Annotated in this window: 58 protein-coding genes (2 of these 58 only partly in view); 14 read left to right on the top strand and 44 right to left on the bottom strand. The window is 40.6% G+C overall.

Going from position 1 to position 57,671, the window contains the following annotated elements:
- From deoB to PH210_RS10535, 7 genes are all read right to left on the bottom strand, one after another.
- On the bottom strand, positions 1-1,085 hold the 5' portion of the coding sequence (deoB, locus tag PH210_RS10565) for a phosphopentomutase (RefSeq protein WP_289985201.1). 100 nt of this gene lie to the left of the window's left edge; 1,085 of the gene's 1,185 nt are visible here — the first part of the coding sequence; the start codon lies at positions 1,083-1,085; its stop codon lies beyond the left edge, outside the window.
- 225 nt (positions 1,086-1,310) lie between these two features.
- Positions 1,311-2,204: a site-specific tyrosine recombinase XerD gene (gene xerD, locus PH210_RS10560; protein WP_289985200.1), complete on the bottom strand. Its 894-nt coding sequence runs from the start codon at positions 2,202-2,204 to the stop codon at positions 1,311-1,313.
- A 5-nt stretch (positions 2,205-2,209) separates the two neighbouring features.
- Positions 2,210-2,437 (bottom strand): YqzK family protein, encoded by a 228-nt coding sequence (locus PH210_RS10555; protein WP_223591557.1) that lies wholly within the window; start codon positions 2,435-2,437, stop codon positions 2,210-2,212.
- Between the two features lie 130 nt (positions 2,438-2,567).
- Positions 2,568-3,026, bottom strand: coding sequence for a ferric iron uptake transcriptional regulator (fur, locus tag PH210_RS10550; RefSeq protein WP_223591555.1), 459 nt, complete (start codon positions 3,024-3,026; stop codon positions 2,568-2,570).
- A gap of 111 nt (positions 3,027-3,137) precedes the next feature.
- Positions 3,138-3,782, bottom strand: a complete 645-nt coding sequence (gene spoIIM / locus PH210_RS10545) for a stage II sporulation protein M (RefSeq protein WP_289985198.1) — start codon at positions 3,780-3,782, stop codon at positions 3,138-3,140.
- A gap of 118 nt (positions 3,783-3,900) precedes the next feature.
- Positions 3,901-5,064 (bottom strand): endonuclease Q family protein, encoded by a 1,164-nt coding sequence (locus tag PH210_RS10540; protein WP_289985196.1) that lies wholly within the window; start codon positions 5,062-5,064, stop codon positions 3,901-3,903.
- Entirely contained in the window at positions 5,061-5,615 is a 555-nt protein-coding gene (locus PH210_RS10535) for an NUDIX hydrolase (RefSeq protein WP_289985195.1), read from the bottom strand. Before PH210_RS10535 ends, PH210_RS10540 begins: the two co-directional genes overlap by 4 nt.
- 70 nt (positions 5,616-5,685) lie before the next feature.
- On the opposite strand from PH210_RS10535, the gene mciZ reads away from it, so the two are divergent.
- Positions 5,686-5,817 carry a Z-ring formation inhibitor MciZ gene (mciZ, locus tag PH210_RS10530; protein WP_289985193.1) on the top strand — a complete coding sequence of 44 codons (132 nt, stop codon included), beginning with the start codon at positions 5,686-5,688 and terminating at the stop codon, positions 5,815-5,817.
- Between the two features lie 67 nt (positions 5,818-5,884).
- Positions 5,885-6,796, top strand: coding sequence for an aldo/keto reductase (locus tag PH210_RS10525; protein ID WP_289985191.1), 912 nt, complete (start codon positions 5,885-5,887; stop codon positions 6,794-6,796).
- Between the two features lie 46 nt (positions 6,797-6,842).
- On the opposite strand, the gene PH210_RS10520 is transcribed toward PH210_RS10525, so the two are convergent.
- The 4 genes from PH210_RS10520 to PH210_RS10505 form a co-directional block, all read right to left on the bottom strand.
- Positions 6,843-7,097 (bottom strand): YqkE family protein, encoded by a 255-nt coding sequence (locus PH210_RS10520; RefSeq protein WP_289985190.1) that lies wholly within the window; start codon positions 7,095-7,097, stop codon positions 6,843-6,845.
- 87 nt (positions 7,098-7,184) lie between these two features.
- Positions 7,185-7,853: a 3-oxoacid CoA-transferase subunit B gene (locus PH210_RS10515; RefSeq protein WP_289985189.1), complete on the bottom strand. Its 669-nt coding sequence runs from the start codon at positions 7,851-7,853 to the stop codon at positions 7,185-7,187.
- Positions 7,854-7,877: 24 nt separating this feature from the next.
- A complete protein-coding gene (locus PH210_RS10510) occupies positions 7,878-8,567 on the bottom strand; it encodes a CoA transferase subunit A (RefSeq protein ID WP_289985187.1) in 690 nt (229 codons plus the stop codon).
- A gap of 29 nt (positions 8,568-8,596) precedes the next feature.
- The gene (locus PH210_RS10505) at positions 8,597-9,784 is read right to left on the bottom strand and encodes an acetyl-CoA C-acetyltransferase (protein WP_289985185.1); all 1,188 of its coding nucleotides are present in this window, start codon (positions 9,782-9,784) and stop codon (positions 8,597-8,599) included.
- Positions 9,785-9,930: 146 nt separating this feature from the next.
- Here PH210_RS10505 and PH210_RS10500 point away from each other — a divergent pair, with 146 nt between their 5' ends.
- From PH210_RS10500 to PH210_RS10490, 3 genes are all read left to right on the top strand, one after another.
- Positions 9,931-10,836: a hydroxymethylglutaryl-CoA lyase gene (locus tag PH210_RS10500; RefSeq protein WP_289985183.1), complete on the top strand. Its 906-nt coding sequence runs from the start codon at positions 9,931-9,933 to the stop codon at positions 10,834-10,836.
- A 70-nt stretch (positions 10,837-10,906) separates the two neighbouring features.
- Positions 10,907-11,047 (top strand): hypothetical protein, encoded by a 141-nt coding sequence (locus PH210_RS10495; protein WP_289985180.1) that lies wholly within the window; start codon positions 10,907-10,909, stop codon positions 11,045-11,047.
- Positions 11,048-11,570: 523 nt separating this feature from the next.
- A complete protein-coding gene (locus PH210_RS10490) occupies positions 11,571-12,491 on the top strand; it encodes an alpha/beta hydrolase (protein WP_289985177.1) in 921 nt (306 codons plus the stop codon).
- A gap of 18 nt (positions 12,492-12,509) precedes the next feature.
- Here the strand turns inward: PH210_RS10490 and PH210_RS10485 are convergent, their stop codons facing one another.
- Positions 12,510-12,842: an iron-sulfur cluster biosynthesis family protein gene (locus PH210_RS10485; protein ID WP_289985174.1), complete on the bottom strand. Its 333-nt coding sequence runs from the start codon at positions 12,840-12,842 to the stop codon at positions 12,510-12,512.
- A 65-nt stretch (positions 12,843-12,907) separates the two neighbouring features.
- Here PH210_RS10485 and PH210_RS10480 point away from each other — a divergent pair, with 65 nt between their 5' ends.
- Entirely contained in the window at positions 12,908-13,114 is a 207-nt protein-coding gene (locus PH210_RS10480; protein ID WP_289985171.1) for a CDGSH iron-sulfur domain-containing protein, read from the top strand.
- Positions 13,115-13,151: 37 nt separating this feature from the next.
- Here PH210_RS10480 and PH210_RS10475 read toward each other — a convergent pair whose 3' ends face one another.
- Together PH210_RS10475 and PH210_RS10470 are read right to left on the bottom strand one after the other, a co-directional pair.
- Entirely contained in the window at positions 13,152-13,490 is a 339-nt protein-coding gene (locus tag PH210_RS10475) for a YolD-like family protein (protein ID WP_289985170.1), read from the bottom strand.
- Positions 13,491-13,512: 22 nt separating this feature from the next.
- Positions 13,513-14,772: a Y-family DNA polymerase gene (locus PH210_RS10470; RefSeq protein WP_289985168.1), complete on the bottom strand. Its 1,260-nt coding sequence runs from the start codon at positions 14,770-14,772 to the stop codon at positions 13,513-13,515.
- 162 nt (positions 14,773-14,934) lie between these two features.
- Here PH210_RS10470 and PH210_RS10465 point away from each other — a divergent pair, with 162 nt between their 5' ends.
- On the top strand, positions 14,935-15,126 hold the full coding sequence (locus tag PH210_RS10465) for a YqzH family protein (RefSeq protein WP_289985167.1): 192 nt from the start codon (positions 14,935-14,937) through the stop codon (positions 15,124-15,126).
- A gap of 265 nt (positions 15,127-15,391) precedes the next feature.
- On the opposite strand, the gene PH210_RS10460 is transcribed toward PH210_RS10465, so the two are convergent.
- From PH210_RS10460 to PH210_RS10450, 3 genes are all read right to left on the bottom strand, one after another.
- Entirely contained in the window at positions 15,392-18,559 is a 3,168-nt protein-coding gene (locus PH210_RS10460; RefSeq protein ID WP_289985166.1) for a DEAD/DEAH box helicase, read from the bottom strand.
- Positions 18,560-18,657: 98 nt separating this feature from the next.
- On the bottom strand, positions 18,658-19,455 hold the full coding sequence (locus PH210_RS10455; protein WP_289985164.1) for an SDR family NAD(P)-dependent oxidoreductase: 798 nt from the start codon (positions 19,453-19,455) through the stop codon (positions 18,658-18,660).
- 18 nt (positions 19,456-19,473) lie between these two features.
- The gene (locus PH210_RS10450) at positions 19,474-20,442 is read right to left on the bottom strand and encodes an MBL fold metallo-hydrolase (protein ID WP_289985162.1); all 969 of its coding nucleotides are present in this window, start codon (positions 20,440-20,442) and stop codon (positions 19,474-19,476) included.
- Between the two features lie 439 nt (positions 20,443-20,881).
- Between PH210_RS10450 and proC the strand changes: the two genes are divergently transcribed.
- The 3 genes from proC (at position 20,882) to namA (ending at position 24,038) form a co-directional block, all read left to right on the top strand.
- A complete protein-coding gene (proC, locus tag PH210_RS10445) occupies positions 20,882-21,724 on the top strand; it encodes a pyrroline-5-carboxylate reductase (protein WP_289985160.1) in 843 nt (280 codons plus the stop codon).
- A 68-nt stretch (positions 21,725-21,792) separates the two neighbouring features.
- Positions 21,793-22,941, top strand: coding sequence for a glycosyltransferase family 2 protein (locus PH210_RS10440; protein WP_289985159.1), 1,149 nt, complete (start codon positions 21,793-21,795; stop codon positions 22,939-22,941).
- A gap of 77 nt (positions 22,942-23,018) precedes the next feature.
- The gene (gene namA / locus PH210_RS10435; protein WP_289985157.1) at positions 23,019-24,038 is read left to right on the top strand and encodes an NADPH dehydrogenase NamA; all 1,020 of its coding nucleotides are present in this window, start codon (positions 23,019-23,021) and stop codon (positions 24,036-24,038) included.
- A 45-nt stretch (positions 24,039-24,083) separates the two neighbouring features.
- Here the strand turns inward: namA and rnz are convergent, their stop codons facing one another.
- Positions 24,084-25,007 carry a ribonuclease Z gene (gene rnz, locus PH210_RS10430; protein WP_289985156.1) on the bottom strand — a complete coding sequence of 308 codons (924 nt, stop codon included), beginning with the start codon at positions 25,005-25,007 and terminating at the stop codon, positions 24,084-24,086.
- 229 nt (positions 25,008-25,236) lie between these two features.
- Here rnz and zwf point away from each other — a divergent pair, with 229 nt between their 5' ends.
- The gene (gene zwf / locus PH210_RS10425; protein ID WP_289985498.1) at positions 25,237-26,703 is read left to right on the top strand and encodes a glucose-6-phosphate dehydrogenase; all 1,467 of its coding nucleotides are present in this window, start codon (positions 25,237-25,239) and stop codon (positions 26,701-26,703) included.
- 43 nt (positions 26,704-26,746) lie between these two features.
- Here the strand turns inward: zwf and PH210_RS10420 are convergent, their stop codons facing one another.
- The 4 genes from PH210_RS10420 to mce form a co-directional block, all read right to left on the bottom strand.
- Positions 26,747-28,024, bottom strand: coding sequence for a DNA polymerase IV (locus PH210_RS10420; protein ID WP_289985155.1), 1,278 nt, complete (start codon positions 28,022-28,024; stop codon positions 26,747-26,749).
- A gap of 72 nt (positions 28,025-28,096) precedes the next feature.
- Entirely contained in the window at positions 28,097-29,218 is a 1,122-nt protein-coding gene (locus PH210_RS10415; RefSeq protein WP_289985154.1) for a M20/M25/M40 family metallo-hydrolase, read from the bottom strand.
- A 250-nt stretch (positions 29,219-29,468) separates the two neighbouring features.
- Positions 29,469-31,019, bottom strand: coding sequence for an acyl-CoA carboxylase subunit beta (locus PH210_RS10410; RefSeq protein ID WP_289985153.1), 1,551 nt, complete (start codon positions 31,017-31,019; stop codon positions 29,469-29,471).
- Position 31,020: 1 nt separating this feature from the next.
- Positions 31,021-31,434, bottom strand: coding sequence for a methylmalonyl-CoA epimerase (gene mce / locus PH210_RS10405; protein ID WP_223591516.1), 414 nt, complete (start codon positions 31,432-31,434; stop codon positions 31,021-31,023).
- Between the two features lie 158 nt (positions 31,435-31,592).
- Here mce and prli42 point away from each other — a divergent pair, with 158 nt between their 5' ends.
- On the top strand, positions 31,593-31,691 hold the full coding sequence (gene prli42 / locus PH210_RS10400; protein WP_223591515.1) for a stressosome-associated protein Prli42: 99 nt from the start codon (positions 31,593-31,595) through the stop codon (positions 31,689-31,691).
- A gap of 40 nt (positions 31,692-31,731) precedes the next feature.
- Here the strand turns inward: prli42 and PH210_RS10395 are convergent, their stop codons facing one another.
- The 18 genes from PH210_RS10395 to PH210_RS10310 form a co-directional block, all read right to left on the bottom strand.
- Entirely contained in the window at positions 31,732-32,250 is a 519-nt protein-coding gene (locus PH210_RS10395) for a L,D-transpeptidase (RefSeq protein WP_223591514.1), read from the bottom strand.
- A 17-nt stretch (positions 32,251-32,267) separates the two neighbouring features.
- Entirely contained in the window at positions 32,268-33,257 is a 990-nt protein-coding gene (locus tag PH210_RS10390; RefSeq protein ID WP_289985149.1) for an aromatic acid exporter family protein, read from the bottom strand.
- A 67-nt stretch (positions 33,258-33,324) separates the two neighbouring features.
- A complete protein-coding gene (locus tag PH210_RS10385; RefSeq protein WP_289985148.1) occupies positions 33,325-34,047 on the bottom strand; it encodes an amino acid ABC transporter ATP-binding protein in 723 nt (240 codons plus the stop codon).
- Positions 34,040-34,699 carry an amino acid ABC transporter permease gene (locus tag PH210_RS10380; protein ID WP_289985146.1) on the bottom strand — a complete coding sequence of 220 codons (660 nt, stop codon included), beginning with the start codon at positions 34,697-34,699 and terminating at the stop codon, positions 34,040-34,042. Before PH210_RS10380 ends, PH210_RS10385 begins: the two co-directional genes overlap by 8 nt.
- A 27-nt stretch (positions 34,700-34,726) precedes the next feature.
- On the bottom strand, positions 34,727-35,503 hold the full coding sequence (locus tag PH210_RS10375) for a transporter substrate-binding domain-containing protein (protein ID WP_289985145.1): 777 nt from the start codon (positions 35,501-35,503) through the stop codon (positions 34,727-34,729).
- Between the two features lie 237 nt (positions 35,504-35,740).
- Entirely contained in the window at positions 35,741-36,913 is a 1,173-nt protein-coding gene (locus tag PH210_RS10370) for a M20 family metallopeptidase (RefSeq protein WP_289985144.1), read from the bottom strand.
- 123 nt (positions 36,914-37,036) lie between these two features.
- Positions 37,037-37,474: a BrxA/BrxB family bacilliredoxin gene (locus PH210_RS10365; protein WP_289985143.1), complete on the bottom strand. Its 438-nt coding sequence runs from the start codon at positions 37,472-37,474 to the stop codon at positions 37,037-37,039.
- A 78-nt stretch (positions 37,475-37,552) separates the two neighbouring features.
- Positions 37,553-38,677, bottom strand: a complete 1,125-nt coding sequence (gene meaB / locus PH210_RS10360; RefSeq protein WP_289985142.1) for a methylmalonyl Co-A mutase-associated GTPase MeaB — start codon at positions 38,675-38,677, stop codon at positions 37,553-37,555.
- The gene (gene scpA / locus PH210_RS10355; protein ID WP_289985141.1) at positions 38,678-40,876 is read right to left on the bottom strand and encodes a methylmalonyl-CoA mutase; all 2,199 of its coding nucleotides are present in this window, start codon (positions 40,874-40,876) and stop codon (positions 38,678-38,680) included.
- Positions 40,857-42,725 carry a methylmalonyl-CoA mutase subunit beta gene (locus tag PH210_RS10350; RefSeq protein ID WP_289985139.1) on the bottom strand — a complete coding sequence of 623 codons (1,869 nt, stop codon included), beginning with the start codon at positions 42,723-42,725 and terminating at the stop codon, positions 40,857-40,859. The genes scpA and PH210_RS10350 overlap by 20 nt, the downstream gene beginning before the upstream one ends.
- A gap of 277 nt (positions 42,726-43,002) precedes the next feature.
- Positions 43,003-44,301 (bottom strand): dihydrolipoamide acetyltransferase family protein, encoded by a 1,299-nt coding sequence (locus PH210_RS10345; protein ID WP_289985138.1) that lies wholly within the window; start codon positions 44,299-44,301, stop codon positions 43,003-43,005.
- Between the two features lie 39 nt (positions 44,302-44,340).
- Complete coding sequence (locus PH210_RS10340; RefSeq protein WP_223591496.1) at positions 44,341-45,324, bottom strand: alpha-ketoacid dehydrogenase subunit beta; 984 nt, start codon at positions 45,322-45,324, stop codon at positions 44,341-44,343.
- A 2-nt stretch (positions 45,325-45,326) separates the two neighbouring features.
- Positions 45,327-46,325 (bottom strand): thiamine pyrophosphate-dependent dehydrogenase E1 component subunit alpha, encoded by a 999-nt coding sequence (locus PH210_RS10335; RefSeq protein ID WP_289985136.1) that lies wholly within the window; start codon positions 46,323-46,325, stop codon positions 45,327-45,329.
- A gap of 40 nt (positions 46,326-46,365) precedes the next feature.
- Entirely contained in the window at positions 46,366-47,787 is a 1,422-nt protein-coding gene (gene lpdA / locus PH210_RS10330) for a dihydrolipoyl dehydrogenase (RefSeq protein ID WP_289985134.1), read from the bottom strand.
- Between the two features lie 22 nt (positions 47,788-47,809).
- On the bottom strand, positions 47,810-48,913 hold the full coding sequence (buk, locus tag PH210_RS10325) for a butyrate kinase (protein ID WP_289985132.1): 1,104 nt from the start codon (positions 48,911-48,913) through the stop codon (positions 47,810-47,812).
- A gap of 87 nt (positions 48,914-49,000) precedes the next feature.
- Positions 49,001-50,104 carry a branched-chain amino acid dehydrogenase gene (gene bcd / locus PH210_RS10320; protein ID WP_289985130.1) on the bottom strand — a complete coding sequence of 368 codons (1,104 nt, stop codon included), beginning with the start codon at positions 50,102-50,104 and terminating at the stop codon, positions 49,001-49,003.
- Between the two features lie 29 nt (positions 50,105-50,133).
- Positions 50,134-51,039 carry a phosphate butyryltransferase gene (yqiS, locus tag PH210_RS10315; RefSeq protein WP_289985129.1) on the bottom strand — a complete coding sequence of 302 codons (906 nt, stop codon included), beginning with the start codon at positions 51,037-51,039 and terminating at the stop codon, positions 50,134-50,136.
- A gap of 132 nt (positions 51,040-51,171) precedes the next feature.
- Positions 51,172-53,247 (bottom strand): sigma-54 interaction domain-containing protein, encoded by a 2,076-nt coding sequence (locus PH210_RS10310; protein ID WP_289985127.1) that lies wholly within the window; start codon positions 53,245-53,247, stop codon positions 51,172-51,174.
- Positions 53,248-53,429: 182 nt separating this feature from the next.
- On the opposite strand from PH210_RS10310, the gene PH210_RS10305 reads away from it, so the two are divergent.
- Positions 53,430-53,663: a DUF2627 domain-containing protein gene (locus PH210_RS10305; RefSeq protein ID WP_223591486.1), complete on the top strand. Its 234-nt coding sequence runs from the start codon at positions 53,430-53,432 to the stop codon at positions 53,661-53,663.
- A gap of 13 nt (positions 53,664-53,676) precedes the next feature.
- Here PH210_RS10305 and PH210_RS10300 read toward each other — a convergent pair whose 3' ends face one another.
- Entirely contained in the window at positions 53,677-54,405 is a 729-nt protein-coding gene (locus PH210_RS10300) for a glycerophosphodiester phosphodiesterase (protein ID WP_289985124.1), read from the bottom strand.
- Positions 54,406-54,442: 37 nt separating this feature from the next.
- Between PH210_RS10300 and PH210_RS10295 the strand changes: the two genes are divergently transcribed.
- On the top strand, positions 54,443-54,583 hold the full coding sequence (locus tag PH210_RS10295; RefSeq protein ID WP_223591484.1) for a YycC family protein: 141 nt from the start codon (positions 54,443-54,445) through the stop codon (positions 54,581-54,583).
- 69 nt (positions 54,584-54,652) lie between these two features.
- Here the strand turns inward: PH210_RS10295 and spo0A are convergent, their stop codons facing one another.
- The 3 genes from spo0A to recN form a co-directional block, all read right to left on the bottom strand.
- Positions 54,653-55,447, bottom strand: coding sequence for a sporulation transcription factor Spo0A (gene spo0A / locus PH210_RS10290; RefSeq protein WP_289985122.1), 795 nt, complete (start codon positions 55,445-55,447; stop codon positions 54,653-54,655).
- Positions 55,448-55,732: 285 nt separating this feature from the next.
- The gene (gene spoIVB / locus PH210_RS10285; protein ID WP_289985120.1) at positions 55,733-57,022 is read right to left on the bottom strand and encodes a SpoIVB peptidase; all 1,290 of its coding nucleotides are present in this window, start codon (positions 57,020-57,022) and stop codon (positions 55,733-55,735) included.
- 119 nt (positions 57,023-57,141) lie between these two features.
- Positions 57,142-57,671, bottom strand: the 3' portion of a protein-coding gene (gene recN, locus PH210_RS10280) for a DNA repair protein RecN (RefSeq protein WP_289985118.1). Its footprint extends 1,159 nt past the window's final position; only the last 530 of its 1,689 coding nucleotides appear in the window; its start codon lies off the right edge, out of view; it ends in the stop codon at positions 57,142-57,144.

The raw sequence follows: 57,671 nt of genomic DNA, 5'->3' as shown, positions 1-57,671 counted from the left end.
GGCAGCTCTCTGCCCTCAGTCATTTTCTTAGAGTAAACTAATAATGGGACATATTCACGAGTATGGTCTGTACCAGGTGCGACAGGATCGTTTCCGTGATCTGCTGTAATCATTAATAGGTCATCTTCCTTCATTTTCGCAAACACTTCAGGAAGGCGCGCATCATATTCTTCAAGTGCTTTACCATAACCTTCAGGGTCGCGGCGGTGACCATACAATGCATCAAAATCCACTAGATTTAAAAAGCTTATTCCATTGAAGTCCATATCGAGGGTTTCAACAAGCTTATCCATACCGTCCATATTCGAAACGGTGCGGAGTGACTTTGTAACGCCTTCTCCGTCATAAATATCCGATATTTTACCAATCGCGATTACATCAAATCCTGCATCCTTCAATTCGCTCATTACTGTCCGATCGAATGGTTTTAAGGCATAATCATGGCGGTTAGAAGTTCGTTTAAAGTTTCCTGGTTCCCCTAGGAATGGACGGGCAATTACCCGGCCAACCATGTACTTTTCATCAAGCGTTAGTTCGCGTGCAATTTTACAAATTTTATATAATTCTTCAAGCGGAATAATTTCCTCGTGGGCGGCAATTTGCAAGACAGAATCTGCCGATGTATATACAATCAATGCACCTGAATTCATGTGCTCTGCACCAAGTTCATCAAGAATTTCGGTTCCGCTGGCTGGTTTATTGCCAATAATTTTTCTGCCGGTGCGGTTTTCTAATTCAGATACAAGTTCCTCTGGAAACCCTTCTGGGAATACTCGGAATGGAGTTTGAATATTCAGCCCCATAATTTCCCAATGTCCTGTCATTGTATCTTTTCCGTTTGAAGCTTCCATCATTTTTGTATAAAAAGCTAAAGGCTTTTCTGCTTTATTAATTCCTTTTATTTCCCGAATATTACTTAATCCCAATTTCGCCATATTGGGCATATTTAGACCGTTCATTCTTTCAGCAATATGTCCAAATGTATCAGCACCTTTATCACCAAACTTTTCTGCATCCGGTGCTTCTCCAATTCCGACTGAGTCCATGACGATAATAAAAATACGCTTATATGTATCTGCCGTCATTCGAATCTTCCTCCTTTATCAATAGGAAACGTTTACAAATAAAAAAATACACAAAAATAGGTTACCCTGTTTATATTGGAACTATGAAGGGGTCACATTATTGCATTCGTCAGAAGTCTGACATCTCTATTTTACTAAATGTTTTCGAAAATACAAGAAAAAGCTGCCTGAATTTTTGGCAGCTTTTTGACGTTTTTGTGAAATTGAATAGCAACTATGATTCTATCAAGCTCTTGGGTGGAATTTACTATAAACGTCCTTCAACCTTGTCTTAGAAACGTTTGTATATATTTGTGTTGTAGCTATATTTGCATGTCCTAACATTTCTTGAACAGCCTTTAAATCAGCCCCATTTTCCAATAAATGAGCAGCAAAAGAATGACGGAGTGTATGTGGAGTCAGCTCTTTTACTATTCCAGCCTCTTTGGAAAGTTTTTTTAGTATTTTCCAAAAACCCTGTCTAGTCAACCTTTTACCCTGGTGATTTAAAAACAAGGCATTATCAGGGTTCTTTTTCGCCGCAAACAAAGGTCTGCCTTGTTCTAAATATTGCAATATCGCATTTGAGGCAGTACGCCCAATCGGAATAATCCGTTCATTATTGCTTGTTCCGTGACAACGAATAAACCCCATCGTTAAATGGACATGCTCAACATCCAGACCAATCAGTTCACTAACACGAATTCCTGTTGCATAGAGAAGTTCAAGCATCGCTTTATCCCGTTTTCCAAAATGATCATCCAATTTAGGCGCTTCTAAAAGGAATTCGACCTCTTTCTTACTCAAAACTTTAGGAATAGCCCTTTCAAGTTTCGGCGGTTCAATCAAATTCGAAGGATCCTGATCGGCTGCTTTTTCCCTTAATAAAAATTGGTGAAAGGCACGAATGGAAGCAATGTGCCGTGCAATTGTTTTCGTTGATTTTCCTTGCTCCTTTAAAAATCCCAGAAATTGTACAATATGGACGCGCTGAACATCATTAAAGGAGCGGATTGCCTCAACCTTTACTAAATAATGAAGATAGCTTTTCAAATCGCGTTCATAGGATAGAATCGTATTTTGGGCCAGCCCTTTTTCAACTATCAAATAATGCATAAATTCTTTTATTCGCTCTTCCATTGCCCTTACTCCCCATTTAAATAAAACAACATCAGCCGATCTAACAAGGAAGGATTTTCTTCATCTACTGCATTTGAAACCTTTAATGCTGCTCCTTCCGGTTCTTCATAGCGATGATAGCTTTGGTATTCTTCTGATACCCACATGATACCATAATAGAACAGAATTGTGCATCCGGTGAAAATGATAAAAACCTTTAAGGTTTGCAGTGTAATTTTTATAAAAGAGATCATCTTGCTTCCCCCTAATTTTCAGGTACTCTAGTAAAAGGTATGCCAAAAAGTACAAGTTTTATACCTTTATATCTGGAAAATGGAGAAACAAAAGAAAAAGCCCCTTTTGCACAAAAGGACCATTTACAAGCTATACAGTTTTTTCTTCTACTTTCGCCTGGCAGCGATAGCAAATCCCATGAAAAGTAAGGCGATGATCTTTAATTTTAAAATTCCATCGTCGTTCGACGACAGCTTCTACATCCTCAAGCAAATCTTCCTGAATTTCATCAACGGCGCCACATTCAATACAAACAAGGTGATGGTGAAAATGTGCTGCACCCTCCTGTCTTAAATCGTATCTCGATACGCCGTCGCCAAAATTTATTTTATCGACAATTTTTAATTCCGTTAATAATTCTAATGTTCGATAAACAGTTGCTAATCCAATTTCAGGCGATTTTTCTTTAACGAGGAGGTACACATCTTCCGCACTTAAATGATCCTCTTCATTTTCTAGTAAAACTCTGACGGTTGCTTCACGCTGAGGTGTTAGCTTATAACTTGCTGAATGCAACTGTTTTTTTATACGTTCAATTCTAGTTTCCATTCTGAAGTCCCTCCCTCGCCACTGTTAGTTCTCATTATAACAGATGAGAAATGAGATTCAAAATAAAATTATTATAAACAAGAACTTATAATTAATATTAAGTAACAATTACTATAAAGATGTTGAGGTAATAATCGTTTTCATTAACCATGGCGATAAATAAGCCTCTATTCCAGATGCTGCCGAGATAAAAATCACTGCCGCAATCAGGGCAAAAATATATCCTTTAAAAAAGGGCATGATTGGCTGAGCATATTTTTTCATAAACTGTTTTTTGATCATTCTCATTGAAAATATTACTGATAAGGCTGCCATCATGATAAACACCGGAATGATAATCAAGTTTTGCGGGAGGATCGAAGCAAACGCGAGCAGAAATCCTTTCCAGCCCATTTGACTTACTAAAAATCCAACTGTAAACCCGACAACCATTCCTTTAACAAATAAGAGAATCAGAATAACAGGCAGTCCGATGATTGATATCCCAAGGATCCACATTAGTCCAATAAACTTACTATTGTGGGAAAAGCTTTGGAAAAATAGGTCATTATCTTCCGCTACTTTATCTCCGGAAACTTGGCCAAAAAATTGTGATAGGTAATAGTAAAGATCTTCCTTTTGGGTAAAACTCATACTGTTTACCACAACCGCACCAAATATGACCCCCATTAAAAATAAAACTACAATAAATAAGAAAATCGAGGAATGCTCACGGAAATAACTAGCGGCATTGGACTGGTTCAATCGTTTTTTCATTTGCGGTTCCTCCTACTTTTGTCAATCGGTTATTACAATCTATGCCTAATCTAGTATTTCTATTACTATAATTTAATAGAGTATAGAAAAAATCCCGGCAGCACATGCTGACGGGATTTTAATCCGCAATTTTACCATATTTTCCGCCGCCGCCGGCTGCTAGATTTATTTTTCCTTCCCTTGCTTTCATGATAAGGTCGGCTATTTTGGCCGGAACAACCTCTTTTAATGCTTCATATGGTACTTCATGTAATATAGCCATTTCACTGCCGAAATGATTCACCAGTTTTTCAAGTAATTTCGGCCCTAGGCCGGGGATAAATTCCAATGGAACTTGATGAACATAGGGAGGGCGGCCAGGGGGACTTTCATCTGCCGTTTTCAATTCCAGAATTCGGTCAGCCACTCCTTTTATGATTTTCTTATTTCCACATAAATCACAAAGCTGATCTTCCTCACTGACATGATTTAAACATTCTGCGCAGACAGTTTTATGATATTTCCCTAGCAGTGGATCAAGCCCATAGTTTGCAATAATGTGCCGGCCGTCCTCTCCTTTTAACGCCTTTAGCAGTTCAAGGAAGGTTGGTTCCTTCATCGCAGCCACTTGATATTCACGGGCAATCTTTGCAAGGGAATGCGCGTCTGAATTCGTTACAAACGTATAGCGGTGCAATTCTCCTAATTGATCTGCCATGCTTGTATCTGAGCTTAGGCCAAGCTCAATCCCATCTATTAAATCGGGATCCAGTACCTCTGTTAGTGAATGATTTACCCCTTTTCCATATAGACTTTTAAAGGGTGTGAAAACATGGGCGGGAATGAAAATACCTCCAAGCTCTTTTACTTTTGTTTGCAATACCCGACCTGATACATAGATTCTTTGTGAACTTAATTGAATATTTTTCAAGTGGTTCGATAACCATGCTGAGAACTCTCTCATAATCGTTAGGTTCGGAAAATAGCATAGCAAATGAATTGGACCATTGCATTGTTCATCATAAATCTCCAACTCCGACCCTGGGATAATCGTTAGGTCTCCAAATACTAAGCCACCATCCGGATGCTCATAAACTTCTCCGCTGTCAATCAGACTTTCCATCTCAAGAATGACTTCTGGTGAATGGCTGTCGATTATTCCTACCATATTGAGCCCTTTTTCGTGTCTGGCATGTTCGATAATATTTGTAAAAGTTAACGATTTAGCCCCGGTAATTTTGACCGGTTTGCCTGTCCAAGTTCTGCCAATATGAATATGTAAATCTACATAATATCGATTCATTTTTTTCCTAATGCCCTTTGCAATTGTAAGTATTGGACAGCATAGATCGTTTTCGCATCATAAATCTTTTGTTCCTTGACATATTGTAAGGCTTCTTCAAGTGTTAATTCCTCGAGATTCACAAATTCGTCTTCATCAAGTGCGGCGGAATTTTCTATTTCTGATAAGCCCTTTGCCAAATATACATGGACGATTTCATCAGCAAAACCTGGTGAAGTATAAAAGGAAGTGAGTAATTCAAGGCTTTCACATCCATAGCCTGTCTCTTCCTCGAGCTCGCGGCGGGCGCATACAGCTGGTTCTTCCCCTTTTTCCAGCTTTCCTGCAGGTATTTCCACAATCGTTCTTTCCAACGCTTTTCGGTATTGTTCGACCATGATGATCTTTTCATCATTGGTGACAGCTAAAATAGCAACTGCCCCAGGATGTTTGACGATTTCCCGTTTGGACTGCTTTCCATTTGGCAGTTCAACATCCTGTAAATGAAGACTGATTACCTTTCCCGAAAAAATTTCTTCACTATGAAGCGTTTTTTCTTCAAGCTTGCTCATTAAGGTCACTCCTGTTCTATTCCGATAATCTGCTCATACATTTTACCATACTTAATCTGGAGGGGTATGGATGAAGGTCGTGGTGCATGAAAAAGGCATTATCCTTGTCGGAAAGGGCTGGGAGATTCTTCAAAAGCTTAAGGAATATAACAAGGATTATACTTTTGTTTCGGAATGGGTTCAAAATATTGTGCAAAAATGAGTTCTGCTGTTTGTAGTCTGCCCTGTTCTTTTTGTAAAATGATAGAAAAAAGAACGGGGTGTTTTTTTTGAAAAGAAGAAGATTAGGAGCCTCCGATTTGTATGTTACCGAGTTAGGGCTCGGCTGTATGTCCATCGGAACAGATGAGCTATCTTCGAGAAAAATCATCGAAGCAGCACTTGAGGAAGGAATCAACTATTTCGATACAGCAGATTTATATGATTTCGGTGAAAATGAGAAAATCGTCGGAAGTGCGTTAAAGGATGTCCGTGAACAAGTGATTATTGCGACTAAAGTCGGGAATTGCTGGAAGCAGGATCGAAGCGGCTGGTCGTGGGACCCTTCTAAAGCCTATATAAAAGAAGCAGTGAAAAACAGTCTGAAACGGCTGGGAACAGACTATATTGATCTTTATCAATTGCATGGCGGCACGATTGAGGACCCGATTGACGAAACAATCGAAGCATTTGAGGAATTAAAAGCAGAAGGCTTGATTCGCTATTATGGCATCTCATCGATTCGGCCGAATGTGATTCGCGAATATGTGAGGAAATCTGAGATGGTTTCTGTCATGATGCAGTACAGCATGCTAGACCGCAGGCCTGAAGAAGAAGCATTACCGCTGCTTCATGAAAAGGGCATCAGTGCTGTTACCCGGGGACCGCTTGCAAAAGGGCTGCTTAGCGATAAGCTGCTTGAAAAAGTATCTGAAAAGGGGTATTTGGATTATTCCTATGAAGAGTTAAGAAAGACGCTTGGTTTATTAAAAGAAAAAGTGGGGGCTGGCCGCTCGTTTACAGAAGTGGCCCTGCAATACAATCTAGCAAACCCTGCTGTCGCATCTGTTGTTGCCGGCGCGAGCAGTGCAGAACAGATTAGAGGCAATGCCAAGGCGGTAAAAAGCCAGCCCTTGACGGATCAAGAGGTTGAGCTAATCAAAGACTTAACAAAGAATAATATTTATCCAGAACATCGGTAAAGGAGAGCAGCTGCCCTCCTTTTTTGCTTTCCTTGCATTCGAATTATTATTTAAACTCCTTCCAGTTCATCCCGCTTTCGTTCAATAACTCTTCAAATGATTTATTCTTTTCTTTTAATCTGCGTTCTTCCCGTTTTTTTGCTTCTTCCTCTTGTTTTTTTCTTTCTTCTTCCGCCTTTAATTGATCCTGCTGATCTTTTAACTGCTTAATTAAGTCTGGATTAATCATATCTTTAAGTGTTACGGGTTTGTCATCTATTTTTGGTTTAGATTGATTTTTTTGATTCGCTTTCTTTTTCATTCTAAAATCCCCCAGAATTCATTATTCCTTTTATTATATCATGAAAAAAGCAGGCTGTTTGTTTACACAGCCTGCTTCAACTTTTCTTTAATATGCTTCTAGTTTAACGCTTGCATCGACATTTAGTACTGCTTCCGTCGAATTTACGACTTCCTCTATGGTAAAACCTTTTGCTACTTCCACAAGTCTCAATCCGGAATCGGTGACATCCATAACCGCACGCTCTGTGATAATCCGGTCTACGACCCCTTTCCCTGTTAATGGAAGAGTGCATTGTTTAAGAATTTTTGACTCGCCTTTTTTATTGACGTGCTCCATGATAACTATGATTTTCTGAGCGCCGTGAACAAGGTCCATCGCCCCGCCCATTCCTTTAATCATTTTTCCTGGAATCATCCAGTTTGCAAGATCGCCGGTTTCGGAGACTTCCATTCCACCGAGGATTGCCAGGTTCACATGTCCGCCGCGAATCATCGCAAACGATTCCGCACTGTCAAAATAGGCTGCGCCGCTGATCGCTGTAACTGTTTCTTTCCCTGCATTTATTAAGTCCGGGTCCACTTCATCTTCATGTGGATATGGACCAATTCCTAAAAGGCCATTTTCTGATTGCAAAACAACCTGTTTGTTATCCGTTATATAATTGGCAACGAGGGTTGGCATGCCGATTCCTAGGTTTACATAAAAGCCGTTTTCAATTTCTTTCTCTGCCCTAATCGCAATTCTCTCTCTGACAGAGACTTTCTCATTCGCCATTTACACTACTCCCTTCTACCAACTTTATTTACTTATAGTTAACCGCTCAATTCGTTTCTCCTGGCTTCCTTCGATAATGGCTTGCACATAAATGCTTGGGGTATGAATAAAATTCGGATCCAATTCGCCGATTTCATAGAGTGTTTCTACTTCAGCAATTGTTACTCCCCCAGCAGCCGCAATCATAGGATTAAAGTTCCGGGCTGTTTTGTGGTAAACGAGATTTCCCATTTTGTCGCCCTTCCATGCACGCACCAAGCTAAAATCTGCTGTCAGCGCTTCTTCTAAAAGGTATTCCCGCCCCTTAAAAACTTTTGTTTCTTTGCCTTCAGCAATTGGCGTCCCTACCCCGGCAGGAGTATAAAACGCTGGAATGCCGGCGCCGCCTGCTCGAATTTTTTCCGCTAATGTGCCTTGAGGTGTCAATTCCACTTCCAGCTCTCCTGTCAAAACCTGCCTCTCAAACTCTTTATTTTCCCCGACATAGGAGCCGATCATTTTCTTAATTTGCTTATTATTTAATAGGAGACCGAGCCCCCACTCATCAATTCCGCAGTTATTAGAAATAACGGTTAAATCCTTTACGCCTTTCTCTGCTAACGCTAAAATTAGGTTTTCTGGTATCCCGCACAAGCCAAATCCACCTACCATCAGTGTCGCTCCATCATGAATATCGACAACTGCTTCTTGGAAGGATGTACAAATTTTCTTCATTTTCGTTCTCTCCCCCTTATCATGAACGTTTATGCAAGCTCAACAATCGTTGCGACACCTTGCCCGCCGCCAATACAAAGAGTAGCCAATCCAACGCGCGCCTGCCTCTTTTTCATCTCGTGGATTAAGGTAACCAGAATTCTCGCTCCGCTTGCTCCGATAGGGTGGCCGAGAGCAATAGCGCCGCCATTTACATTGAGAATTTCTTTATTAAACTGAAGCTCACGGTCTACAGCCAGCGATTGTGCCGCAAAAGCTTCATTTGCTTCGATTAATTCAATCTCCTCCATCGAAACAGCTGCCTTTTCCAATGCTTTTCTTACGGCAGGTACCGGACCAATTCCCATGATACTTGGGTCTACACCGGCACTGGCATTTGCTTTAACAGTTACTAGAGGTTCAAGACCTAGTTCTTCGGCCTTTTTCTTACTCATGACTACTACAGCTGCCGCGCCATCATTAATTCCTGAAGCATTTCCTGCCGTTACCGTGCCATCCTTTTTAAACGCTGTTCTCAACCCGGCCAATTTTTCTGCCGTTGTTCCTTTTTTTGGATATTCATCCACCGCAAAAACAATTGGCTCCCCTTTACGCTGCGGGATAACAACAGGAACAATTTCATCATTAAACTTCCCTGCTTCAATCGCCTTCACAGCTTTTTCCTGACTCCATGCTGAAAATTCGTCCTGCTCTTCTCTTGTGATTGAATATTTGCTAGCAAGGTTTTCTGCGGTAATCCCCATATGATAGTCGTTAAATACACATGTAAGACCATCAGAAGTTAATGTATCCACTAATTTTTGGTCGCCCATTTTAAAGCCGTCCCGGGCATTTTTTAACAGGTATGGTGCCTGGCTCATATTTTCCATTCCGCCAGCTACTACGATTTCAGCGTCACCTGCCAAAATAGCTTGCGTCGCAAGGTGAACAGCCTTAAGTCCGGAACCGCAAACTTTATTAATCGTCATCGAGGAAACGCTTTCAGGAATTCCCGCTTGAATAGCCGCCTGCCTTGCCGGGTTTTGCCCGAGGCCTGCCTGGAGAACATTTCCCATAATTACCTCATCCACTTGATCTGGCTTTACTCCTGCCTGTTCAAGTGCCCCTTTGATAACAGTCGCTCCCAGCTCCGGTGCGGATATATTTTTTAAACTTCCGTTAAAGTTTCCAAGTGCAGTTCGGACCGCACTGACAATGACTACTTCAATTTGACTCATTATCTTTCTCTCCCCTTCAACCTTTTTTACCTTTACTACTTCTAGTTTAACACGGAAATACCTCTAATTTTGTCAAAATTTCATTTTTTCTTGATTTTTCAAAAATACCGGCACTACAATGAAAGTATGAAAATGGGAGGGGAAAAATGATGCTTAATTTACCAAAAAAGGTGACCATTATTGAGGTTGGTCCGCGCGATGGTCTGCAGAATGAGAAGTTATTCGTTCCGACTAATATAAAAAAACAATTTATTGCTGCTTTAAGAGATGCCGGGCTTCAAGAAATGGAGCTGACTTCGTTTGTTTCACCAAAATGGGTGCCGCAAATGGGCGATGCGGCTGAAATTGTCACTGATTGCCTCGATGATAGGACAAGAAATATTGTCCTTGCGCCGAATAGAAAAGGGATTGACAGGGTTTATTCCACCGATTGCAAAGCGGTTGCCGTGTTTGTTGGGGTGAGCAACACTTTTAATCTAAAAAATATAAATAAATCAACGAAGGATAGTATGGAAGAATTAAAACCCATCATCCATGAATTAAAAGAAAAGAATTATTTTGTTCGTGCCTGCATTTCTACCTCTTTTTATTGTCCTTATGAAGGGAAAATCAATGAAATTGACACATTGGCGCTTTGCCGTGATTTTGTAGAGGCTGGTGTCGATGAATTGAGCGTGGCCGATACGATTGGGATGGCTGCCCCTGATGAAGCCTACTCTTTGTTTTCTCAACTAAAAGCAGAATTCCCTGGGGTTCTTTTAACAGCCCATTTTCATGACACCCGGAAGCTTGCCCTAGCCAATATTTTAGCTTCTCTTCAAGCAGGAATTGACCGATTTGATTCTTCTGCCGGCGGGCTTGGCGGCTGCCCTTTCGCACCTGGAGCCAGCGGAAATGCGGCAACAGAGGACGTAGTTTACATGCTTGAGCGGATGGGAATTGAAACAGGAGTTAATCTCGAAAAGCTCGTGGATGCAATTGAAGTCGTCCAGCCTCATCTTTCAAGGTCCATCGATAGCGGATATTATCGTTTACATGCTCAAACCAATTAGGTTTGTGAATAATCACCCATCTATCTATGCATCTTATTAGATGAAACTACCTGGAAGGGAGATTGATTTTATGAGCCAAAAACGTGACAAAGGAAACAGCCAAAAGGGCAAAGACTATGCAGAAACAGGCGATGGCGGCACACGGACGATGGCCGCTGAAGAGATGAACAAAGCGATTCATCCGACGAAGCGACAAAATGCAGAGTCATAATAGAAAAGCGGGAGCGCCTTCGGAACAAGCGGAGCTTGTTCCTGCGAGACTTATTTAAAGGAGCTTTCCTTAGTGCCCAGGGGGAAAATGAACTGCTTTTTTCCTAGGGGCGACAAGCATAAGACGAGCCGGCGGAAAGGTTGCTTTTTAACCTTTTCGCTGGATTGGCTGTAGACCTGCGAGCCCCTAGGCGCTGGAGCTGGACAGTTCTCAAAGTGCGATGTCATGTAATTTTTTTATTATGAGCCTAAGCCGCTAAATTGGAATCAGCGGCTTTTTTCATGTTAAAATTTATGGGCGCATGTAGTTTATTTTCCATATATTATATGAAGGCTCTTTTCGTAAACTTTGTTGCTTTATGGAACTTATTCAGGTTCATTTTACTAAGTTTCCGGGCAATTTCCGCAAATGTTCTTACAAAAAGATGCCCCGAAGCTACTAGTTTTACGGGTTGATAAACTTTTACGAATAACAACATTTATGCGAAAATAGCCTTTATTAATCACTTCGGGAGGTGCCGCTTTTGAAAAAGGCATTTCGAGCTTTGTTCATTTTATTGTTTTTCTGGTTATCTCTCGCTTTATATTTTACAAACCGGATTATGTATATGAAAAAAAAGGACGAGGATTTTATCTTAAAGCGGGAAAAGGATGCTGGCAGGTATAATCCTGATGAATTTGATTCCCTTCCACAACGAGAAGTGGATATACTTTCTCCTTTCGGCTACACCATTAAAGCCGTTTTGGTTGAGCCGCACGAGACCAACCGCTATATCGTGATTACCCATGGTGTAACCGAAACCAAAATTAATTCGATTAAATATGCAAACCTTTTCCTTGAGCGCGGGTTCAATGCCTTGATTTATGACCATCGCCGCCACGGAGAATCCGGAGGGAAAACCACCAGCTTTGGCCACTATGAAAAATTTGATTTAAAAACAATTGTTGACTGGCTAAAAAAAGAAAAAGGGCCTGATCTTGAACTTGGAATTCACGGTGAATCGATGGGGGCAGCCACGATGCTGTTATATGCAGGTCTTTTAGAGGATGGCGCTGATTTTTATATTGCCGACTGTCCATTTTCTGATTTTAAAGAACAGCTTGCCTATCTGATTAAAAAGGATTTTAAACTCATCCCTGGACTCTTGCTGCCAATCGGTGACACTTTTTTAAGGTTACGAGATAAATATTCCATTCGAAATGTTTCTCCGATTTCGGTCATTGAGAACATCAAACATCCCGTTTTGTTTATTCACAGCCAAAAGGATGATTTTATTCTTCCTACCATGACGAAAGAGTTATTTGAGCAAAAGAAAGGGCCGAAAATGCTCTATCTTGCAGCAAACGGGCGCCATGCTCAATCCTTTAACGAAAATCCCGCCGATTACGCACGGGTGGTTGATGAATTTCTTCAAAAATATGTTCATCAGCCCTTGCCTAATTAAAACAGACTGTCCATTGGTTCAGTCTGTTTTTTCTTTCAGGATTAGGCTCATATGTCCGTTCAGGATTTGCCCTGGGCTTTTTAATTGAAAGCAATTAGTTGCCTTGGAAAAATCAATTTTCATTTGTTCATCAAAAAAGACCATTTTGGATTTTTCTACATAAACCGTTCTTTCGTTAGTTTCAATTGCGATGTCGGTATCATCTAGTTTAGTAACATGCCATAAGGCAATTACACCGTTTACGGCGCAGCCGCAGCCATCTGTATCATATTTTAATTTTAAATAGCCTTCGCGGTTTTCGGTTCTTTCATTGATTTTTCCTGCCGCTTCCGCTGTTATGGTGATTTCCACGTTTAAAGCTCCTCTCTTTTGGCATATGATGATTGTATCATATGTTTTTAAAGGAGTGTCAGTTTATGACCAAAGTTCAAATCAAAGTAAATGATAACGGCTCTCTAAGAATCACCGGTGATGTGGAGCTGCTAGATGGTGAAGGCAATGTTTATACTACTAAACCTTCTTTTTCTCTCTGCCGATGCGGCTTATCAAAAAACAAACCTTTTTGCGATGGCTCGCATAAAGGAAATTTTGAATCACAAGTCCGGGTTCCTGAAGGTGAATAGATTAAGAAACGCGGCTTCTTATAGAAGCCGCGCTTTTTTATGTGTCCGTCAGCCTTATATCGGCAATCGCATCTATGGGAATCCGGTGCACTTCTTCAAAGCGGTCTACTACATGAAGCCTTTGGACCATTTCGTCCCAGTAATGAATTTTGCCAATCACAATTTCATAGTTCCGGTTATGGTAATGCGTAATTGTAACGTATTGATCAAATTCAATTGCTTCCGACAAGGTCTCATTCATGAGCTCGAGCTGCTGCTCATCCATTTCTCTTTTCTGTTCGTATTCATCCTCTTTTACCCAATCCCGGAGCAATTTCACATGCTCAGGAAGCATCATCGACGTCCATTTGATTCTGCCGCGGTCGCGAATCGTCATACGCCTCTACCTTCTTTCCCAATTACATTTTATGTCCGCCTACTAGTGTTGCCCTATGCTTTGCAGTTCCAGCGGTTGTATAGGAAACAGCGCGCAGCAGCGAGCCTGAACCGAAGCGCCGGCGGACCGAATCCACTACATAGCCAAGCTCCCGCCTCTTGTAAGCCCCCAAGTCAAAAAGATCAAGCTGAAGCTCGCTGTCGTCGACTATATTTCCGAGAGCAATCGCAATTTGCCTTACCGTCTTGCCTGTATAATTTTCATGAAACAATTCAAGGCAGACGCGGTAAAGTTCCATCGTTTCATTTGTTGGCTGCCTGATCGTACGGGAGCGATGAAAGCCGCCGCCAAATTCATCTTGGCTGTAACCGACGCTGAGACTAATGGTTCTCCCTGCCTTTCGGCGCGTTCTTGTTCTCCGGGCCACTTCCTCGCACATTTCTAAAATAACGGCCTTGATTTCCTTTTCCTCTTTATAATCCCTTAAGAGAATTTGGCTTTTTCCAAAGCTGATTTGCCCTTGAATGATTGGGGCTCCCAGCTCAGAAAGATCCACTCCCCAGGCATGATGATAAAGCTGGTTCCCCATAATTCCGAACTTCTTTTCCAGCTTTTCTAAATCATAGCGGGCCAGCTGACCAACCGTAAAAATCCCCATTCCGTTTAATGTCTTTTCGACACGCCGGCCAATTCCCCACATTTCCCTAAGTGGGGATACGTTCCAAAGCTTTGTCTTTACATCGTCATACGTCCACTCGGCCACTCCTTTTTTCTTTGCGTCCAAATCCAGACAAAGCTTTGACATGAGCATGTTCGGGCCAATGCCGACGGCGCACGGCAGCTGAAATTCCCGTTCAATATCGTCCTTTATTTTTTCAGCAATCGTCCGGGCATCCCCCCATAAATGAAGCGCGCCATCGACTTTAATAAAGCTTTCATCGACGCTGTACGTATGGATGGCTTCTTTTGGAACGTAGCGGTTAAAGACACGGGAAATTTCAGTTGAAACACGTAAATAAGTTGCCATCTTTGGCTCAACAATTTGAATTCTTGGGTCTTTTGGAATCTCGAATAGCCGTGAACCTGTTTTAATCCCAAATTCCTTTTTGAGGCGCGGGGAAGCAGCAAGCACGACACTTCCCTGCCGATCCAAGTTGCCAGCCACCGCTAAATAGCAATTCAATGGGTCAAGACCTCTCATAACAGCCGAACAGCTTGCATAAAAGCTCTTCATATCCACACATAGAATTTTATTTTGCGGCAGTGTGCTATAATCCACCATGGCTTTCCCCTCACAGTTTTTCAAAAAGTAGAACATTCGTTCTTTATTATTATATTTATTATGATAAGCGAATATACGTTCTCATTCAATGGAAAATTTTTGACTGTTTTTTTAGATGGAGATTAAGCAGTAAAACAGTATAATAACGATGAGGTGCTTTTTATGGAGAAAAAACTAGTCGTTAAAATGATCAAGAATTGTTTTAAACAGTATTATGAGGCGGATTCGCTGCCTGTTGATGAGAAAGATTTGGAAGCACTTGTGAATCGGATTCTTCAAACAAAAGACGAAGAACCGACTGCGGATTTATATGAGGTAGTAAATGATACGGTGTATGAATTTTTAACACAATAAAGAGAACTCATGAGGACAAAAATAGCAGGAAAGCCTAGGATGCTGTCCTCATGAAAGGCTCATGAGAACAAAAATAGCGATAAAACCTAGAATGTTGTCCTCATGAAGGGCTCATGAGAACAAAAATAGCGAGAAAACCTAGAATGTTGTCCTCATGAAGGGCTCATGAGAACAAAAACAGTAGGAAAACCTAGGATTTTGTCCTCATGAAAGGCTCATGAGGACAAAAATAGCAGGAAAGCCAATGATTCTGTCCTCATGAAGTTTAAGATAGTATTTCTTGTATATCCTCTTCGGTTAATACGAAATTGCCCTGCTCCTCGGAGTCAATGATTTCTTCAATCAGCTGTCTTTTTTTGTCCTGCAGTTCGCTGATTTTCTCTTCGATGGTGCCCCGGGAAACAAGCTTGATGACCTGGACAACATTTTTCTGGCCAATGCGATGGGCCCGGTCTGCGGCCTGTTCCTCGACCGCCGGATTCCACCAAATGTCATACAAAATGACCGTGTCCGCTCCCGTCAAATTAAGCCCTGTACCGCCAGCCTTAAGCGAAATAAGGAAAAAATCACGTTCCCCTTCATTAAATCGATTGCAGATTTCCAAGCGTTCTTCAGACGGAATAGCCCCATCAAGATAGAAAAAAGGAAGGTCCTTAACCGCTAAATTTCTCCCTATAATGCCGAGCATTTTTGTAAACTGGGAGAAAATCAACACCCGCCTTCCTGAAAGCATGGATTCCTCAATAAGTCTCATCAGCATTTCAAATTTTGCAGAGCTGCCTTTGTAACCGTCCACAAACAAAGCCGGATGGCAGCAAATCTGCCGCAAGCGCGTTAAACCTGCGAGGATTTTTATCCGGTTCTTCCGGATAGTTTCCTTGTCCAAATGCTTAAGTGTATCCTCTCGAAGCTTGGCCAAATACGCGGCATACAGCTTCTTTTGATCTGGAAGAAGTTCTGCTGATTCCGTAAACTCTAATTTTTCCGGAAGCTCGGAAACGACGTCCTCCTTCATCCTGCGCAATAAGAATGGACGGACTCTCCGAGAGATCTTTTTCCTTGATAGGTTTGAGAATTCCTTTAAGCCACGAAATAGTTCAGGAAAGACGACATGAAAAATAGACCAGAGTTCTTCGAGAGAATTTTCCACCGGTGTTCCGGTCAAGGCAAACCGATAATCCGCCTTAAGCCTTTTTACCGCTCGTGCCGTTTGAGTTAGCGGGTTCTTAAAGGCTTGAGCTTCATCAAAAAAGACAGTGTGGAACTCTTGTTTCTCGTACCATTTGAGATCCCGCCGAAGCAAAGGATACGAAGTAATAACCACGTCCATTTGCAAAGCTTCCTTCAGGATACGTTGCCTCTCAGCTTGATTGCCATCCACGACAACAGCTTGAATTTCCGAAGTGAATTTCATTATTTCACTCAGCCAATTATACGATAAAGAGGAAGGACAGACGATTAGAACTGGCTGCTTCTTTGAACGGATAATCGAAAGCTCTGATAAAATAAACGTGATGCTTTGCAGCGTTTTTCCAAGGCCCATATCATCAGCCAGAATTCCGCCAAACCCGTAATGGGCCAGTGTTTTCATCCACTTGTAACCGCGTTTTTGATAGTCGCGTAAAATCGGCTCTAAACTAGATGGCACCACAAACTCCAAGCTGCCGGGATTGCGGAGACTTTCGAGGAACTGACGGAAGGATTCTTCTGCGATGAACACCTGACTGTCGTCAACGGAATCAAGCAGCGGCAGTCCCTGCATTATCGATAGCTCGAAGCTGTCTTCAAGATTTTTCTTCTCCGCGGGTATTTCCGCTAAAAACCGTTGAATTTCCTTAAACTCCCGTGTCTCCAACGACAATAGCGCACCATTACGGAGCCGATAATATTTCCGCTTTTCCTCTAAGGCCGCTAAAACTTCTTTAATTTGCTGCTCCGGAATTCCTAGTTCAAATTTAAATTCAAGCCAGTTTGTTCGTTCTTTTTTCACCTTAACTCTCAAGCCCGGGCGGGGATTCTCTCTAAAAATCCTGTTTCTTACAGCTGTTGTGGCATAAATTTGCACTAGCTTTTGAAGCTTCGGGACAGTATGGTAAAGAAACGCATATTCTAATTCTTCATTGTGAAGGTAATAACCGCCTTCAGTTTTGGAAAATGAACTCTCCTCCATAAGCTGCAAAATCTGGCTCTCCTTTTCCTCATCTCGGATTACTCTTGAACCAGCATGAATATCCTGCTTCTCCAAAGGGTTGATAACAACATAATCATAATGAAACTCCAGCCCGGCCAGCAGGCGATTTTTCACCCGGTCCAAGTACAATTTGGCAATCAGCGGCGTTTTCATATACTCTTTTACCAATCCATCAGAAAGCTGGACATAACCTATTTTTTTTAAGCCAGGAACTACTTTTTCTAAAAAATGCTGAATTTGTACCTGAGGGATGGAAATTTGATTCGTACCGGATGCATCCAGCAAGTGGTTAAGATTGGACAACCGCTGGCAGTCCTCTGTATTCATCGTGACGATTTTCCCTGCTGATAAAACAGACCCGTAAGAATCCAAGATAATCATATTAGATAATCCATTGACCTTAAGAAAATAGCCAGTGTCTTCCGCCTCGCTAAATTCAAACTTTAACGGAGGCAGCTCGGCCGTAACAATTAAACTATCATAGGTATTGCCATTGTATTTAAGCTTCACCAATGGTGCCTTCGTAAGCAATGGCTGAAGCTCCTTCCAGGAAGATGGCGGAATAGGAAGAAGTTCTGACTCGCCAATGTGCTTATTATCTTGAATCACTTGTATTAGTTTCTTAATCACGGAATCAATTTCAGGCTGAAAGCAATGCAAGTAAGGTTCATATCTGAATAGGCTAGAAAGCATAATTGGCCGTCCCTGATCAACGGCGCTAAGAAAGTCCCGGATGTTTGGTACTGTTATTGGTCCAATCTTTATCTCCATTCCGAGTAGGTACTGTTCGTTAATCAAAATGGGTTCACAGGTAAGTTCAACTTCAAGCGCGGTTCTATTTTCAAAATGGAGCTGATGCCCACTAGAACGTATCGGCTGGTTATTGAAGAGGTTCAGCACGCCATCAGCTAAATTCTCCCCACTGTTTGAAGAAACCTCTTGAAAGGGAGTAGTTCCTTTACGTTGATGGTCATGGATGGCTAGCAATACCGCCGCAATATGCTGACAATCCTTTTGAAAGGAGGTCAACACAGGACAGGTGCACTTTGATCGAAAACTACCGTTGTTTTCCCTTTCAATCACAACATGGAAATCCTCAGTTCCAGATACTATTGCTTCACATCGGTCAGGAACGTAATTTTCAAAAGTTACTTTGTTGGAACGGTAAAAAGCCTCGCCTCTTTTGAAGGAGACAGTCCCGCACATTTCTTTAATCATTTTTTGGTGTAATCTTATATTCAAAAGCGGACTCCTTCCTGAGGTCATTTAGATTACCCATTATAACATTTTTATAGAATTGCTCCCATAGAAAAAGCCGCCTTAACCAGGCAGCTTTTCCCTTACTTAGAACTGAGCATTCGTTTTCCCAGCCGCTCGAACAACCGAGGAAATAGAACATAGGCAACACTTCCAAAATTCATCCAGCGCGGCAAATTGATCTCCCTCGTTTTCGTCAGCATGCTGCCAACTACCTTCTTTGCCACATACTCAGGCTGAAGCATATACCGTTGAACATTTTTAACATAAGTGCCCTTTTCATCGGCAATGTTAAAAAAATTAGTGGCAATTGGCCCTGGATTCACGGAGGTTACCTGAACATTATAGTCGGAAAGCTCCATCCTAAGAGCATTGGTGTAGCCAAGAACAGCATGCTTAGTGGCAGAATAGACACTCGATTTCGGAGTGGCAATTTTTCCAGCTTGTGAAGCAATATTAATAATATGCCCAAAGCGCCGCTCTCGCATTTTCGGCAGCACCATGTTGGTACAGGCCATCAGCCCAACGACATTTACTTCAAACATTCCCTTAATTTCATCAATCGGGGCTTCATGCGCTTCACGAAAGACCCCAAAGCCTGCATTATTGACAAGTATGTCTACTTGTCCTATTTCTGCAAAAATCTGCTTAAAAACGCTTTGAACTTGATCAGTATCCGACACATCAAGCTGAAAAACATCCACTCTTACTTGATACTTTCGCTGCAATACTGCCTTCAGCTGTTCAAGCTTATCGAGGCTTCGTGCCAGGAGGACAAGATTAGCGCCGCTTGCCGCACAAAGCTTGGCAATTTCCGCTCCAATCCCCCCGGATGCACCGGTAATCACAATATTTTTATCCTTTAACTGTTCCCTAACCATTTATACACCCCATCAGAGTTAATCCCGTGGTTTTGATTGATAAACCACAGGCTGACCATCTCTACTAATAATCTCCCCGATAGAATCCAAATAGTCAAGCTGAGCAACCGTTTCCGAAATCGTCAACATCAATTCACGCTGATAGACGGATGGAAACAGCCGCTGGCAGATTTGAAATACAGTAAGTTCCTCTTCCTCCAGCCAAGTTTTTACCGTCATCGCACGTTCATGCTGGCGAGTTAGCCTTTTTTCAATTAGTTCAGCTAACTGATAGACTTCATCACCATGACCGGTATAGACACAATGAATTGGATAGTGAAGCAGCTTTTTCATCGAATCGTTATGCTGAAGCTGCGGCTTTGGCCTCTCTTTTTCTCCAGGCGCCGGCGGCTCAAGTAATGGATTAGGTGAAATATGGGCAAGTATTAAATCCCCGCCAATCAAAACTCCGTCCTTTTCCCTAAAAAGCGCTATTTGACTTTGGGCATGACCTGGGGTTCCGATTACTTTCCAGTCGTGTAGTCCCGGAGGTCTCATTCCCTCCAAGAGATGTCCGGTAAGCGGCCGATTACACATATACTTCATCGTCTTTCTTAGTTTTGGAAGTATCGCAAAATATTCCTCAGGTAATCCGAACTCCTTAAAATGCTCTATGAAAAAATGTTCTTGTTCTTGAAAAAAAGTTTCATTTGGATGAATCCATCTTTCATTCAGCGGGTGCCCATACACCTCTAACGGATCGGGAAAAAAATCGAGCATCCCGGCATGATCAGGGTGATGATGAGTAAGAACTACCTGCTCGATATCCTGAGGGCTTAAATCTAATTCAGCCATTTGTTCTGTAAGGGAATTCCATGATTCTTCCGTTTTCGCTCCCGTATCAACAAGCGTTAAACGTTCCCCCCTAATTAAATAAACATTAACATCGCCAACGGCAAAAGGAGTCGGCAACGTGATCTTGGCAATTCCATCTTTCCATTCAGTCATTTTCAAAACCCCTTAACATAATGGTTAATTTAAAGTGTAACGATTATTTTTTCCAATGTCATTATATTTACATAATTTTTTTGAAAAAATAAAAAATTCTATAAATTTATCCCTTGACAGACAGGCTATTTTTCTTGCATAATCACTATTAAAATTTCATTTGTTCGAAGCGATGAGTAAGGCCAGTAAATGAGAAATGGCGAAAGAGAGTGAAGTTCGAAGGCTGAAAGGCTTCACCGCCCTCTTAATCATTGAACCTACCTTATGAGCATTTAGGAAAACCTAACGTATGTCCGGCGTTAACGGAGTCGAGTGAACCCTGTTGTGAATTGTTCCAACTTGGGTAAATGAAGGTGGTACCGCGGAAGCTAGACCTTTCGTCCTTTGTGGATGAAGGGTCTTTTTTGTTTTATTCGAAAACTTTAAGGAGGATTTATAAATGAAAAAAATCGCAATTGTTGGCGCAGGTTCGATGGCTGAAGCCTTTATTTCCGGCATTCTAGAAAATGGATTAATTGATAGAAAAAATGTATGGGTAACAAATAATTCGAATCAAGAACGATTACATCGTCTAGAAGAACGATATGGTGTCCGGGGAACGTATGATTTGAATGTACTTTTTGATGGGGCCGACATTGTCATGTTAGCGATGAAGCCAAAGGATGCGTCATCGGCAATCGACTATATCCGCGGGCATTTAACCGAGCAAATGCTGGTAGTTTCCGTTCTAGCGGGGGTTTCGATGAATACGATTGAGACTCTAGCGAATAAATCCCTCTCCATCGCCAGGTCCATGCCTAATACATCTGCGGCAGTAGGAAAATCGGCGACCGCCTTCGCTGTTAATAACCGTGTCACCACAGAACAGCTAGAAACTACAAAAAAGCTGTTTGGAACAGTCGGCTTGGCAGCCTTTGTTGCCGAAGAACAGCTCGATGCTGTAACTGGTTTGTCCGGCAGCGGACCAGCCTATATTTATTACCTGATTGAAGCAATGGAAAAAAGTGCAGTAGAGGTTGGATTGGAAAAGGAAATGGCAAGTGAACTAATTGTGCAAACGTTAATTGGAGCGGCAGAGATGGTTAAAAACTCCAGTAAAACTTCGACACAATTGCGGAAAGAAGTGACAAGTCCAGGCGGCACTACGGAAGCCGGCATTCGGATTTTAGAGGAAAACGGGGTTCAAGAGGCATTCATTTCCTGTATTAAAGCAGCAACTGCCCAATCTAGGAAAATGGGAGATGCCCTCTGTTCACAGCTTAAAGTAGGAAAAACATTTTAAAAAGTTGTATCGTAATCCACAGTTCTCTTAAACTAATAGTAAACACATGATTTTAGAGGGCTGAGGATATGGACACCATACTTACTATTTTATTCTCCTTGGGCATCCTGGTTTGGATTGTTTTTCTCATAGATGCTCATTTCGGTTTTAAAAATTTAGACTCGCTTGAAAGCGAAGAATGCTTAGAAAATGGGCCATTATTGTCGGTAATTGTGGCAGCCCGTAATGAAGAGAAACAAATAAAATCAAGCATTATCAGTCAACTGAAGCAAACCTATAAACATGTGGAATGGATTCTTGTCAATGACCGTTCAATTGATCATACCGGAAAAATCATGGATGAATTAATGGAACTAGACTCGCGAATAAAAGTTCTCCACATTAAGGACTTGCCTGAGGGCTGGCTTGGGAAAAATCATGCCTTATATCAAGGCTCTCTAAAGGCCTCCGGTAAATGGCTATTGTTTACCGATGCGGATGTAAAGTATGAAGAAGAAGCATTCGCTAAGGCCCTCCATTATTTTGACAAACACCAGCTTGATCATTTAACGGCAGCCCCAAATCTAAACGCAACCCATTTTTGGCTGAAAACCTTTATCGCCTTCTTTCTATTTGGCTTCTCCTATTTTAAACGGCCATGGTCTGCAAATAACCCAAAGTCGAAAATCGGCACGGGAATCGGGGCGTTTAATCTCGTATCAAAAGCGGCCTATGAACAGTTTGGTACACATGAAAAAGTGAAAATGCGTCCGGATGATGATTTGCAGCTGGGGATGAAAATGAAAAAAGCAGGATTCCGGCAAAGAATTGCCACCGCGCTCAAATTAATTGAAGTCGAATGGTATGGCAGCTTAAAAGAGGCATTTGTTGGTCTTGAAAAAAATACTTTTGCCGGACTAAATTATCGAATCAGCATGGTCCTTTTCTCGATATTTGGAGTCTTTGTCACTCATGTGCTTCCCTTTGTGACTATTTTTTCAAAAAATAAAACCATTGCCCTGCTCAGTTTAGGCAATATTGCTGCGAGCGGCATTCTGTATTGGATGATCGTGAAGAAAATGACGCGATTCTCCCCTTTTCTTTTTGCCGTATTTCCGATTACGGCATTGCTGTTTATTTATTCAATTATTAGAGCAAGCATCCTTACGTTTAAACGGGGGGGAATAGTCTGGAGAGGCACCACCTACCGATTAAGCGAGCTTAGAGATAACGACTGAAGCAGAATTTTTAATTATCTTGGAGCCTTTTGCTATACTAAGATTGATAATATAACAGTTGATGGAGGCTCCTTAACATGACAGCTAAATTATTTTCTCCTTATACAATTAAAGGTGTGACATTCAAAAACAGAATTGTCATGTCACCAATGTGCATGTATTCCAGTCATAATGAGGATGGGCATCTTCAAAACTGGCATCGCACCCATTACACAAGCAGGGCAGTGGGCCAGGTCGGCCTCATTATTGTAGAAGCAACAGCCGTTACACCTCAGGGACGGATTTCACCACAGGATTTAGGCATCTGGAATGATGACCATATAGCAGGATTCCAAGAACTAGTTAAGCTTGGGAAAGAACATGGGGCCAAAATGGGCATTCAGCTTGCCCACGCAGGTCGAAAAGCGATGCTAGAAGGAGAAATTGTTGCTCCTTCCGCGCTCGCTTTCAATGATAAAATGAAAACGCCAAAGGAAATGACAAAATCCGAAATTGAAGAAACCGTGGAGGCTTTTAAGAAGGGTGCCGAGCGGGCTGCCAGGGCTGGCTTTGATGTAATTGAGATTCACGGGGCCCATGGATATTTGATAAACGAATTCCTTTCACCTCTTTCCAACAAAAGAACCGATGAATACGGAGGATCAGCTGAAAATCGTTACCGGTTCTTGCAAGAAGTCATTGATGCCATCAAAGAAGTTTGGGAGGGGCCCCTCTTTGTGCGTGTTTCCGCTCATGATTACCATGAAGAAGGCTTAAAACCGGAAGATTATGTAACCTTCTCTCAGTGGATGAAAGAACAGGGTGTCGATTTAATTGACGTAAGCTCAGGTGCAGTCGTTCCAGCACGCATTAATGTTTACCCGGGCTATCAGGTTAAATATGCCGAAACGATTAAGAATGGTGCTGATATCCCTACCGGTGCAGTTGGCTTAATCACTTCCGGGATTCAGGCAGAAGAAATTTTACAAAACGAACGGGCCGAATTAGTCTTTTTAGCACGTGAATTACTAAGAGATCCATACTGGCCAAGAACCGCGGCGAAAGAACTTGGTGTCAGCATTGAAGGACCAAAACAATACGAGCGCGGATGGGTATAATAGACAAAAAGCACTTACCAGTTTTTAGGTAAGTGCTTTTTTTGATTAATTAAGCGGAATATTAATTTCTTTAAAATCCTCAGATATGTCCGTATTAGGAAAGATTTCTTTTGCTTCGTCAACTAATTCTTTCCAGTCATGTCGATCATACCGTGAACTGATATGAGTCAAGCAAAGCTGCTTACATCCGGCACTTCTGGCAATTTCTGCAGCCTGATGGGTCGTTGAATGAAAATAGTCGGAAGCCAATTTTTCTTCTCCTTTTGAAAAGGTCGATTCGTGAACCAACAAATCAGCATTTTTTGCTAACAAAATCGCATTTTCGCAAAATCGGGTATCCCCTAAAATGGTAACGATTCTCCCCTTTTGCTCAGGACCAAGAAAATGATGCGGCTCAATGATACTGCCATCATCAAGTGTAATAGCTTCACCGTTCTTTATCTTTCTAAAAATCGGCCCTGGCTGGACACCTGCTTCAATTAACTTATCGGCAAGCAACGTACCGGGCCTGTCCTTTTCGACCACCCGATACCCGTAGGAAGGGATTCCGTGATCAAGCAAACGAGCTTCGACGGAGAACTGATCATCTTCAAAAATAATCCCCTCGGAGATTTCAATAACAGACAACGGATACTTTAAATAGGTTTGGCTTAAGGATAGACTAACATGAATAAATTCTTTGATCCCTTTCGGCCCATACACTGTTACTTCAGTATCTCCACCTTGAAAAGAACGGCTCGATAACAGGCCAGGAAGACCGTATATATGATCCCCATGAAGATGAGTTATAAAGATTTTTTCAATTCTACGGGGTTTAATCGATGTATGTAAAATTTGGTGCTGCGTTGCTTCACCGGCATCGAATAACCAGACCGCCCCGCGTTCCTCCAATAGTTTAAGGGCAATGGAAGTGACATTGCGAAGCTTTGCGGGCATGCCTGCGCCGGTTCCTAAGAAAAAAATGTCCAAAATCTAATCTCCTCTCTATACAGAACCTACTTCCAATTACTATAGCATAAACTGCTGCGAATTGCTCCTCAGCCCGTTAGGTCCTACTAATTTGATACATGCAAATCATTATATTTGCGAAACCTAATCATAAGCGCTAAATTAAATACTTGTTAAGTACAAACTACATAAGCAACCAACTATAGAAATGAGGGCTTTGAACGTGGAAGAAAACATGACTTCTTTAATCATGATTTTTGGAGCAACTGGGGATTTAGCGAAACGGAAGCTTTTCCCTTCTCTGTACCGGTTATACAATAAAGGGAAATTCCATAAATTTGCTGTGATTGGCGTTGCTAGGAAATCTATGTCTAATGATGATTTTCAGGCATCTGTAAAGGACTCCGTTGTCTCGGCACTTGGAAACAAGGAAAATATTGATGAATTCATCTCGCATTTTTATTATCAACCTCATGATGTGTCAGATTCAAGTTCATACGGCTCCTTAAAAACCTTTGCCGACCAAATTGATGAACATCATAAACTGGAAGGAAACCGAATTTTTTACTTAGCCATGGCACCGGAATTTTTCGGCACAATCGCCTTGCATTTAAAATCTGATGGACTTACAGATGTATCGGGCTACAAGCGGCTTGTCATTGAAAAACCATTCGGCCATGATTTAGAATCTGCAAAGGAATTAAACAAGCAAATTCGAACCGCCTTTTCGGAAAAAGAAGTATACCGAATCGACCATTATTTAGGAAAAGAGATGGTGCGGAATATCGAAGTTATTCGTTTTGCCAATGCCATTTTTGAACCGCTTTGGAATAATCGATACATTTCCAATATCCAAATTACCTCCAGCGAAACACTTGGAGTAGAAGAACGCGGGCGTTATTATGAGTCTAGCGGTGCCCTTAGAGATATGCTGCAAAACCATATGATGCAAATGGTGGCATTACTAGCGATGGAGCCTCCAATCCGTCTGACAACAGATGAAATTCGGTCTGAAAAAGTCAGAGTGTTCCGTGCGCTCCGATCAGTCGAAGGTGACGAAGTAAATGAATATTTCGTCCGCGGGCAATATGGTGAAGGTGAAATGGATGAAAATCCGGTTCCAAAATACCGTGATGAGCCAATGGTCGATAAAGAATCCAATACTGAAACCTATGTGGCTGGAAAAGTAATGATTGATAATTTCCGCTGGGCCGGCGTTCCTTTTTATATTCGAACAGGAAAAAGACTAAAGGTTAAATCCACCAAAATTGTCATTCAATTTAAAGATATTCCAATGAATCTATATTACCAAACCGAAAAAATGCTTAATCCAAATCTCCTTGTTATTCATATTCAGCCAGAAGAGGGAATCACTTTGCATCTAAATGCCAAAAAAGCAGGTGGTCATTTGGATGCACAAGAAGTAAGATTAAGCTTTGCAAATACTGGTATTCATGCAATGAATACGCCTGAAGGGTATGAAAAGCTGCTTTATGACTGTATGCGCGGTGATGCCACGAATTTCACCCATTGGGATGAAGTTGCCTATTCTTGGGCGTTTGTAGACAAAATTTCAGCTGAATGGCAGAAAACAAAAGCAGACTTTCCAAATTATGTATCCGGTTCGAAGGGACCAGATGCAGCAGATAAGCTTTTGGAAAAAGACGGCTTCTTCTGGTGGCCTGTAACAGATTTAGAAGTAGATATGTGCAAATAATAAATAAAGCTCCACTGGCTCTAAATGGGCAATGTGGAGCTTTTTACTCTTCTTCCTCTTTTTTCTGGGGAAAAGAGCGAAGAAAATCCTTATTAAAGCTTGTGCCTGTGCCAATTTTATGACCAGGGTCAACATTATGAGTACCAGCAATTTCAATAATATTTTTCCCATACTTTTCACGGAGGCCGGAAAGAGTTTTAAGTAACGGTTCCTTTTTGGCATCATGTTCGTATGAAAATATATCTAACTGTTTAAAAGCTTGATCCTGTTCAACCAGATCAAAACCAGTTATTCCCAACAAGCGAATAGCATCACCATTCCAGGATTTAAGAAACAGCTGTTTCGCAAACGCTGCAATATCATCTTTATGATTAACAGGGTTTGGTAATTTTCTACTTCTAGTGATTGTTCGTCGGTCCTTATAACGGATGGTGATTCCTAGAGTTGCAGCCAAAACATTTTTTCGCTTTATCCTGACAGAAACTGTTTCAGCTAACGACTCGAGGACATGAAAAAGCTCTTGTTGATTGCTGATGTCTCGAGGCAGGGTTGTGGAGTTGCCAATGCTTTTAAACTCCTCAATTGATTCAGGATCAACCGGCCGTTGGTCCATTCCATTTGCCCGTTCTTTCAGGCGGACTCCATTGATTCCTAATAGGGTTTTTAATTGAATTTCGTTCCCCTTTGCTAAATCACCGATGGTGTGAATCCCAATAGTCGTAAGTTTCTCTGCTGTCTTATTACCCACTCCATGCATTTCGTTTGTATTTAACGGCCAAAGCACTACTGGAATATCTCGCTTGCGAAGCACAGTAATCCCCATCGGCTTTTTCATATCTGATGCCATCTTTGCTAAAAATTTATTCGGAGCAATACCAATGCTGCAGGGTAAATCAAGCTGCTCAAGGATTCTTTTTTGGATGCTTTCTGCAATTTCAATTGGACTGCCAAATTGAAAGCTTTCCGTAATATCCATGTACCCCTCATCAATCGAAACAGGTTCTACTAGTGTTGTGTAATGTCTTAGAATGTCAAACATCCCCCTAGACGCTGCCCGGTAGCGCTCAAAATTGGGAGTTTTTACGATTAACTGCGGACAAAGCTTTTTTGCTTCCCATAGCGGCATTGTTGTTTTCACACCGAATTTCCTGGCTTCATAACTGCAGGTGACGATAATTCCTCGTCTTTCCTCTGCGTTTCCGGCAATGGCTAGCGGTTTTCCCTTTAAAGATGGGTCATACGCCATTTCAACTGATGCGTAAAAGCTATTCATATCAACATGTAAAATAACACGCCCATTCTTCGGATACATTTCCTTCAAGCCGACACACTTCCTAAAACAATTGATAGTTTAAGTATAACAAAAAGGAGAGCCCTTGGCTCTCCTTCAATCCTATTGATTGGTTACTTCGTTAATAATCGCAATGGTCATTTCTGCCAGCTTATATAGCTCTTCAATCGGCATGCGTTCGTTAGTTGTATGGATTTCTTCATAACCAACTGCAAGGTTAACTGTAGGAATGCCAAATCCAGCGATTACGTTAGCATCACTGCCACCGCCGCTATGCTGCAATTCACAGCTGCGCCCGATTTTCCCAGCAGCTTTTCGGGCGATTTCTACTACTTGATCACCCTCGCCAAATTTGAAGCCTGGGTACATGACTTCTACATTTACCTCTGCTCTTCCGCCCATTTCAGCTGCAACTGTTTCATACGCTTCCTTCATCTTGCTGACCTGAGCTTCCATTTTTTCAGGAATCAGGGAACGTGCTTCAGCTAGAATGTCAACTCGGTCGCAAACAATATTTGTAGCAGAACCACCCTCAAAACGGCCAATATTTGCTGTGGTTTCATGATCAATTCTTCCTAATGGCATTCTGGCAATTGCTTTGGCAGCGATGGTGATCGCCGAAACCCCTTTTTCTGGAGCGACACCGGCATGAGCTGTTTTTCCATAAATAGTCGTTTTCACTTTTGCCTGGGTTGGAGCAGCTACAACCACATTACCAACTAAACCATCACTATCAAGCGCGTAGCCATATTTTGCTTTCATTAAGGAAGGGTCAAGGGCTTTTGCACCAACTAAACCTGTTTCCTCACCAACCGTAATAACAAATTGAATTAAGCCGTGCTCAATGCTCTGTTCTTTTAAAACACGAATGGTTTCAAGCATAACAGAAATACCTGTTTTATCATCCGCACCTAAGATTGTTGTACCATCGGTTACAACATAGCCATCCTTAATCGATGGTTTTACTCCTTTCGCAGGAGTAACGGTATCCATATGGCAGGTAAAATAAATCGGATCAATTCCTTCTTTAGTAGCTGCTAAATTACATACTAAGTTTCCTGCACCATGTCCGGTTACAGCCGTTGTATCGTCTTCGAAAACTTCAAGACCTAAATCAGAAAATTTTTGTTTTAAAACCTTTGCAATTTCAGTCTCAAATTTTGTTTCCGAGTCAATTTGTACAAGTTCTAAAAATTCATTTAAAAGACGTTCCTGATTAATCATCAGTAGAAACCCTCCCGATTATGTACTCACTATATCAGTATACCTTTTCAAATTCATACCATCAAATAAAAGGCAGGTCCTAGACCTGCCTTTTACAATTTAATAAGCACTGTTAAACTTGGCTGTTGATTTGCGCTCCAGGCGCGAGCGGTCCGCGGGCTCCCCTGCCCCGTACTCCCGCAGGAGTCATCGCGCCTTCCGCTCCAATCAACAGTGTTAAAATTCAATATTGGGCTTTAACATAGCCAATTTATAATGGAATATTTCCATGTTTTTTATATGGTCTCGATTCTTTTTTGTTTCTGAGCATTTCTAGCGCTTGAATGATTTTGATTCTCGTTTCCCGCGGGTCAATGACATCATCGACCATTCCTCTTGATGCAGCCACATATGGGTTCGCAAATTTTTCGCGGTATTCTTCAATCTTTTGCTGCCTTGTTTGCTCAGGATTTTCACTGTTTTGAATTTCCTTCGAAAAAATAATATTAGCTGCACCCTGTGGACCCATGACCGCGATTTCGGCATTCGGCCATGCAAATACAAGGTCTGCTCCAATTGATTTACTGTTAAGGGCAACGTACGCCCCGCCATAGGCCTTCCTTAAAATGACTGTAAGCTTAGGTACTGTTGCTTCGGAATAAGCAAATAAAATCTTCGCACCATGACGGATGATTCCTCCGTGCTCCTGCTTAACACCTGGGAAGAAACCCGTCACATCTTCAAAAGTTATAATAGGAATGTTAAACGCATCACAGGTTCTGATAAATCTTGAAGCTTTATCAGATGAATCGATATCTAGTCCCCCAGCCATAACCTTTGGCTGATTGCAGACAAGACCGACCGGTTCTCCCTTAATCCTAGCGAACCCTACAACTATATTTTTAGCGAAATCCTTTTGAATTTCCATAAATGAATCGCCGTCTACAACTTGTTCAATCACCTTTCGAACATCATAAGGCCTTACCGCATCAAATGGAATCACGTCTGTTAAATCCGGACGGTAATCATTTTCTTCCTCCGAATTTAGCCTTGGCGGTTTTTCTTCATTGTTTTGCGGCAGGTAACCTAAGAGCTTTCGAACTTCCTGGAGCACTTCCGCTTCAGTCGAAGCACGGAAATGGGCGTTCCCGCTAATCGAGTTATGGACATCCGCCCCGCCTAGGTCTTCTGCACTTATTTTTTCACCCGTTACCGTTTCAATTACCTTTGGACCGGTAATAAACATTTGGCTTGTTTTTTCGACCATAAACACAAAATCCGTAATGGCTGGCGAATAAACTGCACCCCCGGCACACGGACCCATAATAACGGAAATTTGCGGAATGACCCCTGAATAAATGGCATTACGGTAAAATATATGACCATAGCCATCCAGTGAGACGACACCTTCCTGTATTCTAGCGCCGCCCGAGTCATTCAGACCAACAAATGGAGCGCCATTTTTCGCCGCTAAATCCATGACATTAGCAATCTTTTTGGCATGCATTTCCCCTAAAGCACCGCCAAACACAGTAAAGTCCTGGGAAAATAAATAAATCGGACGGCCATTAACCTTTCCGTAACCGGTTACAACTCCGTCGCCAGGCCCTTTTTGTTCATCGAGCCCGAAATCATTGGTGCGATGCTCAATAAAAGGATTTAGTTCAACAAAGCTTCCTTTATCAACTAAAAGCTCAATTCTTTCTCGGGCGGTCAGTTTCCCTTTTTCATGCTGTTTATCAATTCTCTCGTCCCCGCCGCCTAGCTCAACTTCTCTGCGCTTATCATACAATTCGTTAATTTTCTCATAGATGTCGATCATGTTACCCCTTCAGTCCTTTCTTTTCACATAACTCGTATAATACACCGGAAGACGACTTTGGATGCATAAAAGCAATATGTGCTCCCCCTGCGCCCAGCCTAGGGCTTTCATCAATCATACGAATCCCTTTTTCTTTCAATTCCATAATTCTTTCTTCAATAGAGTTTACTCCAAGTGCGACATGGTGAATACCCTCACCGCGTTTTTCAATAAATTTTGCGATGGTACTTTCCTCTGACATAGGTTCCAGCAGTTCGAGTTTAGTTTCCCCTGCCTGCAAAAATGCAACTTTAACCTTTTGGCTTTCAACCACTTCTATTTTTAATAGTGGCAAACGTAATACTTCCGTATAAAAAGGCAGTGCATTCTCTAATGAATTAACAGCTATTCCGATATGGTCGACTTTTTTAATCATGTTTTCCCCTCTGTTTCAATATTAAAATAATTCGACAATTATTGTATTCGGTAAAAAGTTCATAATTCCTTCCTAAATTGCCGGAGTTGTTCCATTGTTCATTTAGGCTTTTCCCTGTAAAATATAAATATAGTTTAAAAATGAAGGAGGTCCCTAGATTGTCCAAAAAGAAAAATAGAAAAATTGTTGTTTATTTAATGTTGTTTGCCATGCTTGCGTCAACCCTCCTAATCGGAATCGGCCAGTTTATTCGTTAACCATATAAAAGGGAATGTTCAATTCGAACATTCCCTTTCCTCATTTTATTGCTCCATTTTCTTGCGCCAGCAATTCAAAGGATTTTTTTGAAGAAGTGACAAGAATTTTTGTCCCCAATGGGATTAGTGGAAATAACGATTTTATTACCTCATTTTGCGAACGGATACACCCTTGTGAAACGTATTTCCCAATAGAAGCAGGCTGATTGGTTCCATGAATTCCGTAGGTTCTGCCATCCGTTCCCCTTGCGTCAAAGCCAATCCATCTAGCCCCTAAAGGATTTTTCGGATTGCCGCCAGGAATATTCTCTCTTCGAAAATATGGGTCCTTTGCTTTTACAGTAATCGTGAAAAGTCCTTCAGGTGTCAATTCTTGTGTCTTTCCTGTTCCAACACTAACAACGGTTTGAACTTTGTTCTCATTAATAAAAGCCAGTTCATTTTTACTTTTATTAACAATAACAAACGGGGCTCCTGGTACTGGATTTGGCCCTAACGGCCAAAGCGGAGATAGGAAAAAAGCAATCAGGATTGGCGATAAGATTTTTATCAAATTCATCCACCTGCCTTTTTTTCCTATTTTGCTTCAACTTTCTTCCTTTCATTCATGAAAGTTTTCATTCCTTTAAATGAACTTTTTATAATAAGGTAGTTATTCATTTCTTTCACTAGTTGAAGCAGGGCTGCCCGCGTTTCAAATTCCTCTCTAGTTTTTGGAAGCTCCATTTCTTCAAATTCCTTTTTCATCTCTCTTAATTTATCGATATAAATATGTGCTGTATTTCCTGGATGAACATTTTCAGACAAATCTTCGAGGAAATCAGCCACCATCTTCCCTTGTCTAACGGTTCTGGTAATGGAGGTTACAATCGGCAAGACACGTTCTAGGATTTCAAATTGCTTTTCTCTCATTTTGAAATAATGAAAATAAAGATTCTCATCCCGTAAAAGATGATTTTCTACATCTCTAAAAGCTAGTGCTTTTGCCTCTTCGAGTAATTGGGCACATTCGGTAATCTCTTTCCCTCCCCAATCGCTATCACCCGTTCGTAAATATCGAACCAATTCACATAAAATAATTTTAAAATTTTCTTCTAATTTATGTTGATAGTCCCTTAGTTTTCTATCAGCACTAGGCATATAAAGATTGATGAGGAGAGCCACTCCGATTCCTATAATAATGACACCCAGTTCATTTAAAAAATTAGCCATAGAAATTTTTTGAGCCATGTAAATATGTAGAATTATGACACTGCTAGTAACAATACCGTCCCTGGCTTTTAACATGACAAGTAGAGGAATAAAGAAGAACAGCATAACCCCGATAACGATGGGATGGTAGGCGATTCCCTCAAAAAACAGAGCGGAGAAAGGCATGGCTAATACACACGCCAAAAATCGGTCCCAAGATGTCCTAAGAGACCTTCTTTTCGTAACTTGAATACATAAAATCGTTAAAATTCCTGCAGAAGCGTAGTTGTGAAGGCCGAGCTGCTGTGCAATTAAGATGGATGCTGCAGTGCCCACTGCAGTTTTAATTGTTCGATAACCAATGCGAAATGCCATTTTTACTCTCCTATATAAATAAAAAGATGATCATAATGACCATCTTTTATTATCTTCAATTATATAATTATAACACTTTTTCCAGAAAGTCCTTTGCTCTGGTTGTGCGTGGATTATTAAAAAATTCATTCGGAGAGCCTTCTTCTAGTAATTTCCCCTCATCAAGAAACATGATGCGGTCAGATACCTCCCGTGCAAATCCCATTTCGTGGGTTACGATGGCCATGGTCATTCCTGATTGTGCCAAGTCCTTCATAACGTTTAATACTTCTTTTACCATTTCCGGGTCAAGCGCTGAAGTAGGTTCATCAAACAGCATCAGCTTTGGTTCCATTGCCAGAGCACGAGCAATGGCAACACGCTGCTTCTGTCCGCCTGACAAATTATTGGGATATGCTGTTTCTTTTTCCGATAGGCCAACTTTAGCCAGCAATTCCCGAGCTTTTTTTTCAGCAGATTCCCTGGATTCCCCTTTAACCTTCATCGGTGCGTAAGTTAAGTTCTCTAAAACTGTCAAATGGGGAAATAAATAAAAGTGCTGAAAAACCATACCGATTTGTTCCCGAACCTTCATTATATTCGTTTTCTTATCAGTAATCTCCTGATTATTGACCCAGACCTTTCCTTGCGAAGGTGTTTCTAACATATTCAAACAACGAAGAAAGGTGGACTTACCGGAACCGGATGGTCCAATAATGGAGACAACTTCCCCGCTGTCAATATGGGTAGAAATATTTTTTAAGACTTCGTTTTCTCCGAATTGTTTATAGAGGTTTTCTACTTTAATCACTGAACTTCATCCTCCTTTCAACTATTCGTCCCATCGTTGTCAGTACCATTATCATTAACCAATAGATTAAACCTACAAAGATCAATGGTTCAAAATTCCGATACGTATCTGCCCCCACAACCTGCGCTCGGCGCATAAGGTCTAAATAGCCTATTGTAGAGACGAGTGCCGATTCCTTAGTCAAAGTGACAAATTCATTCATGAGTGCAGGTAAAATATTTTTAAACGCTTGGGGCAGGATGATATCCTTCATCATTAAACGGTAAGGAACTCCAAGCGCTTGGGCAGCTTCGGTTTGGCCCTTATCAACAGCCTGAATACCTGCTCTAATAATCTCTGAAACATATGCAGCTGAATTTAAGCCAAAAGCCAAGATCGATGCTAAGAATGGCTGAATGTCATAGCCTGTTAATTGTGGAATGGCAAAATATATTAACATTAATTGCAAAATTAACGGAGTACCACGAAAAATAGATGTGTATACCTTGCCAATCCAATTTAATGCCTTATTACTTGAAATCTTAAACAAAGATAAAATTGTTCCAAGGAGGAATCCAAAAATAATCGCAATTATAACAAATTTTAATGTAACCCATATTCCTTTTAGGATAAAAGGAATATAAGGCACAATTTGGCTAAAATCCAAATTCATGCCTTACACCTCACTTCAATATTTTAATTATTGTTGGTCTTTTAACCACTTATCTTTTAATTCTTGGAGTTTTCCGTTATCCTCCATGTTTTTAAGAACCTTATTTACATCGTCAATCATGTCACTGCCTTTAGGAAATGCAACGGCCATCCCTGGAGAACTTGTTGTTGGATCATCAAATCCAGCTAAGCCTTGTTCCTTCATGTAGCCTGTAGCAACTGATTTATCTAAATAAGCGACTTGAATTCGGTGTGATAATAACTCTTGAATTAAAGTAGTTGCATTATCTAATGGCTTAATAGTGAAATCCACCTGTTTTTGCAGGGTTTTTGCACCTTCTTCTTGGATTGTCCCAAGCTGAACTCCAACTGTTTTTCCTTTTAGATCATCAAGCGTCTTAATATTAGCATCCTTTAATGTTAAGAACATTTCACCTGAATGGTTATAAGGAGTTGAAAAATCAACATTTTTCTTGCGCTTTTCTGTTGCCGACATTCCTGCAAGAACCATATCTACACGCTTAGCCTGTAAGGCACCGATTAAGCCATCAAACTTCATGTCTTTAATTTCTAATTTATATCCTAATTCCTTCGCTATTGCATTCGCCAAGTCAATATCAAAGCCTTCAACCTTGCCAGATGGATCTCTTGATTCAAATGGAGCAAAATCAGCAGATGTTGCCATCGTTAATACTTTTTTGTCTGTAGTTTTTCCTCCATTTGCTCCGTCCTTATTAGTTTGGCCGCATGCAGCTAAAACAACCAAAGTTAAGATAAGAGTTAATGATAAGATTGTCTTTTTCATGATGTCTCCTCCTATATTTAAAAGGTATTTTTTTATAACAACTTGAATTTTTATTCAACAGAACGAATAATAACACATGGATATTATTTTGAAAAGATATTTTTTTAATATAAAAATATTCAAATAATTCCGTTGTAATTTATATTATTTAGATTAAACGCTTACAATAATTTTTATGTGAAAATGATTTATTAAAATAAAAAAGTACCTCTCATGATGAAGAGGTACTGGCAATATTTATGCCTCACTTAATACCGGCTGACGAAATTCGTTTTTCATTTTTTCCAAAACATCTTTGTTGGTTATTACATCAAAACCAGTTAAGGCAAGGGCTAAGGCACCGTTAGAAAGGATCTTATGAGAATTGTCAGTAATAGTTATGTCGGCAAATTCCCTTGTATGTGCGATTAATCCAGGCGAATCAAGACCGATATACGGATGAATGGCAGGAACTACGTGACTCACATTTCCCATATCAATGGATCCATTTGAATCTTTAGCTTTTTTAACCTCTTTAACACCAGTTGATAGAAGATTGTTTGTAAACAACTGTGATAAGGTATGGTTCGTTACCATATTGTCATAGCTTAGTTCGTAATTACTAATCTCGAGCTCCGCCCCAGTCATCAAAGAAGCACCCTTTGCAATATTTTCTACCTTTTCAACTACTTCGTTTAAATAACTGCGGTTTTTAGCACGGACATAAAATTGGGCTATCGCTTTGTCTGGGACAATATTGGCCGCAACACCGCCCTCTTTAATGATTCCGTGTATTCTAACATCTGAAGTGACATGTTGTCTAAGAGCATTTATTCCGTTAAATAGTTGTAAAACAGCATCAAGTGCGTTAATGCCCTTTTCAGGAGAAGCGGCTGCATGGCTTGTCCTGCCTTTGTATTCAAATTGCATGGCATCCATTGCCAGTGAATCACCGCTTTCATAAGATTCATCAGCTGGATGCAAAATCATAGCAGCATCGATATCATCAAAGATTCCCTGTTCTGCCATTGGAACTTTTGCGCCATTTGTTTCTTCAGCAGGAGTACCTAATACAACAACCCTTCCGCCAATTTCATCAACAACCTTGCTTAAAAGTACACCTGCACCTGCACTCATGGTTCCGATCATATTATGGCCGCATCCATGGCCTATCTCAGGCAAAGCATCAAATTCGGATAAATAAGCAATAGTCGGTCCTTCTTTCTTACTATCATACACAGCTTTAAAGGCAGTCGGCCTGTCAACAATCCCTTTTTCAACTGTAAATTGATTTTCTTCAAGAAAATCCACTAATCGCTGCATGGATTCAAATTCTTGGTCACCCAATTCTGGATGATGGTACAAGGTATCACTTATCTCCCATAATCTATTTTGAATGTTTTCTAAATAACTTTTTAATAAGTCTTTCATATCAGAAACTCCCCTTTGAAGTGATTAAAATTACGAAATAATTAATAAATATACACGATAAAGATAGATTCGACAATAAAAAAGGCCAAATCGATTCACGATTTGACCTTTCCATTTTATTCCTTACACTTCATCACAATACTGTTCAAATTCATTTTGAAGCTTTGCTACCACTGTTGCTGGATCGTAGCCTTCAATTTGATGGCGTTCAACCATGGAGATAATCTTTCCGTCTTTTAATAAAGCAAATGACGGAGAAGATGGTGGATAGCCGGTGAAATAACTTCTTGCCTTTTCGGTTGCTTCCTTATCCTGGCCGGCAAAAACAGTGACAAGATGGTCTGGACGTTTATCATAATGCAGGGCATGTTCCGCCGCAGGACGGGCAATCCCCCCTGCACAGCCGCAGACAGAATTAATCATTACTAGGGTTGTTCCTTTTTGTTCAAGTGCTGCTTCTACCTCTTCAGGTGTTTTTAACTCTTTATAGCCAGCCGCCGCGATTTCTTGGCGTGCCTGTTTAACTACATCATTCATGAAAAAATTAAAATCCATGCTCATCAATTTCACTCCTTCTATGTCCTTATAACTATATGATAACAGTAAAAAAGTGTTTTTTTCAAATAAACCACTCGCCCACTAGACCTTTTTATTCAAAAACGCATCGAATAAGGCTTCGACGGCTGAGGCAGCTGTTTTTTCTCCGGCAATGACTTCGTTTTCCAATTGGGGTAATTTCAGTTTTACAGCTGGATGATGGAAAAAGCTGTATTGAAGCTGATCTGTAATCATGGAATAAAGCCAATCCCGCTGTTGAGCATTTCTTCTTTCGTTAAATACACCTGTTGATTTCCCTGAGTCTTCAAATTCTTTTATGACATTCCAAACATTTTTTATCCCATCTCCAGTAAATGACGAACAAGTATAGGCTTTGGTGCTCCAGCCCTTCGTAGCCGGCTGAAGGAAATGGAGAATACGATTATATTCTTTTTTGGTCTGCTCTGCTTTTGGTTGATTTGCGCCATCAGCTTTGTGAACAATTATCGCATCGGCAAGTTCCATGATTCCCTTCTTCATCCCCTGCAATTCATCTCCTGCACCAGTTAAAACAAGGAGCATAAAGAAGTCTACCATATCTCTGATGATGGTTTCACTTTGACCGACACCGACCGTTTCAATCAAAATAACGTCATACCCGGCAGCCTCACAAATCAGCATCGCTTCCCTTGTTTTTCGGTGCACTCCTCCAAGCTTCCCTGCCGTTGGGGAAGGTCGAATAAAGGCCCTTGGATTTCGAGAAAGCTGCTCCATCCGCGTTTTATCTCCAAGAATGCTGCCTCCGCTAATGCTAGAAGATGGGTCAATGGCTAACACAGCGACCTGGAGCCCTAGCTCACATAGAAACGTGCCAAATGCTTCAATAAAAGTGCTTTTTCCTGCTCCAGGTACACCCGTAATTCCAATCCTAACCGACTTCCCTGTATGTGTTAAAAGTTTTTGAAGAAGCTCCTGGGCCTTATGAAAATGCTGTTCCGCATTACTTTCAACCAAGGTAATCGAACGAGCAAGCTGGCTTCTGTTTCCAGAAAGCACCCCATCATATAATTCTTCGACTGAGGGCTCGCTCGATTTGCGCTTTTGAAACCGCATATTTTTTTGAATGGAAATCTCTTGCCCTTCCTGCATTTGGCCTTTACGAATAATGCTTGAAAATTTATCAGGCTCGTTTGGGTCGCTCCATTCTGGTCTCTTATCCCCGTCCATTTACTGTGCCACTTCCTCATAACCAAGCTGTTTATAAATCTCCTTGATTACTTTCCCGGCTGCAACAGGAATAATTGTCCCAGGACCGAAAATGGCTGCGGCACCATTGTCATATAAAAATTGGTAATCCTGAGCTGGAATAACACCGCCGATAACAATTAAAATATCCTCTCTGCCCAGCTTTTTTAATTCGCTTGCAAGCTGAGGAAGTAATGTTTTATGTCCTGCAGCCAGTGAGCTCATACCTATCACATGTACATCGTTTTCAACTGCCTGCATGGCTGATTCCTCAGGAGTTTGAAATAAAGGGCCGATATCTACATCAAACCCAAGATCCGCAAAAGCAGTCGCAATAACCTTGGCACCACGGTCATGACCGTCCTGCCCCATTTTCGCAATCAAAATTCTTGGTCTTCTACCTTCATTTTCAAGGAATTCGTCTGTCATTTGTTTCACTGCGGCAATTTCTTCTTCATTGGTAAACGCTTGGCTGTAAACACCGCTAATAGAGCGGATTACCGCTTTATGACGGCTTGCCACTTTTTCAATCGCATCAGAAATTTCGCCTAATGTTGCTCTTGCCCTTGCTGCTTGGACAGCGAGTTCTAATAGATTCCCATCACCTGTTTCCGCTGCTTTCGTTAGAGCAGCCAAAGCCTCCATAACCTTTTCATCATCCCGGCTCAACTTTAATGCATTTAATTTTTCAATTTGCTTTAAGCGAACAGCAGTATTATCGATATCAAGAATATCGATTGCTTCCTCTTTCTCAAGACGGTAACGGTTTACACCAATAATCGTCTCTTTTCCTGAATCAATTTGCGCCTGCCTTTTGGCCGCTGCCTCTTCAATCCTCATTTTTGGAAGTCCGGTTTCAATCGCTTTTGCCATGCCGCCAAGTTTTTCAATTTCTTCAATATGTGTCCAAGCTCTTTGCACTAATTCATCAGTTAATTTCTCAACATAGAAGGAGCCTGCCCATGGATCAATAACATTTGTAATACCGGTTTCCTCCTGTAAAAACAGCTGAGTGTTCCGGGCAATCCTTGCAGAGAAGTCCGTAGGCAAGGCAATTGCTTCATCTAGCGCATTTGTATGAAGGGATTGTGTATGCCCCATCGCTGCCGCATGTGCTTCAATTAACGTCCGGGTTACATTGTTAAATGGATCCTGTTCTGTTAAGCTCCAGCCGGAGGTTTGAGAATGGGTTCTAAGTGCCAATGATTTTTCACTTTTCGGATTAAAGGATTTCATCATTTTTGCCCAGATAAGGCGGGCCGCACGCATTTTTGCCACTTCCATAAAATAATTCATGCCAATTGCCCAGAAAAAAGAAAGTCTTGGTGCGAACGAATCAATTTCGATTCCCGCTTTAAGTCCAGTCCTTACATATTCTAATCCATCTGCTAATGTGTAGGCTAATTCTAAATCTGCCGGTGCTCCTGCCTCTTGCATGTGATAGCCGGAAATACTGATGCTATTAAACTTAGGCATATATTTGGACGTGTATTCAAAAATATCCGCAATAATTTTCATTGACATTTCTGGAGGATAGATATATGTGTTACGCACCATATATTCTTTTAAAATATCGTTTTGAATCGTTCCAGAAAGCTTCTCCTGACTGACACCCTGCTCTTCAGCAGTTACGATAAAAAAGGCCAAAATCGGAAGTACTGCACCGTTCATTGTCATTGATACAGACATTTGATCAAGCGGAATGCCATCAAACAATGTTTTCATATCAAGAATAGAATCAATCGCAACTCCCGCTTTACCAACATCTCCAACTACGCGTGGATGATCTGAATCATAGCCGCGATGGGTTGCCAAATCGAAAGCAACTGATAAACCCTTTTGCCCCATCGCAAGATTCCTGCGGTAAAAAGCATTGCTTTCCTCCGCTGTTGAAAAGCCAGCATACTGTCTCACTGTCCATGGGCGATTCACATACATAGTCGGATAGGGGCCACGGGTAAATGGCGGGAGCCCTGGCAAGTCATCGATATGCTCTAAGCCATCTCGGTCTTCCTTTGTATAGATGGGTTTTAAACTAATTTGTTCATTGGTTTCAAACAATAAATCATCGATGGAAGCATTGAATTCTTTTTCGGCTTTTTCCAGCCATTCTTCGTTAGAAAGGAATTTTTGATTATCAAATAACGGTTTGTTTTGAAAATCAGGCTTTTGTTTCTTCACTTGAGCTCACCTCCATTGATTCTAGGATGGTCGAAACAGTTTCATAGCAGTTGCTTTTAACATGAACAAACTGGGCAACCCCACCCTTTTGCCACGCTTCCTGTCTTTCCTTTTCAGGGAGTCCTGCCAAAAGGAACGTCTGATTTGGAAATTCTGCCTTTAGAGCAGCAAGTATTGGGCTGCCTACCAATTCATATTGTTCATTGGTGCCACAGAAGCAAACAAAATTCGTCTCGTGGTCTATTAGAAATTGTCTAGCATCTTCCAAATTGATGATTGGTTTACTCTCAACAGCCTTAATGCCTCCGGCCGCTAAAAAGCCTTTCATAAAATCCAGTCTTGCTTTGTACTGCTTCATTTCCCCAAGACAAATCATGCCTACAGATGGAGTAAAACCTAGTCTTTCTTCAATTAATTTAGCTTTATATCGCAGCTCCTCAAACGGTTCTGATAATCTTCTTTGTTGAATTCTTTCAATTTCTAATGAATCTTTTTTGCCGAAAGATTCACTTGTTTGGGAGGATTGATTATTTGGTAAATTTTCCTCAAGTGCAGCATAGACATTTGTTCCGACTATACTCTGTTTTCTTGTTTGAATATCAACATTTCTTTTTTCAAAAACTGCTTCGAGCTCTTGTTGAAGCCAATTAGTTTTTAAGACTTCAAGAATTCCGCCCTTTGCATCAATTTGTTGGAAAAAGTTCCACGCTTTTTCAGCTAATTGATTAGTCAGCGCCTCAATATACCAAGAGCCGCCAGCGGGGTCAATTACCTTCTGTAAATGGGCCTCTTCCTTTAAAATCAGCTGAATGTTTCGTGCAACTCGTTCTGAGAAAGCGCTGGAGCCGGTTAAATAATCAAAGGAGCTTACTTGTAAATATTGGACTCCCCCTAAAACAGCGGCGAACGCCTCATTTGCGGAACGCAAAAGATTCACGTGAGTATCAGTAATTGTTTTCGTAAAAGTGGAAGTTTCGGCCGCGATGTGCATTTTACCAGAATCGCCTTCAGCACCATAAAGCTCGGAAATTCGATCCCAGATGACTCTGGCAGCCCTTAACTTTGCCACTTCCATAAAAAAGTTGCTTCCAATTGAGAATTGAAAGACCATTTTATTTGTAATTGAATTAAGGTCTATCCCTTTTTCAATAAGTAGTTGTAAATAAAAAACTCCAGTGGCGGCTGCAATTCCAAGTTCTTGGACAGCATTTGCCCCTCCATTATGATAGGGAGTAGTGTTTATAAGAATGGTTCGTAATTGTGGAAATTTCTTTTCTGCATACTTAACATCCTCTGTCCACTTTTCAAGGAGCTCCTCCGAAAAAATTCCTGTTTCTGCAAGAAGAGAAATGAGGTCATTTGCAATATAACCAGTAACCTTTTCCTTTTCACTAATTTGGCTGTCTAGCTTTGATAAAAAATCAGTCTGCAGCCATTTTGAGTTCAATGCGAAGGGATAATTCTGATATAAATCTGCAAAACTTTCAGATTCACATAGCTCTTCTCTTACTTCAAATGAAATAGCCGTTTGTCCTTTTTGGACTGCTTCATGAAGCTTATGTTTCAGTTCACCAGCTGTATCAGCTGTGATTCGCTGTGCAACCTTCCATTCATTCGTAACATATCCTACAGGATGTATACCTCTTCTTGAATCTGATCCACCAGGATATTCAGGAACTATCTGTTCATCCTCACGGGAATAAAGCGGTTTCAAAATGATGTTTTCATATGTAACACTTTGTAAAGATTCAACTTTTCTTCCTTTTAAGGATTGTTCGGCTTTTTCCTCCCAATCTTGAACAGATTTGAGAGGGAAAGTTTGACTCCTTAAATTCTCCAAAGAATTCATCCCCTTTCAAAAAAAATTATAAAAATTCAATTAATTCTATTTTAGGATAGATATTGTGATGACGCAATAAAAATAACCGCTGCCCAGAGCAGGCAGCGGGATATTCTTTAATAAAGGCTCTTTTCGTAACCTTTATTGCTTTTAGAACTTTTGAAGGGTCATTCACAAAGTTTCTAGGCAATTTTCGCAAATGTTCTTACGAAAAGATGCCAAGAAGAATTTAGTTATACGGGTTGATGAACTTTTACGAAAAACAACAATCTTTGTGAAAATAGCCTTAATAAATGGATGTTGTGGCTTTTGATGTATTTTCAATGATTTCCTTTACCCTTGCGAGGAAGCGGCCGCAAATAAGACCGTCCAATACGCGGTGGTCAAGTGACATACAAAGATTTACCATATCACGGACAGCAATCATGCCATTATTCATTACTACAGGACGTTTGACAATGGATTCGACTTGAAGAATTGCCGCCTGCGGATAATTTATGATTCCCATTGATTGTACAGAGCCAAATGAACCTGTGTTGTTGACGGTAAACGTCCCGCCCTGCATATCTTCAGAACGAAGTTTTCCAGTCCTTACTTTAACAGCTAATTCGGATATTTCACGTGCAATTCCTTTAACTGTTTTCTCGTCAGCATTTTTAATAACCGGTACAAATAAGGCATCATCCGTAGCAACAGCTATTGAAAGATTTATATCTTTCTTTTGGATAATTTTATCTCCCGCCCACATTGAATTGATTTGCGGGAATTCCTTAAGTGCTTGTGCTACAGCTTTTACAAAGAAGGCAAAGAAGGTTAAATTGAAGCCTTCTTTTTTCTTGAATTCATCCTTAAGGGCATTACGGTATTCCACGAGATTTGTTGCATCAACTTCCATCATCGTCCAGGCATGAGGTGCTTCATGCTTGCTTCGGAGCATATTGGAAGCAATCGCTTTACGAATGCCTGTAACCGGAATTTCAATATCACCTGCTGCGACTGGGATATTCACTGTTGGAGCAGCGGAAACAGCAGCTGCCGGCTGACTTGCTGCTGCAGGTTGAACCACCTCTTGCTTTGCAGCCGCTGGCTGTTGTAGTTCTTCAACTTTTGAACCTGCCACAGGAATCGTTCCGGATTCAATTAGCTTTAATAAATCTTTACGTGTAATCCGGCCGCCGGCTCCGGTGCCTGACACCTGTGTTAAATCAATGCCATGTTCTTGAGAAATTTTTAGAACAGCAGGTGAATAGCGGGCTTTATTTCCTTGGTCCGCCTGAGGAGCTGCGACTGATTCAGTTGCTACTGATTTTTGTTCCACCGGGATTGCCTCGGCACCATTGCTGCCCTCAATTTCGATTGTACAAATGATTTCTCCTACGGCCAATGTATCGCCTTCACCGGCAATTAGTTCTTTAATCACACCTGTAAATGAGGATGGAACCTCTGCGTTTACTTTATCTGTCATAACCTCTGCGAGAGGGTCGTATTTATTCACTTTATCTCCGACAGAAACGAGCCACTTGCTTATCGTTCCCTCGGTAACACTTTCGCCTAACTGCGGCATTTTTATTTGTTCAATCGCCAATGGTGAAACCTCCTTAGAAAAACAATTCCATTTGAAAAATTAATATTCAGCCAGCTCGCGCATTGCTTTTTCCACTTTATCAGGATTTACCATAAAGAACTTTTCCATTGTTGGAGAATATGGCATTGCTGGTACGTCAGGACCTGCGAGACGCATAATCGGTGCATCTAATTCAAATAAACAGTTTTCGGCAATTATCGCTGACACTTCACTAATAATGCTTCCTTCTTTATTGTCCTCCGTTACAAGCAACACTTTTCCTGTCTTTGAAGCAGCTTCAATAATGGCTTCTTTATCAAGTGGATAAACAGTACGCAGATCAAGAATATGAGTAGAAATTCCGTCCTTTGCTAATTTTTCAGCCGCCTGAAGGGCAAAATGAACACAAAGTCCATATGTAATGACGGTGATATCTTCTCCTTCACGCTTTACATCGGCCTTTCCAATTGGCAATGTATAATCATCCGTTGGAACTTCTCCTTTAATTAAACGATAGGCACGTTTATGCTCAAAAAACAATACAGGGTCATTATCACGGATAGCTGCTTTTAATAGCCCTTTAACATCATAAGGAGTTGAAGGCATGACAATTTTTAAGCCCGGCTGGTTCGCAAATACTGCTTCTACTGATTGAGAATGATAGAGCGCTCCATGAACTCCCCCGCCATATGGGGCACGAATGACCATAGGACAATGCCAGTCATTATTAGAACGAAAGCGAATTTTTGCAGCCTCTGAAATAATTTGATTGACAGCTGGCATGATAAAATCAGCAAATTGCATTTCCGCAATTGGACGCATTCCGTACATTGCTGCCCCAATTCCTACTCCAGCAATGGCTGATTCAGCCAACGGCGTATCAATAACGCGCTCTTCACCAAATTGTTCATATAAGCCTTGGGTAGCTTTAAATACTCCGCCCTTAACTCCAACATCTTCACCAAGGACAAATACCTTAGGATCTCTCTCCATTTCTTCACGAATGGCCATTGTTACCGCATCAATATAAGAAATTACTGCCATGCCTATACTCCCTCCGCATAAACATATTTCAACGCATCTTCTGGTGCAGAATACGGAGCATTCTCAGCATAATCAGTTGCCTCGTTCACCAATTTCATCACACGATCGTTGATTTCTTTTTCTAAATCGTCATTCATTACTCCGGTTTCTTTTAAATAAGCTCCAAAAGTGATAATCGGGTCCTGTGTTTTCGCCTTGGCCACCTCATCCGGCGCCCGATAAGAACGGTCATCATCATCGGAAGAGTGTGGTGTTAAACGGTAAGAAACAGTTTCAACCAGAGTTGGCCCCTCGCCGCGGCGACCGCGGTCGGCAGCATCTTTTACCACTTTATAAACCTCTAATGGATCATTCCCATCAACCGTATATCCTGGCATTCCGTAACCAATTGCACGATCTGAAACCTTTTCACAGCCCAATTGCTTTTCTATCGGAACAGAGATAGCATATTTGTTGTTTTCGCACATAAAAATAACCGGAAGCTTATGTACACCCGCAAAATTTGCACCTTCATGGAAATCCCCCTGGTTTGAGGAACCTTCACCAAACGTAACAAACGTAACAAGGTCTTTTCTTTCCATTTTTCCTGCAAGAGCAACACCTACTGCGTGGGGAACTTGGGTAGTAACTGGCGAAGAACCAGTCACAATCCGGTTTTTCTTTTGGCCAAAATGCCCAGGCATTTGACGTCCGCCTGAGTTAGGATCTTCTGCTTTAGCAAATCCTGACAGCATAAGTTCTCTTGGTGTCATGCCGAATGTTAAAACAACTCCCATGTCACGATAATATGGCAGTACATAATCTTTATCGCGATCAAGGGCAAATGCTGCACCGACCTGAGCTGCCTCCTGTCCCTGACAAGAAATAACAAAAGGAATTTTCCCAGCACGATTCAAAAGCCACATCCGTTCGTCTATGCGGCGGGCTAAAAGCATCGTTTCATACATTTCCAATACTTTTCCGTCGCTTAACCCTAAAGCTTCATGACGCTTTTCTACCATTGATTTCTAACCTCCCGATTGTTCGTAAAAAAAGTCTTTATTATGAATGAATTGCGTTTCCATCCACTGCCAGTGCAGCTTCTCCAATGGCTTCAGATAATGTTGGGTGCGGATGAATTGTATGGCCAATTTCCCAAGGTGTAGCATCTAAAACCATCGCAAGTCCAGCTTCAGAAATCATATCAGTTACATGAGGACCAATCATATGCACTCCTAGAATATCATTGGTTTCTTCATCTGCAACAATTTTAACAAATCCATCTGATTCTCCAAAAACTAATGCTTTACCAATTGCTCTGAATGAAAACTTTCCGACCTTTACTTTATAGCCCTTTTCTATAGCTTGGTCCTCTGTTATACCGACACTTGATACTTCAGGGCTTGAATAAATACATCTTGAAACTAGATTGTAATCAAGATTTGAAGGATCCTTTCCAGCAATATGCTCAACGGCAATTATTCCTTCGTGGCTTGCCACATGTGCAAGCTGAAGACCACCGATGACATCACCAATTGCATATATATGGGATTCCTTAGTTTGGTAAAATTCATTTGCAGATATAAAACCTTTTTCTACTTGTATTTCGGTGTTTTCAAGTCCAATTCCTTCTGTATTTGCTTGTCTGCCGACAGAAACAAGCAGTTTATCTGCTTTAAACTCTTTCACAGACCCTTTTACCTCCGCAGAAATGGCAACTCCATTCTCTTTTACCAATGTTTCTGAAAGGACTTTAGCACTTGTTACCAGTTTAATCCCTTTTTTCTTCATTAAACGTTGCATTTCTTTAGAGATTTCCTTATCTTCTGTCGGAATGATTCGATCAGCATACTCAATGACCGTTACTTCGACCCCGAAATCTGAAAGCATGGATGCCCATTCGATTCCAATTACACCGCCGCCGACAATAATAATCGAGTTTGGAAGCTCCTCGAGCTGTAGTGCTTCATCAGAGGACATAACATACTCCCCGTCAATTTCAAGTCCAGGAAGAGTCCTTGGTCTCGAACCGGTCGCCACAATTACATTTTTCGGTATTAGCATTTCGTTTTCAGATCCATTATTCATTTCAACGGAAATCGTTCCTGGCATTGGTGAAAAAATGGATGGTCCAAGGATACGTCCAAGGCCTTCATAGACATCAATTTTCCCCTGCTTCATTAAATGCTGAACACCCTTATGTAACTGATCGATAATTTTATTTTTTCTTTCCTGAACCTTAGTAAAATTAACAGAAACATCACCTGTAACAACACCGAAATCTTCACTATGTTTTGCTGTTGCGAAAACCTCTGCACTTCTTAGGAGTGCCTTACTTGGAATACACCCTTTATGAAGGCATGTTCCTCCTAATTTTCCTTTTTCGACAATCGCTGTTTTTAACCCAAGCTGTGAAGCGCGAATGGCAGCTACATAACCGCCAGTTCCACCGCCAAGAATGACTAAATCATATTCTTGTGCCACTTAAAATTCCTCCCCAAATTTTTTAGATATTTGCTGTTGTAAAATTCCCAGGGTAGACCTTTACCTCTTCTTCACCGCGCAAGACCCTGAAAGCCCCTTCTGCCAAAGCTTGAAGTTCATTTTCACCAGGATGGACAAAACAATCAGCAATCCAATTTATTCTATCAGATATTTCTTTCACAAAATCTTTACCATAAGCAAGACCGCCTGTCAGCACAATGGCATCTACTTTACCAGCCAAAACGGCACTTGCCGCCCCAATTTCCTTAGCAACCTGATAGGCCATTGCATCGTAGACAAGCTTCGCTTCCTTGTCACCTGAAGCAATCCTTTGTTCCACCTGAACGGCATCATTCGTTCCAAGGTATCCCACAAGTCCACCTTGACCAACAAGTTTCTTCATAATTTCTTCCCGGTAATATTCACCTGAATAACACAGGGCAATTAAGTCTCCAGCCGGAACAGTCCCTGCACGCTCTGGACTGAAAGGTCCATCACCATGAAGTCCATTATTTACATCAATAACTTTTCCATTCTTATGAACACCAACGGTAATGCCGCCGCCCATATGGGTTACGATTAAGTTCAACTCATTGTATTTTTTTCCTAATTCCTTTGCGATTCTTCTTGCAACTGCTTTTTGATTTAAAGCATGAAAGATACTTTTTCTTTCAATTAAAGAGAATCCGGAAATTCTTGCTATTGGATCGAGTTCATCGACAACAACAGGATCTACAATATATGCAGGAATATTAAGACCTGCCGCAATTTCGTAAGCAATGATACCACCAAGGTTTGATGCATGCTGTCCGGAAAAACCTGCCCTTAAGTCTTTTAGCATTAAATCATTGACTGCATAGGTACCGCCCTCGATTGGACGGAGTAATCCGCCCCTGCCGCATACAGCGCTTAATTTGGAAATGTTTATACCTTCTTTATCCAGTGTTTCCAAAATAGTGGACTTTCTAAAATCGTACTGTTCAATAATATTGGAAAAGGAATTGATTAATTCTGCATCATGGCGGATTGTTTTTTCAAAAATAGAAATTTCATTATCGAAGACTCCAATCTTTGTTGATGTCGAGCCTGGGTTGATGACGAGAATTCGATATTCTTTATCTGGCAACGTTTTAACCTCCAATTAGGAAAATTCGCTTTATGAAAGGCAAAGACGCTGAATTTCTCATTCAGCGTTCTTCCCCAGCCTTATGTCTTATCTTGAGATTCTATGGCTTAGAATGTGATGGCCATTTTGCAAGAATTGGCTTCTTGAATTACGTATTTTTGCAATTCTCTCTTCTGCCATCCGATCAGCAGCAACATATGTTGGGATACCATCACGTTTAGAAATTTCAATGACTTTTTCTATCGTTGTATAGAGCTGCTCTACTTTTTTCATCGCACGTTCTTGGTTGTATCCATATAGCTCGTCGGCGACATTTATCACTCCGCCGGCATTAATAACATAATCCGGAGCATAAACAATACCCATTTCATGAATGATATCGCCGTGACGGGTGTCTTTTAACTGATTATTGGCTGAACCTGCAATTACCTTTGCTTTCAGTTGTGGAATGGTATCGTCATTAATTGTTGCCCCAAGAGCACATGGAGCATAAATATCACACTCTACACCATAAATTTCATTAGGGTCTACAGCACGAGCACCAAATGCTTCCACGGCACGATTAACAGCCTCTTTATTAATATCTGTAACAATAAGCTGAGCGCCTTCTTTATGCAAATATTCGCAAAGAGTGTATGCTACATTTCCAACACCTTGTACTGAAACCACTTTTCCTTCAAGTGAATCAGTGCCGAAAGCTTCTTTGGCTGCGGCTTTCATTCCGCGGTAAACACCGTATGCAGTTACCGGTGAAGGGTTTCCTGAAGAGCCGAAAGCTGGTGAAATTCCCGTTACATAATCTGTTTCTTCATGAATTAAATCCATATCAGCCACTGTGGTACCAACATCTTCTGCTGTTATATATCGGCCATTCAACCCCTGAATATATCGGCCAAAGGCTCGGAACATTTCTTCGTTCTTATCTTTGCGAGGGTCACCTATGATAACTGTTTTACCTCCGCCAAGATTTAATCCAGCCGCAGCATTTTTATAAGTCATTCCTTTTGCGAGGCGAAGAGCATCTTCAATGGCTGCTTCCTCAGATTCATATGTCCACATACGGGTTCCGCCTAATGCTGGTCCAAGAGTTGTATCATGAATAGCAATTATAGCTTTTAATCCTGACTGCTTATCTTGGCAAAATACCACTTGCTCATAATCATATTTCTCTAAGTACTTGAAAATTTCCATTATCTTATTCCTCCTCGAATGTTAACCTGCTATTTTAATACGCAGCATAATGCCAGCGCAAGCGAATATAGTTTACTTTCTGCAGAATCAGCTCTAGAAGTCAGAACAATCGGTGCACGAGCCCCCGCAATTATTGCTCCAACCTTGGCTTTTGCAAAATAGATTAATGATTTATATAAGATATTACCTGACTCAATAGTAGGCACTAATAATATATCGGCTTTTCCAGCGACTTCACTTTGAATTCCTTTATGTTCTGCTGCAAGCTCCGAAACGGCATTATCTAATGCCAATGGTCCATCGACTATGCAGCCGGATAATTGCCCGCGTTTATTCATCACCGTTAAAGCAGCAGCATCCAAAGTAGGCTGCATGACTGGATTAACTACTTCTACTGCAGCAATCGGTGCCACTTTCGGCATTTCAATTCCAATTGACCTAGCTATAGATACAGCATTTTTTGTAATTTGTGCCTTTTGTTCTAAATCTGGAGTAATATTCATCCCAGCATCTGTCACAATTGTAAATCTATCAAAGCCAGGTATCTCAAAAACCGCTACATGGGACAGGACATTTCCTGTTCTCAGCCCATATTCCTTATTTAACACTGCTTTCAATACAGTGCTTGTTGGAATATTGCCTTTCATCAATACATCTGCCTTTTTGTTAAAAACGGCTTTGACGGCCAATTCAGCAGCTAATGTGTTTGAATCAGCATGAATGATTTCCAAATTGTTTGAAACCTTTTTATCATGTTTTTTCAATTCCAAAATGGTTTTGATTTTTTCCTTATCACCAAATAATATGAAATTTGCGAGATTTCGGTTATGAGCATCCAAAACAGCTTCAATAACTTCTTCATCCTCTGCAGCTGCAACGGCCACTGTTTTGGCACTAACCTGGGTTGCTTTGTCTATTAGTGATTCAAGCAACAAGTTGTCATCAACCCCTTCTCCTCTTTCTTCCACTCCGATATATTACATTGCAAGTTCTATGCCAAACTAAAATGCAATGAAAACGCTTTATTTTCAAATTTACTACACGCAAAAAATTTCACACTATGAAATTTATTGCGTGATATTTTTTTCAAGGTTATATTTTTCCAGTTTATAATATAAATTCCTTACAGACAAACCAAGGGTTTTAGCTGTTAATGTTTTATTGCCCTTTAATCGGCTTAGTGTTTGCTGAATAATATTCGCTTCATATTCTTCCATCATTTCGGAAAGTGTACGATCTAATGTAAAGGATTCACTTTTGTTTGTTGAATTTAGTTCTTGGCCTGATTTTTTATTTTTTAATTCAGGCAAGTGATGGACATCGATTAAGGTTTCATAATAATTCATAAAAATAATCGCTCTGCCAAGAATATTTTCCAATTCTCTTACATTGCCAGGCCAATCATACCCCATCAACTGCAACAAGGCTGCTTGGGTAACCCCTTCAACATTTCGTCCGTAATCTCGATTAATCTTTTGAATCAACCTTTCACATAATAACGGAATTTCATCTTTGCGTTTTCGTAAGGGAGGAATGTGGATAGGCATGCGATTTAAACGATAATATAAGTCTTCCCTAAACGTTCCTTTAGCAATACCCTTTTCAAGATTGACATTTGTCGCTGCAATAATCCTAACATTGATCGTGATTGGTTTTGTTCCACCCACACGGATGATTTCATTTTCCTGTAATACCCTAAGCAGCTTTGCCTGAGTATTGGCGGAAAGTTCGCCGATTTCATCGAGAAATATACTCCCATTATTTGCTTCCTCAAAAAAGCCAGTCTTTCCCCCTCTTATTGCACCAGAAAAAGCACCTTCTTCGTAGCCGAACATTTCGCTTTCAAGCAAGGATTCCGATATAGCAGCACAATTAACCCGGATAAATTTGTTATATTTACGATCGCTGGCATTATGTATAGCATGGGCAAATAACTCTTTTCCCGTTCCTGACTCACCCCGAAGAAGGACTGTGGCAGGAGTTTTGGCTCCAAGCTTTGCCTGTTCGATTGCCAAGGTCATTTCGTCCGATTTTCCGATGATATCCTCAAATGTGTATTTTGCCTCCAGCTTCCGTATCAACTGTCTAGCACGGCTCAGCTCTCTGCTGAGCGATTTCATTTCAGACATATCATGGATAACGCCGACACTTCCCTTTAATTTCCCCTTTACGATAATTGGCGCTACATTAACGATTACTTCTTTTTTGTTCGGCCCAACTCGCATCGCTACGCCACGAACTGCCCTTCTTGTTTGCAGAACCTTCATATGCATACTTTCACCTTCAGAGATATCAGTGGTTGCCGGCTGGCCGATTACCTGTTCTTGTGTAAGCCCAGTTATTCGGGTATAGGCAGGATTTATCAGGAGTCCCCGTCCATTTTCATCCACAACCGAAATCGCATCATCACTTGAGTGGATTATTGCTTGCAGCATCGTTTGTATTTCTTTAAGATCCGTGATTTCTTCTGCAAGATTTACAACCTCTGTAATGTCTTTAAAAACAGCGAAAGCCCCAATTAATGTTCCATTTTCCTCAATAATCGGAATTCGCGTGGTAATAATTTTTCTACCATTCCTTAAGATCATTTCTTGGTTAGACTCAATCCTTCTGGTTTCGAGGATATGCGGCAGACGACTATGCGGGATAACTTCAACAACAAATTTCCCAATTGCCTCATCTTTCTTGACGCCCATTATTTCTTCTGCCTGTTTATTAAATAAAATGACCTTTCCATATTTATCAATGACGACCATCCCATCATTTGTAGCGTTAAAAATTAATTCTTGTTGATAGGATTCATTCTGGTGCTTTTCAATAAGCTCTTCTTTTTCTTCCATCAGCCTTGCCACGAGGAAGGCAACGCTGCCTGGTATTAGAACTGTTTTTTTATTTTTGGTGTCCCGGATTTCTTGAAAAACTTCATCATTGCCTGTAACTTCAATAATGATATCTATGTTTTCGTTTAGAAATGACTGCCAGCATGTTCCTGTTTTAATACCTTCTTCTTGCGCTATTTTTATACCCGGGGCATCCAAATTCCGATCAACAACGGCATGAAGGTTTAGCATTTCTGATTCCTTTAATATTTTCAAAATTGCTGTACCGCCCTTACCGGCTCCTACAATCATGACATTTTGCATTTTTCCCACCCTTTCATATTAAGAAAATCTTTTCATTCCTTACAGGAAAAATATGCAACTTTTTTCAGTATCTATTTTATTACCAAACACTAATCTTGACAAATTTCAGCTATGTAATAATATTTTCATGAGTTATAATTTAGATGTGCTTATTTAAATAACAATTTGGAAGGATTACGTTCATGAGCAGGATTATTGCCCTTATTATAGTATTGATCCCTGGTGTTTTGGCGGCAGTTGGAATAAAATTAATGCGAGATATGACCTTCGGGATTCTTCAAGCACCATTTCCTAAATTATGGCTTCAATTTCTCGTTGGATTAGTCTTTTTCATTGGAGGTCTTGGTTTTGTTGCTGGATTCATCCTCCATCGCGACCGAAAAAGAAATAAGGTACAAACAAAATTTAAAAAATAAAAAAAGAGGCCAGTTATGGTCTCTTTTCATATTGTTTCCTTATACGTAAAGCTTTTACTGGGTCATCGGTTATAAAAGCAGTACAATTAATATTAAAGAACCGGTGCATATCCGCATCCTTATTAACAGTATAGGGCCGAACTGCAATCCCATTTTGCATTGTATTGATAAAAATGTTATCTGACATGGAAGAATGCTTTGGATGAATCCCTTTTGCCCTAATGGCTTGAGAGTATATCCACGGCATATAAATTCCTTCAATAAACAAAGGGGCCGTTTCAATTTCAGGGGCTAAACGATAACTTTGAACAATACTATAGTGATTAAACGATGAAATGATAATTCTATCTGATAGACCATATTTCCGAACAAGCTTAATAACCTTTTCTTCCATGCCTTCATAGGGAATCAGGCCATTCTTTAATTCAATATTACAAATTAGTTTGTTCGTTTTAAGCCATTCTAGCACTTCCGCTAAAGAAGGAATCGCTTCCTTTTTAAGACCATTTTTATTGGCGTTAAATTTTCTAATTTCTTTATATAAAAAATCCTTAACAAAACCTTTTCCCGTCGTGGTTCGATCAACTTTTTCATCATGGATGACGACAATTTCACCATCTTTTGTTAATTGAACATCCAGTTCTAAGCCGTCTGCACCTGCTTTTTCTGCTTCAATAAAGGCACCCATTGTATTTTCAGCAAATAAAGCGGAGTAACCACGGTGCGCGAAAATTTGTGTCAATTTTTTCACATCCCTACTAAAAATATGGAGGATTCTAATGAAACCATTACAATTATCACCTGATACCGCCCTAAAGCTTGCACAGAAATTAAATATTCCTCTTGAACAGCTTATGCACATGCCACAGCATATTCTCATTCAAAAGCTAATGGAAATGGAAAAGGATAAGAATAATTAACAAATAAAAGCAAAAAAGCCTTCATTTCTCCAAAAAATGAAGGCTTTTTAATTTAATTTACTCTTCCTTTCAAGAGGCCTTATGCTCTAAGCGAAGTTTATCAGCAACCATGGCGATAAATTCAGAATTCGTTGGCTTCGCCTTTGACATACTGACAGTATATCCGAACAATGAAGAGATAGAGTCGATATTGCCGCGGCTCCAAGCCACTTCAATGGCATGTCGGATCGCACGTTCTACGCGGCTGGCAGTTGTATTATATTTCTTTGCGATGTCTGGGTATAAAACCTTAGTAATCGAGCCAAGCAGCTCGATATCGTTATAAACCATCGAAATCGCTTCCCTTAAATATAAATAACCTTTAATATGGGCGGGTACTCCGATTTCATGGATGATGCTCGTAATGCTGGCATCAAGATTTTTGGGTTTTTGTTCGGATTGGGAACGATAATTTGTTGCCGGAGCCTTGCGTGTGGTAAATAAATTACTGTTGCCGCTAACTTGTCTTATGTGACTGCCTAAATTTTCCATATCAAAAGGTTTAAGGATAAAGTAAGAGGCCCCAAGTTCTACTGCTTTTTTGGTTACATCCTCTTGACCAAATGCAGTCAGCATAATAACGTTTGGCAGGACACCTTTTTTCAGTTCACGAAGACGTCCTAAAACCGCTAAACCATCAAGATGCGGCATGATAATATCTAAAACGAGAACATCAGGATCTGTATTACTTAACATTTCTAAACATTCCTGACCATTATGAGCAATACCTACTACTTCCATATCATCCTGGGACGAAATATAGTCCTCTAATAATCCAACGAGTTCCCTATTGTCATCAACGACACATACTTTTATTTTTTTCAACTCCGGTTCCTCCTTAACTCGACTCATTAATCTCTATTTCAGTTTCAATCCTTATTCTCAGTAAGCTCTTAATTCTATTCTAAATTAGAAATTCGACAATGCAACAAAAAATCCTCTCATTTTTTTAATATTTCTTAAATTAGTGATAAAATCTTATCTTTTCTTTGTTTTCCTCGTTCTTTCGACGAAAATCGCATTTTTTCCAATTTATAACTGCTATTTGTCGAAAAAACTTTAAATAAGAAAAGAAGCAAAATAGGGAATTTTACCTATTTTGCTCAATTATCAACTCGCTTTATTTTTTGGCATATCATATATGTTAATTCCAGCTTCATTTAGCATCCATTCAATATGAACCCCATAACCTGAGGTTGGATCATTAACAAAAACATGTGTCACTGCTCCGACAAGCTTACCATCCTGAATAATCGGACTTCCGCTCATTCCTTGAACGATTCCTCCCGTTTTTTCAAGCAGCTTTGGGTCGGTTACTTTAATGACCATGCCTTTTGTAGCCGGAAACTTTTGCGGGATTGTGCTGACAATTTCAATATCAAATTCTTCAACTTTGTCATTATTTACAACTGTTAAAATTTTTGCTGGCCCTTCTTTTACTTGATGGGATAAAGCAATTGGCAATGGTTTATCTAACACACCATTTTTTAAATCCTTATTTAATTCACCAAAAATTCCAAATGGGCTATTCTTAGTAATATTTCCGACAATTTCTCGGTCCGAAGAGAAACGCGCAAGCTTTTCACCCGGATCTCCATTACTTCCTTTTTCAATTGATGTTACTGTTGACCTTACAATTTGACCATCTTCTACAACAATCGGCTTTTTCGTATCCATATCTGAAATGACATGGCCAAGCGCACCATATTTTTTGGATTGCGGATGAATAAAAGTCATCGTCCCAATCCCAGCAGCAGAATCTCTAATATACAATCCAAGCTTATAACTATTTTCCTCTTTATCCTTTAATGGAGTAAGTTTAGTCTTAAATTTACCGCTTTCTCGGCTAATCATCATATCTAATGCTTTGCCATCTTGTCCAGCAGCTTGTACGAATGGTGCTACATCTGTCATTTTTTCAATTTTATTTCCATTGATTTCTGTGATAATATCTCCAACTTTAATTCCTGCAATTTCACCTGGAGACTTTTTTCCATTTGTTGTGTTAACTAAGTGGTGGCCGACAACCAAAACTCCTACCGTATTCAATTTTACACCAATTGATTGACCGCCTGGGATGACACGAAAATCTTTTAAGACATGTACATCAACCTTTTTAATGGGGATACCGGCATATTCTAAAAGCATTTCATTTTTGCCTTTTTCAGAAGCCTTTACCGAAACCGAATGTTTTTCCTGTTCAAGTGTGATTGTGGAATTGTGAGAAACTAAAGAGGCTGAAACCGGAACAGCCTTTTGAAATGTGTAATCTTGTCCTTCAAAAACAGTGATTGTTTTAGGTACACTTAAATATTGTTGCAATGGCTGAAAAAAAATAAGGCTAATTAATGAAACAAGGAGAATTCCACCAATAATTTTTCTAATTATCTCTAACTTCAAACTTTTCACTCTCCTCGCTTCTAGTTACAACTTAAATGGCTACATCTATAATTTTGCCTCCTTGACAATCATTTATAACTTCGTTCTACATAAAAAAGCTACCCAGAATGGATAGCTTTTCAATTTTTTTTATTTATTTCAGCTAATTGCAATAATTCCTCGGCATGTTTTTTGGTTAAATCGGTTATTTCCACACCAGAAATCATCCGTCCGATCTCTTTTATTTTTTCTTCAATGTTCAATGGAGAGACGGAGGTTTTTGTTCTTCCTCCTTTAATGATCTTCGAAATAAATAAATGCGTATCCGCCATAGCCGCAACTTGAGGTAAATGAGAAATACATAAGACCTGGGAATTAGAAGCTACTTTATAAATTTTTTCGGCAATCGCCTGTGCAACTCTGCCACTAACACCCGTATCTACTTCATCAAAAATAATGGAAGTGACGCCTTGATGTTTAGAAAAAATACTTTTCAATGCAAGCATAATACGTGATAATTCTCCGCCAGAAGCAACCTTTGATAACGGTTTTAACGGTTCTCCCGGATTGGTACTGATATAAAATTGAACATGATCAACACCTGTTTTAGAAAAATGCTCGATATCAGGCTCAAAGCGAATCTCAAACACGGTTTTCGCCATGTATAATT

The organism is Paenibacillus sp. BSR1-1 (assembly GCF_030403775.1).
Lineage (GTDB): Bacteria > Bacillota > Bacilli > Bacillales > Cytobacillaceae > Neobacillus.
This window is presented reverse-complemented; position numbering and strand designations above follow the sequence as displayed.

Excerpts from the sequence above, each read along its gene's own strand:
- PH210_RS10535 (WP_289985195.1), bottom strand. The coding sequence starts at position 5,615 with ATGAGCAAGCTTGAAGAAAAAACGCTTCATAGTGAAGAAATTTTTTCG.
- xerD (WP_289985200.1), bottom strand. The coding sequence starts at position 2,204 with ATGGAAGAGCGAATAAAAGAATTTATGCATTATTTGATAGTTGAAAAA.
- PH210_RS10480 (WP_289985171.1), top strand. The coding sequence starts at position 12,908 with ATGACCAAAGTTCAAATCAAAGTAAATGATAACGGCTCTCTAAGAATC.
- zwf (WP_289985498.1), top strand. The coding sequence starts at position 25,237 with ATGATTTTTGGAGCAACTGGGGATTTAGCGAAACGGAAGCTTTTCCCT.
- PH210_RS10305 (WP_223591486.1), top strand. The coding sequence starts at position 53,430 with ATGAGCAGGATTATTGCCCTTATTATAGTATTGATCCCTGGTGTTTTG.
- PH210_RS10375 (WP_289985145.1), bottom strand. The coding sequence starts at position 35,503 with ATGAAAAAGACAATCTTATCATTAACTCTTATCTTAACTTTGGTTGTT.
- PH210_RS10370 (WP_289985144.1), bottom strand. The coding sequence starts at position 36,913 with ATGAAAGACTTATTAAAAAGTTATTTAGAAAACATTCAAAATAGATTA.
- PH210_RS10450 (WP_289985162.1), bottom strand. The coding sequence starts at position 20,442 with ATGACTGAATGGAAAGATGGAATTGCCAAGATCACGTTGCCGACTCCT.
- PH210_RS10515 (WP_289985189.1), bottom strand. The coding sequence starts at position 7,853 with ATGGCGAATGAGAAAGTCTCTGTCAGAGAGAGAATTGCGATTAGGGCA.
- PH210_RS10295 (WP_223591484.1), top strand. The coding sequence starts at position 54,443 with ATGAAACCATTACAATTATCACCTGATACCGCCCTAAAGCTTGCACAG.
- PH210_RS10415 (WP_289985154.1), bottom strand. The coding sequence starts at position 29,218 with ATGATTAATCAGGAACGTCTTTTAAATGAATTTTTAGAACTTGTACAA.
- PH210_RS10340 (WP_223591496.1), bottom strand. The coding sequence starts at position 45,324 with ATGGCAGTAATTTCTTATATTGATGCGGTAACAATGGCCATTCGTGAA.
- PH210_RS10505 (WP_289985185.1), bottom strand. The coding sequence starts at position 9,784 with ATGAGTCAAATTGAAGTAGTCATTGTCAGTGCGGTCCGAACTGCACTT.
- PH210_RS10540 (WP_289985196.1), bottom strand. The coding sequence starts at position 5,064 with ATGAATCGATATTATGTAGATTTACATATTCATATTGGCAGAACTTGG.
- PH210_RS10500 (WP_289985183.1), top strand. The coding sequence starts at position 9,931 with ATGATGCTTAATTTACCAAAAAAGGTGACCATTATTGAGGTTGGTCCG.
- meaB (WP_289985142.1), bottom strand. The coding sequence starts at position 38,677 with ATGGACGGGGATAAGAGACCAGAATGGAGCGACCCAAACGAGCCTGAT.
- namA (WP_289985157.1), top strand. The coding sequence starts at position 23,019 with ATGACAGCTAAATTATTTTCTCCTTATACAATTAAAGGTGTGACATTC.
- PH210_RS10380 (WP_289985146.1), bottom strand. The coding sequence starts at position 34,699 with ATGAATTTGGATTTTAGCCAAATTGTGCCTTATATTCCTTTTATCCTA.
- PH210_RS10475 (WP_289985170.1), bottom strand. The coding sequence starts at position 13,490 with ATGACGATTCGCGACCGCGGCAGAATCAAATGGACGTCGATGATGCTT.
- PH210_RS10350 (WP_289985139.1), bottom strand. The coding sequence starts at position 42,725 with ATGAATTCTTTGGAGAATTTAAGGAGTCAAACTTTCCCTCTCAAATCT.
- PH210_RS10520 (WP_289985190.1), bottom strand. The coding sequence starts at position 7,097 with ATGAAAAAGAAAGCGAATCAAAAAAATCAATCTAAACCAAAAATAGAT.
- fur (WP_223591555.1), bottom strand. The coding sequence starts at position 3,026 with ATGGAAACTAGAATTGAACGTATAAAAAAACAGTTGCATTCAGCAAGT.
- PH210_RS10465 (WP_289985167.1), top strand. The coding sequence starts at position 14,935 with ATGGAGAAAAAACTAGTCGTTAAAATGATCAAGAATTGTTTTAAACAG.
- PH210_RS10470 (WP_289985168.1), bottom strand. The coding sequence starts at position 14,772 with ATGGTGGATTATAGCACACTGCCGCAAAATAAAATTCTATGTGTGGAT.
- proC (WP_289985160.1), top strand. The coding sequence starts at position 20,882 with ATGAAAAAAATCGCAATTGTTGGCGCAGGTTCGATGGCTGAAGCCTTT.
- mce (WP_223591516.1), bottom strand. The coding sequence starts at position 31,434 with ATGATTAAAAAAGTCGACCATATCGGAATAGCTGTTAATTCATTAGAG.
- PH210_RS10455 (WP_289985164.1), bottom strand. The coding sequence starts at position 19,455 with ATGGTTAGGGAACAGTTAAAGGATAAAAATATTGTGATTACCGGTGCA.
- mciZ (WP_289985193.1), top strand. The coding sequence starts at position 5,686 with ATGAAGGTCGTGGTGCATGAAAAAGGCATTATCCTTGTCGGAAAGGGC.
- PH210_RS10365 (WP_289985143.1), bottom strand. The coding sequence starts at position 37,474 with ATGAGCATGGATTTTAATTTTTTCATGAATGATGTAGTTAAACAGGCA.
- PH210_RS10495 (WP_289985180.1), top strand. The coding sequence starts at position 10,907 with ATGAGCCAAAAACGTGACAAAGGAAACAGCCAAAAGGGCAAAGACTAT.
- PH210_RS10310 (WP_289985127.1), bottom strand. The coding sequence starts at position 53,247 with ATGCAAAATGTCATGATTGTAGGAGCCGGTAAGGGCGGTACAGCAATT.
- PH210_RS10335 (WP_289985136.1), bottom strand. The coding sequence starts at position 46,325 with ATGGTAGAAAAGCGTCATGAAGCTTTAGGGTTAAGCGACGGAAAAGTA.
- PH210_RS10510 (WP_289985187.1), bottom strand. The coding sequence starts at position 8,567 with ATGAAGAAAATTTGTACATCCTTCCAAGAAGCAGTTGTCGATATTCAT.
- PH210_RS10410 (WP_289985153.1), bottom strand. The coding sequence starts at position 31,019 with ATGATCGACATCTATGAGAAAATTAACGAATTGTATGATAAGCGCAGA.
- PH210_RS10395 (WP_223591514.1), bottom strand. The coding sequence starts at position 32,250 with ATGAATTTGATAAAAATCTTATCGCCAATCCTGATTGCTTTTTTCCTA.
- spoIIM (WP_289985198.1), bottom strand. The coding sequence starts at position 3,782 with ATGAAAAAACGATTGAACCAGTCCAATGCCGCTAGTTATTTCCGTGAG.
- PH210_RS10390 (WP_289985149.1), bottom strand. The coding sequence starts at position 33,257 with ATGGCATTTCGCATTGGTTATCGAACAATTAAAACTGCAGTGGGCACT.
- bcd (WP_289985130.1), bottom strand. The coding sequence starts at position 50,104 with ATGGAAATTTTCAAGTACTTAGAGAAATATGATTATGAGCAAGTGGTA.
- PH210_RS10440 (WP_289985159.1), top strand. The coding sequence starts at position 21,793 with ATGGACACCATACTTACTATTTTATTCTCCTTGGGCATCCTGGTTTGG.
- PH210_RS10555 (WP_223591557.1), bottom strand. The coding sequence starts at position 2,437 with ATGATCTCTTTTATAAAAATTACACTGCAAACCTTAAAGGTTTTTATC.